Here is a 57105-nt window from a genome sequence, read left to right on the forward strand (position 1 = left end):
GAAGCCGCCGATCGCCCGCCAGGCCGCCGCCCGCACCAGCAGCAACGCCCCGTGGGCCCACGGCACCCGCCGGCCGACGTCGGCGTCCCAGGCGCCCTCGAGCACGTGCTGGCGGCGCAGCCGCGGGCTGCGGTCGACCAGACCGGCGTTGAAGGCGGCGGTGAAGCGGACGCTGGGGAAGGGGTGGACCGAGTGCTGGGTGGCGCCGGTCGGCATCACCAGCCGCGGGGCCAGGATCCCCGCCCCGGGGTCGCGCTCGCCGGCCCGCAGCAGCGCCTCGAGGGCGCCGGGGGCGAAGGCGATGTCGGCGTTGGCCGGGGCGATCCAGGCGGCGTCGCTGCCCTGGGCGCCGCGGTTGACGGCCGGCCCGAAGCCGAGGTTGGCGCCGGGGTCGATCAGCGTCGCCCAGCCGTGGCGCTCGCGGACGATCTCGGCCGACCCGTCGCCGGGGGCGTTGTCGACCACGGCGACGGTCGCCTGTCCGCCGTCGACCTCGGGCCGCAGCGACGCCAGGCAGCGGTCGAGCAGCTGCGGCGTCCGGTACGAGACGACGACGACGTGGACGGGCGCGGCGGTCACGAGCGGATCAGGCCCAGCAGCTCGTCGCGCCGCTGCTCCATGTGCTCGACCGAGACGAGCGATTCGAGGCAGAGGCGCAGCAGCGGCTCGGTGTTCGACTGGCGGACGTTGAAGTGCCAGTCGTCGTAGTCGACCGAGACCCCGTCGACGTGGCTGATCGTGGCGTCGGCGTAGCGGCGCTCGATCTCGGCGATCTTGGCGTCGCCGTCGGCGACGGTCGAGTTGATCTCGCCGGAGATGAAGTACTTCGCGCGGTAGGCGCCGACCAGCTCGGAGAGCTTGACCCCGCGCTCCGACAGCAGCTCCAGGATCAGCAGCGCCGGGATCGTGCCCGAGTCGGCGTTCGAGAACGCCTCGAAGTAGTAGTGGCCGGAGACCTCGCCGCCGAAGATCGCGCCGGTCTCGCGCATCCGGGTCTTGAAGAAGGCGTGGCCGACGCGGTTGATCAGCGCCGTGCCGCCGGCCGCGGTGACGACGTCGGCGACCGCCCGCGAGGCGCGGCAGTCGTAGAGGATCGTCGCGCCGGGCTGGCGCTGGAGCAGCGCCTCGGCCAGCAGCGCGGTCAGGAAGTCGCCGTCGACGAACGCGCCCTGGTCGTCGATGAAGAAGCAGCGGTCGGCGTCGCCGTCCCAGGCGATCCCGAGGTCGGCGCCGGTCTCGCGGACCTTGTCGATGATGAACTGCCGGTTCTCGGGCAGCAGCGGGTTCGGCTCGTGGTCGGGGAAGTTCCCGTCCGGCGTCCAGTAGGCGGTCACCAGGTCCAGGCCCAGCTGCTCCAGGACCGGGCCGACCATCGGGCCGGCCATCCCGTTGCCGCCGTCGACGACGACCTTCAGCGGCGCGACCTTGGCCGGGTCGATGAAGGTCAGCGCCGCCGCCTGGAAGGCCGCGTAGACGTCCTCCTCGGTGACCGCGCCGGCCGTCGCCGCCGGCTCGCGGGCCAGGAACGCGTCGTCCTGGGCCAGCCGCCGGATGTCCTGGATCCCGCGGTCGCCGGAGAGCGCCAGCGCGCCGCGCTCGACCAGCTTGGCGCCGGTGTAGGCCTTCGGGTTGTGCGAGGCGGTGCACATCAGGCCGCCGTCGAGGTCGCGCGCCCCGACCGTCCAGTAGAGCATCTCGGTCCCGACCTGGCCGACGTCGAGCACCGACGCGCCCTCGCGGACGATCCCGTCGCGGTAGGCGCGGGCCAGCTGCGGGGCCGACAGCCGCATGTCGCGACCGAGCCCGACCCGGACCTGGTCGACGGGCTTCTCGGCCAGCTTCGCGATCACGTGCGCGAAGGCGCGGCCGATCCGATGGGCGACCTCGGCCGTGATCTGCTCGTCCGCGATGCCGCGGATGTCGTAGGCCTTGAAGATCTCCGAGGGGACGGACATGGGGCGGCATCCTATGCAGCGACGACCGCCGCCGGAGGTCAGCGGACGGCCCCGCGCAGGTACCCGGCGATCTCGCGCACGAGCGCCCGCTCGAAGACCAGGGTGCCGGCGGCCATCAGGATCCCGAAGGCGGCCAGCGAGGGGCCGAGCGGCACGTCCAGCTGCAGCATCGCCCAGCCGACGACCGACGCCGGCAGCACCGGCAGCAGCGAACGCAGCGCCAGCGCCGTCGGCGACCAGTGGCCGAAGCGACGGCGGACGTAGACGGTTCGCACGACCAGCTGGCCGAGCGCCTGGGCGACCGCGCTGATCGCCAGCCCCTCGAGCCCCCAGAGCAGCACCGCCGGGACCTGGAGGACGGCGAAGAAGACCAGCGCCATCACGCCGTTGACCGCCATCGGCCGGGCGTTGCCCTGGACCAGCTCGTACTGCCACCAGTTGGTGCCGAGGTGGGCGACGGCGACGGCGACCGCGAACCACTGGACGATCGGCACGGCGTCGTTCCAGCGCTCGCCGTAGAGCAGCGGCACCAGCTCGGGACCGAAGATCAGCAGCAGCGACGCGACCGGGATCGCCCACGCCAGGCCGACCCGGTTCGACTTGCCGAACGTCTCGTGGAGCACGTCGGGCTTGTCCTGGGCGGCGGCGATCGCGGGGTAGAGGACGGTCGAGACCGCCTGGTCGATCCGCTGGGCGAAGAAGGTCAGGTTCGAGGCCAGGGTGACCGCGCCGACGGCGACCAGGCCGATCTCCCAGCGGGCCAGGACCATCAGCCCGAGCGAGACGAGCGAGGCGGTGACCGCGCTCAGCCACAGCGGCACGGAGATCCCGCCGTAGCGCCGCAGCGCCTCGCGATCGAAGCGCGGCCGCAGCCGGTAGGGGCTGGTGGCGATCGCGATCAGCGCCGTCGCCCAGGCCCCGACCAGGATCCCGAGCACGATCGCCCAGGCGCCGAAGCCGGCGACGGCGAGCCCGATCGCGACGATCGTCCCGATCACCGGGTCGACCGACTGGATCAGCCGCAGCTTGCCGAAGGCCATCCGCCGGTTGAGCAGCCAGAGCGGGGCCTGCAGCGTCTGGGCCGGCCAGGCGAGGGCAGTCGCCATCCCCAGCAGCAGCAGCCGGTCGTCGCCGTACATCAGCGCCAGCAGCGGGGCGACGGCGATCGTCACCACCATCAGCAGCGCGTTGACGGTGACCTCGATCGCGAAGACCCGCTGGAAGGCCCGCTCCTGGTCGTCCTCGTTCTGGCCGACGAAGATCTCGTTGGCGCCGGTGGTGCGGAAGGCGGCCAGCAGCGCGCCGGCCACCAGCAGCGCGCCCCAGAGGCCGTACTCGGCCGGGCCGACGATCGCCGGCAGGACCATGTTGCGGCCGGTCTGGACCGCGCCCATGATCGCCATCCAGACGCCGCTGATCAGCACGCCGCGGGTGGCGTGCTCGCGCAGCGACCGGCGTCCGAGGTCGACGCCGCGGGCGGCCGCGGCCTCGGCGGCGGACCCCGGCGCGGGCGCCGGGGAGCCCGGCGGCGGGAGGGGCGATGGAGTGGGAGAGACGCTCACCGGCAGGCTGTGACCACGTTGGTCGCGGACGGACCCTCCGCGACGGCCGGGCCAGTCTACGGCCCTCGGGAAGCGTTGCCGAGAAGCGGACGCCGTCCGCAGTCGCGCGGGGTCATCGCTGGACGTACACTCCGCGCCGTGGCTCAGCCGATCACCCGCGAGTTCCTGGCCGACGTGCTGGCGCTCGTCACCGCCAAGGACCCCGTCGTCGAGTTCGGATCGATGCAGGTCGAAGCCGACCAGGACATCGATCTCCGGCGCTTCTTCCCCGACCGGCCGTTCATCGGCACCGACTTCCGGGACGGTCCCGGCGTCGACCGGGTCGAGGACCTGCGGGGGCTGACCTTCGCCGACGGCGAGATCGGCACCGCGGTCAGCCTCGACACGCTCGAGCACTGCGCCGACCCGGTCACCGCGGTCCGCGAGATGCACCGGGTGCTGCGGCCCGACGGCGGCCTCTGCCTGATCAGCTCGGTGATGCTGTTCGGCATCCACGGCTACCCGAACGACTACTTCCGGTTCACGCCCGAGGGCTTCCGCCAGCTGCTGGAGCCGTTCGACGACGTCTGGGTCTGCGGGATCGGCGAGCCGGGGATCCCGCGCGAGGTCTTCGGGGTCGGCATCCGCGGCGGCTCGCTCGACGCGCTCTCGCTCGACCGGATGCCGCAGCTCGCCGCCCACCAGAAGTGGTGGGACGACGCCGCCGGGATGGTCCGCCTGGGGCCGATGCGCTACCCGCCGCGGCAGCTGGCCAAGGAGCTGGCGCGGGAGTCGCGGCGGCTGGTCCGCGAGCGCCTCCGCGGTCGCTCCGCCGCCCGCGGCTGAGCGGCGCCGGGCGCCTGGTTACCGATCAGTAGCCAAGCGCCCTACCGGCGAGTAGGCTTCGCCGCATGTCCGAGACGACGACCGTGCCCGCCGGCCTCGAGCAGCCGCTGGAGCTGCCCCGCGGCGGGCGGCTGGCGAACCGCCTGGCCAAGGCGGCGATGAGCGAGCAGCTCGGCGACCGGGCCAACGGCCCGACCGACGACCTGGTGCGGCTCTACGACCGCTGGGGCCGGGACGGCGCCGGCCTGGTGATCACCGGCAACGTGATGGTCGACCGCCGCCACCTGGGCGAGCCGCGCAACGTCGTCGTCGAGGACGACCGCGACCTCGACGGCCTCCGCCGCTGGGCGACCGCCGGCCAGGCCCACGGCGCCCGCGTCTGGGTCCAGATCAACCACCCCGGCCGGCAGGCGATGTGGTTCGCCGGCGGCCACCGGCCGGTCGCGCCGAGCGCGGTCGCGCCGAAGATCCCCGGCTTCGTGACGCCGCGGGCGCTGACCGGCGACGAGATCGAGGAGATCGTGCGCCGCTTCGCCGCCACCGCGGCGATCGTCCAGCGGGCCGGCTTCGCGGGCGTCCAGCTGCACGGCGCCCACGGCTACCTGATCTCGCAGTTCCTCTCGCCGCTGGCCAACCAGCGCGACGACGCCTGGGGCGGCGACCCGCAGCGCCGCCGCCGGTTCGTGATCGAGGTGCTGCGCGCGACCCGGGCCGCGGTCGGCCCCGACTACCCGGTCGGGATCAAGCTCAACTCGGCCGACTTCCAGCGCGGCGGCTTCAGCGAGGAGGAGTCGGCCGACGTGCTCGCCGCGCTGGCCGACGAGGGGGTCGACCTGATCGAGATCAGCGGCGGCACCTACGAGGCGCCGGCGATGGTCGACGCCGTCGGCGAGGGCCCGCAGGTCCGCGCCAGCACCCGCGAGCGCGAGGCCTACTTCCTGGACTACGCCGAGCGGGTCCGCGAGCGGCTGCCCGGGGTCCCGCTGATGGTCACCGGCGGCTTCCGGACCGCCGCCGCGATGGGCCAGGCGATCCGCGACGGCAGCTGCGACCTGGTCGGCCTCGGCCGGCCGCTGGCGGTCGCGCCGGACGCCGCCGGCGAGCTGCTCGGCGGCGGCCGCGCGCGGGCCGACGCGGGCGAGAAGCGGCTCGGCGTGCGGTCGCTCGACGGCGCGATCGACCTCTACTGGCACACCCGCCAGCTGCACCGGATCGGCGCCGGCCGCGAGCCGCGCCCCGGCGAGCCGGCCTGGCGGACCGCGGCGGCGATGGTGGTCGACAACGGCTGGGGCGCGCTTCGCCGACGCCGCGGGGGCTGAGCCGGCGTCGCCCGGGCGACGCCTAGGCGCTGGCCGCGCGCCGCAGCGCGCCCACGACGTCCGGCCCGGTCAGCGGCCCGAGGTGGCCGGGGACGACGATCGCCGGCTCCAGGTCGGCGAGCTTGGCGATGCTGGCGCGGGCCTGCTCGGTGTCCTGGTTGTAGGGGTCGAGCGGGACCGCCGGCGGCTGCGGCTTGCCGTACATGCTGGTCATGTAGAAGCAGTCGCTGACCAGCGCCACCCGGTCGCGCTCGCGGAAGAGCCCGATCAGGCCCGGGGCGTGGCCGGGCAGGTCGATCACCCGGAAGCCGGCGATCTCGTCGCCCTCGGCGACCGTGCCGGCGATCGGGGTCGGCCCGCCCTCCCACGAGACCCGCATCAGGACCCGGTGCAGCAGCCGCACCGGCAGCGGCAGCTCGTTCATCCGCCAGTAGTCGCGGTGGCCACCGGCCTCGGCCGCGGCCACCTCCAGCCGGTGGCAGAAGACCGGCGCGGCGACGTGCGGGGCGGCGCCGCGGTGGTCGTTGTCGGCGTGGCCGAGGACGATCCGCTTGACGCCGCCGCGGGCCGCGGCGGCGTCGCTGATCGCCTGCGCCATCCCCTTCTCGCCGGCGTCGAAGACGGTCACGCCGCTGCCGTCCGGCTCGTCGATCAGGACCACGTTCATCGCGCCGCCGAAGCCGCCGCGCAGCAGCGAGACGCCGTCGGCGATCGGCTCGGGGGTGGGGGACTTCGACATCGGGCTGCTCCTCCGGACTGCGGACCGCGGCTGCTGGTACCGTGCGGTACCGACGACGGGGCCACGCTACCAGGCAGGTGCCCCCGCGATCCACCGTCATTCCGCCCGATGAAGCCGCGCCCCGACACCGCCGACCCGATCGCCGCCGCCCGGATCGCCGACCAGCGCCGGCGGCTGCTGCGGGGGATCGCGGCGGCGGTCGACGAGAAGGGCTTCGCGGCGACCACGATCGCCGACATCGTCGGCCACGCGCGGGTCTCGAAGCGGACCTTCTACGAGCACTTCGAGGACAAGCTCGACTGCTTCCTGACCTCGTACCGCGCAGGCAGCGCGCTGCTTCGGCGGCGGATGGCCGAGGGCGCGGTCGGCGACGGCCCGTGGATCGAGCGGGTCCGCTCGGCGCTGCGCGGCTACCTCGGCGTGCTCGCCGACACGCCCGAGGTCACGCGGACCTTCGCGGTCGAGATCCTCGCCGCCGGTCCCGAGGCGCTCGAGGTCCGGCGCGAGATGCACCGCCGCTCGGCCGAGCAGCTGCAGGAGGTGGTCGAGCGGATCCGCGAGGAGCACCCGGAGCTGCGGCCGCTGTCGTCGCCGATGGCGGCGGCGATCGTCGGCGCGATGACCGAGCTGGTGGTGGTCGGGCTCGCCGACGGCCGCACCGGCGAGCTGCGCGAGCTCGACGGCGAGATCGTCTTCCTGCTGCACGCGGTGCTGACCGCGCCCGAACCCCCGACCCCGCTCACCGATCCCGGAGGATCCAGCTCATGACCACACGCGCCGCCATCGTCACGGGCGCCAGCAGCGGGATCGGCCTGGCCGTCGCGCGGATGCTCGGCGAGGAGGGCTACGCGCTGACGCTGGCCGCCCGCCGCGCCGACAAGCTCGAGGCGGCGGCCGACGAGCTGCGCCAGGCCGGGCTGACCGTCCACCACGTGGCGGTGCCGCTGCAGGCGGAGGAGTCGGTCCAGCGGGTCGTGGCCGAGCACCGCGAGCGCTACGGCCGGCTTGACGTGCTGGTCAACAACGCCGGGATCGGGATCGGCGCGCCGGTCGGCGAGATCCAGACCAAGCGGCTGGACCTGCAGCTCGACGTCAACCTGCGGACGATCATCCTCTTCTACCGCGAGTCGGTCGGGCTGCTGCGCGAGGCGGCCAAGGAGCACCGCAACGCGCTGGTGGTCAACACCGCCTCGATCGCCGGCAAGTACGGCCAGGCGTGGCTCTCGGTCTACGCGGCGACCAAGGGCGCGGTCGTCAACTGGACCGAGTCGATGCACAAGGAGCTGGCGCCGGAGGGGATCAAGAGCACCGCCCTCTGCCCGGCCTTCGTCGACACCCCGATGACCGACTTCGTCAAGGGCTCGGTCGCCGCCGACGAGATGATCACCACCCAGGACATCGCCGAGTCGGTCCGCTTCCTGCTGCGCGTCTCCCCGGCCTGCTGCGTGCCGGAGATCCAGTTCGTGCGGCCCAACGACACGATGTAGGGCCGCTCACCGCACGCCGCGCAGCATCCTCCGCCGGCGCAGCGCCGTCCGCAGCGGGCCGGCCGCCGCGGCCGGCCGGTAGGCGACCAGGTGCGAGCGCTCGTGGAGCAGCTGGTGGCGGACCAGCCCCGGAGCGGCGCGGCCGAGCAGCGCCCGCAGCGGCATCGGCTGGTGCAGCTCGAGGTCGTCGTCGGCGGTGTCGAGCAGGTTGGCGACGACCAGCTCGCCGAGGCCCTCCATCCGCACCAGCACCGCCTCGGGATCGGTCGCGTGCTCGACGACGTCGAAGGCGTAGACGGCGTCGAACCGCTCCAGCGGCGGCAGCGCGTCGAGGTCGAGGATCGGCGCGTCGTGGCCGCGCCGCTTCAGCCGCCAGGCCAGGTACGCGGTCGAGGGGTTGGCGAAGTCGGCGAACGTCACGTCGTAGCCGTCCTCCAGCAGCGCCAGGCCGTCGGCGCCGATCCCGCAGCCGAAGTCGAGCAGCCGCGCGCCGGCCGGGACCAGCTCGCGCAGCAGCCGGTGGTAGGGCGCCTTCGCCCCCGACATCGAGAACGCGGTCAGGTCGTAGAGGTAGCTCTCCGACGTCCGGTAGAAGCGCTCGGCGTCGCCGATCGCCCGCCACTCCTCGCGCACGCCGGCGTCGTGGCCCCGCAGCCGCTCCAGGTCGAAGCGGTCGCCGAGGTAGGCGCGCAGCTCGGCGAGATCGCGCTCCGGGTCGAGGGCCACGGCGGCATGCTCGCAGCCGCGGCCGCGCCACGCCGTCCGGGGGTGGAACACTTCGCCGGTGGCCGAGCCGGAGATCAGCGTCGTGATGCCGACCGGCGGCCGGCGCGACCTGCGGCGCCCGCTCGACGCGCTGGCCCGGGCGCTCGCCGCGCAGCCCGGCGAGGTGGTGGTGGCGATCGACGCCGCCGCCCCGCCGGAGGCCGCCGCGGCGATCGAGCGCGACGTCGCCGCCCGCGGCCACCGCAGCGTCCGCGCGACCGTCCCCGGCGCCTCGGCCACCCGCAACGCCGGGTGGCGGGCGACGAGCGGCGCGCTGCTGCTGTTCGTCGACGACGACGTGCTGCTCGACCCGCCGGCGCTCGGGGCGCACGTCGACGCTCACCGCGACGGCGACCCGGCGCTGGCCACGATCGGCCGCCTGCGCTGGCCGCCGTGGCGCCGCACGACGCCGTTCGAGCGCTGGGTCGACGACGCGCTCCAGTTCGGCTTCCACGAGATCGCCGCCGACGGCCGGACCGGCTGGTGGCACCTCTTCACCTGCGACTGCGCGATCCGCCGCGCGCCGCTGGAGGCGATCGGCGGCCTCGACGAGCAGCGCTTCCCGTTCGGCTACGAGGACCTCGACCTGGGCCTGCGGCTCGACCGCGAGGTCGGCGGGCTGCGGGTTCGGCTGCTGCCCGACGGCGGCGCGATCCACGACACCCGGATGACGCTGACCGAATGGCGCCGGCGGATCCTGCGGATCGCCCGCGCCGAGCGTTCGTGGCAGCAGGCCCACCCCGACGTGGCGACCGTGCTCGGGCCGCGCTTCGAGCGGGTCGGGCGGGACCCCACGCCGCGCTCGGGCCCGCTGGCCGGGCGGCTGGCCCGCTGGCTGCCCGAGGCGACGCCGGCGGCCGGCCCCTGGCTGCACGAGCGGGCGCGAGTCTGGTGGGAGCACGACCTGGCCGCCCGCTTCCGGGCCGAGGCGGCGCGGCTGGCGGCCGAGGAGGGCGCGCCCTAGGCGTCGGCGGCCGGCGGCGTCCCCGAGCCGCCGGCGTCGCTGGTCGCGCCCGGCTCGCCGAGGTTGCGCAGGACCTTGGCCGGGATCCCGCCGGCCATCACGTTGTCCGGCAGGTCGCGGTTGACCACCGAGTTCGCGGCGACGATCGTGCCGACCCCGATCGAGGCGGTGATCGTGCACTTGTTGTTGATCCCCGCGCCCTCGCCGATCACGATCGGGCGGAAGACGAACGGCAGCTCGTACCAGCGCTTGCCGGGCTCGTCCCAGCCGTGGCGGCCGTCGTAGATCGTCGTGTCCTGGGCCAGGCCGACGCCCTCGCCGATCTCCAGCCGGGTGGTGATCTGGACCAGCGCCGAGTTGGTGAAGATCGCGCGACGCCCGATCACGATCTCCGCCTCCGGGCCGAGCTCGATCATCGTGCCGCGCCGGAACTCCGCGTAGGGACCGACGACCAGCTTGCCGCCGAACGGCGCCACCAGCTGGAAGCGGGGCCCGATGTGGGCGGTCGGGTCGATCTGGAGGTCGACGTTCGGGTGCCGCAGGTAGAGCCAGCGCCGCCGCAGCCGCGACGCGAGGTGCGGCAGCTTCAGGTCGAGGTCGCGGGCGATCCGCAGGTGGATCCGTCGGAGCAGGCTCATGTCGGGCGTCGGGCGGTGGCGAGCAGGTTGGCGCGGGTCAGGACGTGCAGCGGCCGCACCCGGTCGGCCCAGGCCAGCAGCCGCCGCGCCGCCCGCGAGGGCACGAAGCCGAACCAGTGGAGGTCGCCGTGGCGGACCTGGACGTCGACGAAGCCGGCCGCGGTGAGGGCGTCGCGCAGCTCGCGGGCCGACAGCTCGCCGACGTGCATCTGGTGCTCGATCGGCTTGCGCGGGTCGCGCGGCCAGCGGCGACCGCGCGGCCAGATCGCCCGCACCGCCAGGTAGGTGCGGTCGTAGACCAGCCGGTTCGGCATCGTGTGGACGAGCAGCGTGCCGCCCGGCCGCAGCACCCGCAGCGCCTCGCCGAGCGCCTGCTGCAGCTCGGGGCCGGTCAGGTGCTCGACCACGTCGAGCATCGTGCCGTGGTCGGCGACCGCGTCGGCGAGCGGCACGTCGCGGACGTCGGCCTCGTGGAACTCGACCCGGTCGTCGACGCCGTGGGCGGTGGCGGTGTCGTGGGCCAGCCGGATCGCGTCCGGCGAGTACTCGACCCCGATCGCGCGCCGGGCGCCGGCCAGCAGCGCGGCCACGACCAGCTCGCCGCGGCCGCTGCCGAGGTCGACGATCGTCGTCTCCGGCCCGACGCCGAGCGTCTGCACGACCCAGCCGTAGATCCCGTCGACCGCCCGCCGCTCGTCCCAGGCCACGGCGTCGCCGCAGGCCTCGCGGAAGTACTCCTCGTCGTAGGCGGAGGCCGGGACGCGGGGCGGGGTCAGCTTCGGTGGCGTGGTCATCTAGGCGGTGGCGCGACCGCGGCCCAGCAGGTAGCGGGCCGCCTCCTTCGCGAGCCGGCGCTCGAAGAGCCCGACGGACGCGAGGACGATAGCGCCAAAGATGCCGATCCGAACCCCGACGGGCAGGGGGTCCGAGGCCAGCGCGGCGGCGCTGGCCAGCAGCGTCGGGGCCAGCGCACGGCCGGCGTGGCGGGTCATCGAGAGGCCCGGGAAGAGCCGCTGAGCGAGCACGCCGCGGACCAGCAGCCCGGCCAGCGCGGTCAGCGCCAGCGCGATCCCGTAGCCGTCGACGCCCTGCCACGCCAGCAGCGGGATCGTGAACGCGACGAAGCCGCCGACGTGGACGGCGGCCAGCGCCAGCAGCGAGCGACCGTGGCCGCGGACGAGCAGGAACTGCCACAGGTTGGTGCCGATGTGGCCGATCACGATCGCGATCCCGAACCAGCGCAGGACCGGGATCATCGGCTCCCAGCGCTCGCCGAGGACGGTGTGGACCAGCGTCGTCGGGAACAGCGCGCAGGCGGCCCCGACCGGCCCCGCCCACAGCAGCGACATCCGGTTCGCCTTGCCGAACGCCTCGACCAGCAGCGCGTCGTCCTCGCGGCGGGCGCTGATCGCCGGCATCACCGCGTCGGCGATCGCGGCGTCGAGCCGCTGGGCGGCCAGCGCGACCGTCGACGCCAGCGTGATCGCGCCGACCGCGGCGGTGCCGACCAGCAGCTCGGCGGCGACCACCGAGCCGAGCAGCACCGCCGCCGCCGAGCCGGTCGCGGCGGCGACGGGGGCGGAGACCTTCAGCCGCGCCCGCAGCCGGGCGACGTCGCGGATCGGCCGCAGCGGGAAGGGGCAGGCGCGGATCGCCAGCAGCGCGGTCGCCCAGGCCCCGACCAGCCCGCCGAGCACCAGCGACCAGGCGCCGAGCCCGGCGACGGCCAGGCCGACGGTGATCGCGGTGCCGAGCAGCGGCTCGATCGTCTGCAGCAGCCGCAGGCGGCCGAACTGGAGCGAGCGGATCAGCGGCCACATCCCCGCCTGCAGCACCATCGCCGGCGCGGCCAGGGTCGAGGCCAGCACCAGCCACAGCATCTCGCGGTCGCCGTAGACGATCGCCATCACCGGCGCCGCGACCACGATCGCCACGGTCAGGACCGCGTTGACCCCCAGCTCCAGCGTCAGCGCGGCCCGGAAGCTGCGCTCCTGGTCCTCGTCCTCGTCGGCCAGGTAGGCCTCCAGGATCCCGACCTGCTTGAGCACCCCGGCGGCGCCGATGATCGCCAGCACGCCGCCCCAGAGGCCGTACTCCTCGGGTGCGACCAGCGCCGCGACGAGCACGCCGCGGAGCATCTGGACCAGCGTCGCGAAGGCCTGGAAGGCCGCGTTCCAGGCGATCCCGCGGGTCATCGCCACCCGCATCGAGCGGGGGACGGGCAGGACGGTGCGGGGCCGCGGCGGCGCGGACGGAGGAGGGTCGGACATCAGGCGGGCAGCGCGAGTCTAGGCCCGCCGGGGGCGGGGGCGCCGCTCAGGCCACGCGCCGGCCGCGCAGGACGTGCTGGAAGGTCACCAGCGTCCGCAGCCGCCGGGGCACCAGCCGCGGCAGCCGCGGGTCGATCCGCGACGGCTGGAACGGCCGCAGCTTCATCACCCGCTGGACGTCGGCCTCGGGGTCGGCGACCGGGACGCCGGCGTCGGCCAGCAGCTCGATCGCGTTGAGGACCGTGAACCAGCGCAGGTGGGTGCGGTCGAAGATCCCCATCTCGTGCCGCGGCCAGCGGTCGTGGCGGAAGAGCGACCAGTGGGTCTGCCAGTAGCCGACGTTCGGCAGCGAGACGATCGCCACCCCGCCCGGCCGCAGCAGCGCCGCCGCCGAGGCCAGGGCCTGCTCGGGGTCGCGCAGGTGCTCCAGCACGTCGGCGCAGATCAGGCAGTCGAAGCCGTCGCCGACCAGCGAGCGCGCGCGGTCGGGGTCGGCGAAGGCGGCCTCGACGTCGGCGGTCTCGACCCGGTCCAGGCGGGTCGCGGCCCGCGCGGCGTAGACCGGGTCGACCTCGACCCCGACGACCTCGACCGCCGGGTCGCGCTGCTTCAGCCCGGCCCCGAGCGCGCCCGACGAGCAGCCCAGGTCGAGCACCCGCCCGACGCCCGCCGGCACCATCGCCTGGACGTCGGGGCGCGGGTTCTCGTAGGCGAACCGCCGCAGCTCGTGCGCGTCCGCGGCGCCCGCCTCGGCCACGGTGCTAGTAGGTCGAGTGGAGCACGACGTGGGGGACCGTGAAGCGGTCCTTGCCCCGGCCGGCGTGCATGTCGAACTTGCCGTGGACGGTGGTGGTGTCGAAGCCGGCGGTGTAGTGCATCGCCTGCCAGGTCTTGACCGTCGGCATCCAGAAGACGACCGCCTGGTCGCGGTTGGCCAGGAAGCGGGCCGACCGCCACGGCAGCAGCGCGCCGCGCTTGTCGTACTCCTCGGCCGAGATGAAGGTCCCGCCCGGCTTGACCAGGTTGCGGATCCGCTCGAGCGCCAGCAGCTGGTCGCGGAGGTGGATCAGGACCGAGCCGCAGAAGACGAGGTCGAACTGGCCGTACTCCTCCGGGGTGGCGAAGTAGATCGACTGGACGACCCGCTGGACCTTCGACTGCTTGACCTCGTGGGCGAGGTGGAAGCCGGCGCCGCGCTGGTCGTCGCGCATCTCGCTCTCCGGCGGCCGGCGGCGCGGCGGCCAGTCGAGCAGCCGCTCGTCGTCGAGGTCGAGGGCCACGACCTCGGCGCCGCGGCGCTCGAACTCGAAGGCCCAGAACCCGTCCCAGGTGCCGACGTCGAGCACCCGCTTGCCGGTCAGGTCGTCCGGTATGCCGTAGTGCTTGACGTCTTCACGGAGGTCGAACCAGCCATCGGTCACGACCCCCGGCGCGAGCTCGAGCGTGTGGTACCAGGGTCGGGAATCGGCGGCTTCACGGGCGTCCATCGCGGCGGAGTGTAGAGCCCGTTCGCGTCGCCGCAACCGTCGCGTAGCAGGCAACGAGGCGGTGGACGCCGTACGTCAACGGATTCATGACGACAGGGGCCGCAAAGGCCCCTAGACTGCGGCGCCGTGGAAGGCCAGCACACTCCAGACGACCTGCCGGTCGTCGTCCTCTGCGGTGGACGGGGTACCCGTCTAGGGGCGGGTCAGACCCTGCCCAAGCCGCTGGTGGACGTCGGCGGGCGACCGATCGTCCAACACGTCGTATCGATCTACGCCGCCCAGGGGCAGCGCCGGTTCCTGCTCGCCGCGGGCTACAAGGCGGATCTGCTCGCGGAGGCGGTGGCCGCGATCCAGTGGCCCGAGGGGGTCGAGGTCCGGTGCATCGACACCGGCGTCGACACCGAGACCGGCGGCCGCGTCCACCGGCTCCGCGATCAGCTGGGCGGCGAGCCGTTCCACCTGACCTACGCGGACGGCGTCGCCGACGTCGACCTCGCCGCGCTCGAGGCCCGCCACCGCGAGGCCGGTCGCACCGCGACCGTCACCGTGGTCCGGCCCGAGCTGCAGTTCGGCGTCGTCGACATCGCCGACGACGGGGCGATCACCGGCTTCCGCGAGAAGCCGCGCTCGACCCACTGGATCAACGGCGGCTTCATGCGCTTCGAGCCCGACGTCTTCGACGTCCTCGACCCCGACTGCGTGCTCGAGCGCGAGCCGCTCGAGCGGCTGGCCGCCGAGGGCCGCCTGCACAGCCGCCGCCACGAGGGCTTCTGGGCCTGCATGGACACCTACAAGGACGCGCGGCGGCTGAACGAGCTGTGGGACGGCGGCGTCGCGCCGTGGGACGACCAGCGGCTGCTGGCCACGCTCTCCGGCGACGCCGAGGTCTCGCGATGACCGCCGTCGAGTCGGACCGCGCGGCGGCCGCCCGCCAGGCGATCGCCGACAACCCGATCTGGTACCACGCGATCGAGCTGGCCCCGGGGGTCGTGACCCCCGGCTTCGTCGATCACCGCCCGATCACGGCCAAGCTGCTGCCCGACGACCTCAGCGGTCAGCGGGCGATCGATGTCGGCACCTTCGACGGCCACTGGGCGTTCTCGATGGAGCAGCGGGGGGCGGCCGTGACGGCGCTCGACCTGCCCGACTTCGACGCCACCAGCTGGCCGCCGATCCACCGCGAGCGGCTGCTGCAGGAGGCCGCCGAGCGCAACATGCAGCTCGGCCGCGGCTTCAAGCTGGCCAAGGAGCTGCTCGGCTCGTCGGTCGAGCGGGTCCAGGTCGACGTCCAGAAGCTCGAGGTCGACGACCTCGAGGGCGAGTACGACCTGGTCTTCATCGGCGCGATCCTGCTTCACCTGCGCGACCCCGTCGGGACGCTCGAGCGGCTGGCCGCGCAGCTGAAGCCGGGCGGGCGGCTGATCATGATGGAGGCCTTCTCGTGGCGGGCCCAGCTGCGCTCGCCGCGCAAGCCGATGGCGCACTTCCGGACGCTCGAGTCGCCGTTCAACTGGTGGGTCCCGAACCTGCGGCTGCTCCAAGCCTGGATGCTGACCGCCGGCTGGGTCGACGTCGAGCGCCACGGCTTCCTCCGCCCGCCGGGCAAGAAGGAGATGCGCCAGACGTACGTCCACTTCACGGCCCGCAAGCCGTGAGGGCGGAGGCGCTGCAGCGGATCGCCGCGCTGCCCGACGACGCGCTGGTGCTCGACGTCGGCGGCTGGGCGGCGCCGCTGGCGCGGGCCGACTGGGTGATCGACCTGCTGCCCTACGAGACCCGCGGCCTCTACGGCCACACCGCGCCCGACGAGGAGCGGTTCAGCGCCGACCGCTGGGTCCAGGCCGACATCTGCGGGCCCGAGCCGTGGCCGTTCGCCGACGACCAGTTCGACGTCGTGCTCTGCTCGCACACGCTCGAGGACGTCCGCGACCCGGTCTTCGTCTGCCGCGAGCTGTCGCGGGTCGCGAAGGCCGGCTACGTCGAGGTCCCGGCCCCGATCGAGGACCTGACCTACGGGGTCCAGGGCCACTGGGTCGGCTGGTCGCACCACCGCTGGATCAGCGAGGTCGAGACGACCGCCGAGGGCCAGGGCTTCGTCCTCACCCACAAGCCGCACCTGCTCGCCGCCCCGGGCCGCCACCTGCCGGCCGGGACCCACGAGCGGGTGCCGGAGGAGCAGCGGGTGCTGGCCTGGTGGTGGGAGGGGCAGATCCCCGCCCGCGAGCGGGTCCACGTCGCCGCCGAGGAGTTCGACGCGTGGCTCGCCGGCCTGCTCGGGGACTGCGCGACGGCGGCCGGGGTGCCGGTGCCGCGCCCCGGTGGGATCGAGCACCCGATCGGGGCCGAGGTCGCTCGCCGCTGGACGCCACGCAGGATCGCCGCCGGGCTCGGACGTCGAGCCGGCTTCTGGAAGGATGCGCGCCGATGACCGGGTTCGGAGAGTCGATGAGGGGGCGCTCGGTGTTCGTCACCGGGGCGTACGGGATGCTGGGGGCGTGGCTCGTCCGCGCGCTGCTGGAGCGGGGGGCGCACGTGACCGTGCTCCGCCGCGACCAGGTGCGCGCGTCGATGCTGCGGCTCGACGGCCTGGAGGAGCAGTGCGCCGTCGTCCAGGGCGACCTGGTCGGCGAGGGGGTGGTCGAGCGCGCGATCGGCGAGTACGAGTGCGACACCGTCTTCCACCTCGCCGCGCAGACGATCGTCGGCACCGCCAACCGCTCGCCGGTCTCGACCTTCGAGGCCAACATCAAGGGCACCTGGGTGCTGATGGAGGCGTGCCGTCTGCAGGGCGTCGAGCGCGTGATCGTGGCCGCCTCGGACAAGGCCTACGGCCCCCACGAGACGCTGCCCTACCAGGAGCACTTCGCGCTCCAGCCGAAGTTCCCCTACGACGTGTCGAAGGCGGCGACCGACCTGATCGCCCGCTCCTACTGGCACACCTACGGGGTGCCGACGGCGGTCACGCGGCTGGCCAACATCTACGGCGGCGGCGACCTCAACCGCTCGCGGCTGCTGCCCGAGGCGATCGCGGCGGTGCTGCGCGGCCGCGCGCCGGTGATCCGCTCGGACGGCTCGCCGGAGCGCGACTTCCTCTACGTCGAGGACGCCGCCAACGCCTACCTGGCGATCTGCGACCAGCTCGACGCCGACGCCGATCGCGCCGAAGGAGAGCCGCTGCTGGCCCGCGGCCACGCGTTCAACGCCGGCGGCGACCGGCCGCACAGCGTCAAGTCGGTGATCGACGCGGTGGTCCGCGTCAGCGGCGTCGACCTGGAGCCGGACATCCGCGGCCAGGGCACGCCGTCGGGCGAGATCGACCGCCAGTACGTCGACTCGACCAAGCTCCGCGAGCAGACCGGCTGGGCGCCGCAGGTCGACCTCGACGAGGGCATCCGCCGCACGATCGCCTGGTACCGCGAGCACCCGGACGCGATCGCGACGTGACCCCGCCCGACCGCGAGCGGGCGGGCGGGTCCGCGCCGCCGCGGCCGGCCGCCCCGGACGTCTCGGTCGTGATCCCCACGGCCGGGCGCCGGGTCGGGCTGCTGTGGGCGCTCGACGCGCTCGCGGCCCAGGAGCTGCCGGAGGGCGCGACCTTCGAGGTCAACGTCGTCCACGGCCCCGAGCGGACGCCGGTGCTGGAGGCGGCCCGCGAGCACCCGCTGGTCCGCTCCGGGGTGGCGGCGATCGTCGCCTCCGACGGGCTGGTGGCGTCGCAGAAGCGCAACATCGCCTGGCGGATGGGGCGGGCGCCGCTGATCGCCTTCACCGACGACGACTGCCGGCCGCAGCCGGGCTGGCTGGCCGCGTTCCTGGCCGCCCACCGGGCGCACCCGGAGGGGCTGCTGCAGGGCGGGGCGGCGATCGACCCCGACCAGCACGACGTCGCGATGCGGGCGCCGCGGCCGCGGCTGCAGCGGTTCGCGCCGCCGACCCCGTGGGCCGAGCTCTGCTCGATGGCCTTCCCGCGCGGGCTGCTGGAGGCGGTCGGCGGGCTCGACGAGGGCTACGGCAGCGTCGGCGAGGACACCGACCTGGCCTGGCGGATGCACGAGCGCGGCGCACCGTGGGTGGCCGTGCCCGACGCGGTCGTCGACCACGCGGTCGAGACGCCGGGGCTGCGCGGCTGGCTGCGGGTCAGCACCCGCTTCGGCGAGACGACGCGGCTGAAGCGGCGCCATCCGCAGCTGCGCGGGCACTTCCCGCTCGGGATCTTCTGGGTCGCCAACCACGGCTGGCTGCTGGTCGGCGCGGCCGGGCTGGGGTGGGCCGCGGCCCGCCGCGACCCGCGGCCGGCGGCGCTGGCGCTGCCCTACGCGGCCTGGCACGCGAGCCGCTACGGCCGCTCGCCGAAGGGCTACGCCCGCGGCGCGGTCGAGCTGCCGGCGGCGGCGCTGATCGACGCCGCGCGGATCGCGGGCTTCGTCGTCTGGTCGGCCCGCGAGCGGACGGTGCTGCTGTGAGCCCGCTGGCGCCGACGCTGCTGCACCCGACCTTCTGGCCCGAGGTCCGGCGCGGGTCGGAGCGGGCGATCCGGCTGCTGGCCGACGGGCTGGTGGCGGAGGGGCACCGGCCGCGGCTGGTCTGCGGGCACCCCGGCCGCGCGATCGTGCGCGGCGAGGAGGAGGGGCTGGAGATCGTCCGGCTGCCGCGTCCGGCGCGGCGGCGGCTGCTGCGCCAGCGCTACGACGTCCACGCCGCCCACCACCCGCTGGCGGCGCCGCTGCTGGTGGCCGACCCGGGCCCGCTGCTGCACGCCTTCTACCCGACCGAGGCGGTGCTGGCGGCGCGGGTGATCGGCTGGCGCCGGCGGCTGCGGCAGGGCGCGCGGCTGCCGCTGGTGGTCAGCGTGATGGGCCCGCCCGACCGGCCGTGGGCGGTCGTCGAGCGCGGTCGGCTGGAGGGCCTGGTCGACGCCGCGCGGTCGGCGGCGGTGGTGACGTCGCTGAGCGAGTTCGCCGCCGAGCGGCTGTGGCGGACCTTCGCCGTCCGCAGCGAGATCGTCGCCCCGCCGGTCGACCTCGACGCGTTCATGATCGACGCGACGGTCGAGCGCGACCCGGTCCCGACCCTGCTGTTCTCGTCCGATCCGGCCAGCGGCGCCAAGCGGTTGCCGCTGCTGCTGGAGGCGCTGGCGCTGCTGCGGCGCGAGCTGGCCGAGCTGGAGCTGGTGGTCTCGCGCCCGCGCGATCCGGCGCTGACGCGCGAGCTGGAGGCCGTGCCCGGCGTCCGGCTGCGCGACCTCGACGAGCGGCCGGCGCTGGTCGACGCCTACCGCCGCGCGTGGGTGACGGTGCTGCCCTCCTTCAACGAGGCCTTCGGCCTGGTGGTGGCGGAGAGCCTGGCCTGCGGGACCCCGGCGGTGGCGTTCGCCGGCGAAGGCCCGGCCGAGGTGATCCGCGACGATCGCGTCGGCCGGATCGCTCCCGAGGCGACGCCCGAGCAGCTGGCCGCCGCGATCCGCGGCGCGCTCGAGCTGCGGCCCGAGCCGGGCCTGCGCGAGCGCTGCCGGGCCGCGGTCGACCACCTCGGCGTCCCCGGCCACACGGCGCGGACGCTGGAGCTGTACGCCGCCGCCCTCGACGGCTGAGCGTCGCCGTCCGGCGGCGCGGTGGGCGCGGGAGAGTGCGGGGGAGGGCGGGGGGCGGCGAACGTCACATGCCCGGACCCCTCCCCACGGCGTGCGACGTTCACCCCCGCCGGCGACGGGCAACGTCGCACGCCCCGGCGCCGGTCCGGCGCCGTGTGACGATCACCCCTCCCGCGCGGCCCCGACCGCCCGGCCCGCTTCCGGCGTCTATCACCCACGCACGGACCCACCGCCGCCACCCCCGAGCGGCGCGACGCCACGAAGCGAGCGCCGGCCCGCCACGCGGCGGGTCGACGGCGTCCTCCGCACCGATCGGTGCGTTCGCTGTCCACGGCGTTGGTTACCGGCGGTAGGAGGCGCGCGAGGGCCGGCGCAGGGCCTCCTGTGTACACCGATCTCCAGGGTCGAGCGGGGGAAAAGAGTGGGGTGGGCACCCCACTGGTGATCCGGGGGTGGGACCTGGGACCATCGACGACGTGATCGCCGGCCGACCCGGCTGCGCCACGTGTCCGGGGGGTCACGTGGCCGCCCAACGGGTCGGCCGGATCGATCGCCGCGACGGTCCCCGACAGCGTCACGCAACCTGAGACCGGGACCGCGGGTCCTCGGCCGCGCCACGGGGGGTGCGCCGTCGAGGACCCGCCGTCGCTCCTCCGCCGTCCGCAGCGCCGTGCCGACCGGCCCCGCGGTACGCTGGAGCGCATGGCCGGGCACTCCAAGTGGGCGGGGATCAAGCACAAGAAGGCGATCGTCGACTCGCGTCGCGGCAAGCTCTTCACCAAGCTCGCGCGCCACATCACCGTGGCCGCGAAGGAGGGCGGGGGCGACCCCGTCGGCAACGCGGCCCTGGCGCTGGCGATCCAGAAGGCCAAGGACGCCTCGATGCCCAAGGACAACATCCAGCGGGCGATCGACAAGGGCACCGGTGCCGGCGCCGACGCGGCCAACTTCGAGGCCGTGATGTACGAGGGCTACGGTCCGGGCGGCGTCGCCGTGCTGGTCGAGGCGCTGACCGACAACCGCAACCGCACCGGCTCCGAGGTGCGGCACATGTTCTCCAAGCATGGCGGCTCGCTCGGCGAGCCCGGCTCGGTCGCCTACCTCTTCGACAAGAAGGGCGTGGTCGTCGTCGACGGCAGCAAGCACGACGAGGAGGCGCTGATGGTCGCGATCGAGGCCGGCGCCGACGACATCGAGGAGGACGAGGGCACCTTCGAGGTGATCACCGAGCCCGGGGCCCTGACCGCCGTCCGCGAGGCGCTCGACGCCGCCGGGATCGAGTACGAGCGGGCCGAGCTCGTCTTCCGCCCGCAGGTCCGGACGCCGCTCGACGAGGAGCAGGCGACGAAGCTCGCGAAGCTGATCGACACGCTCGACGACAACGACGACGTCAGCGAGGTCCACGCGAACTTCGAGGTCGACGACGAGGTCCTCGAGCGCGTCTTCGGCTGAGGCCGACGGCCGCCGCGGCCGCGGGCACGCGCATGACCCACGCGCCGCGCGCGCTCGCGATCTCCAACCTCTACCCGCCGCACCACCTCGGCGGCTACGAGCTGGTCCACCACGGCGCCGACCGCTGGCTGCACGACCGTGGCTGGGCGGTCCGGACGCTGGTCACCGACCACCGCGAGCCCGCTGCCGGGGCCGACGACCATCCCTATCCGGTGCAGCGCGCGCTGCGCTGGTACTGGCGCGACCACGGCTTCCCGCGGCTCGGTCCGCGCCGGGTGGTCGCCCTCGAACGCCACAACCACCGGGTCCTGCGCGCCGCCCTCGCCGCCCACCGCCCCGACGTGGTGCTCTTCTGGGCGATGGGCGGGATGAGCCTGTCGCTGGTCGGGGCGGTCCGCCGGGCCGGGATCCCCGCCGTCTTCGTGGTCCACGACCGCTGGCCGATCTACGGGCCGGTCGTCGACCGCTTCGCCCGCGCCCTGCGGCCGCTGCCGAAGCTCCGCGGGCCGCTCGCGCGGGCGCTCGGCAGCGACCGGCCGCGGGGGGCCGAGGGCCACGTGCTGCTGAACTCGCTGCAGCTGGCGGACGAGCTGGTCCGGACCCGCTCGATCCCGCCCGGCTGGCGGGTGGCGGCGCCCGGCGTCGCGCTGCCCGACGCGCCGCGGCCGCCGCGGCCGTGGCGGGGGCGGCTGCTCTGCCTCGGCCGGCTCGATCCCCGCAAGGGCGTCGACGTCGCGGTCGCGGCGCTGGCCCAGCTGCCGCCGGAGACGCGCCTGACCGTCGCCGGGGGCGGCGACGACCAGGTCGCCGCCGCGCTCCGCGAGCAGGCCACCCGGCTCGGCCTCGGCGACCGGGTCGAGCTGCGGGGCGCGGTCCCGCACGACCAGCTGCCGCAGCTGCTCGACGAGCACGACGCGCTGCTCTTCCCGGTCCGCTGGTCGGAGCCGTTCGGCCTGGTGCCGCTGGAGGCGATGGCCCACGGGCGGCCGGTGGTGGCGACGGCGATCGGCGGCCAGTCGGAGTACCTGCGCGACGGGGAGAACGCACTCGTGGTCCCGCCCGACGACCCGCGGGCGATCGCCGCCGCGGTCCGTGCGCTGGCCGCCGACGAGCCGCTGCGGGCGCGGCTGGTCGCCGACGGGCGGACGACGGCGGCCGGCCTCGACGAGCGGCAGTTCCGCGCCACCGTCGAGCGGACCGCGCGGCTCGCCGCCGGCCGTCCCGCCCTGTCGGCGCCGTGAGCGGGACAGGAACGCACGTTCGCGTGCAGGCGTCCGACGCTCCGCGCAGAATGGTGGCGTGGTGATCGTCTTGGGCATCGACCCCGGCCTGGCCAACACCGGCTTCGGCGTCGTCGAGCGGCGCGGCAGCGCCCTCGTCGCGCTCGACGGCGGCGTGATCGCGACCGCGGCCGGCGAGTCGCTGCCGTCGCGGATCCACCGGATCCACCAGGCGGTCGCCGACCTGCTCGACCACTACGCTCCCGACGCGCTCGCGATGGAATCCCTCTACTTCGGCAAGAACGCCACCAGCGCGCTCGCGGTCGGCCAGGCGCGGGGGGTGGCGATGCTCGCCGCCGCCCAGCGCGGGGTGCCGTGCAGCGACTACACGCCGCAGCAGATCAAGGGCGCGGTCTGCGGTCGCGGCGGGGCCGACAAGGCCCAGGTCCAGCGGATGGTCCAGGCGCTGCTGCGGCTGGCCGCGCCGCCGACGCCCGACCACGCCGCCGACGCGCTCGCCGCGGCGATCTGCCACGCCAACCACGCGCCGCTGCGGTCGGCGCTGCCGGCGTGATCGCGCTCCTGCGGGGCACCGTCCACGAGCGGCGGCCGGACGCGGTGGTGCTGCTGACCGCCGGCGGCGTCGGCTACCAGCTCGGCTGCTCGACGACGACGATCGCGGCCCTGCCGCCGGTCGGCAGCGAGGTCGAGCTGCTCTGCCACCTCGCCGTGCGCGAGGACGCGATGACCCTCTACGGCTTCCTCGACGCCGCCGAGCGCGACCTCTTCCACCTGCTGGTCGGGGTCCAGGCGGTCGGGCCGAAGATGGCGCTGGCGGTGCTCTCGGGCGGCGCCCCGGACGAGATCGCGGCCGGGATCGCGGCCGGCGACGCCAAGCGGCTGCAGCAGGCGCCGGGGATCGGCAAGCGGCTGGCCGAGCGGATCGTCGCCGAGCTGCAGGAGAAGCTGGCCGGCCACGCCAGCCTCGGCCGTGGTGCGACGGCGCCCGGCGTGCCCGGCAGCCCGGCCGGCGAGGCACGCGAGGGCCTGCTCGGCCTCGGCCTGCCGCTGGCCGAGGTCGACGCGCTGCTGGCGGTCGCCCAGGGCGAGACCGCCGCCGAGCTGATCGCCGACGCCCTCCGGAGGTCGCGCAAGTGAGCGCCGAGCGGCGCTTCGACGGGCCCGACCCGCTCGGCCGTCCCGAGGGGCAGGGGATCCGGACCCCCGCCGACGCCGACGGCTGGACGCCGACCCGGCTGCCCGATCCGACGGCGCGCGCGGGGGAGGACGCCGAGGATCTCTCGCTGCGGCCCCGCTCGCTCGACGACTTCGTCGGCCAGGACCACGTCCGCGACCAGCTGCGGATCGCGATCGACGCCGCGCGCGGGCGCGGGGAGTCGCTCGACCACGTGCTGCTGGCCGGGCCGCCGGGGCTCGGCAAGACCTCGCTGGCCCGGATCCTGGCCGAGGAGCTGGAGGCGCCGTTCGTGCTCACGGCGGGGCCGTCGCTGGAGCGCAAGGCCGACGTCGCCGCGCTGCTGACCGCGCTCGAGCCGGGCTCCGTCTTCTTCGTCGACGAGCTGCACCGGCTGCCGCGGGCGCTGGAGGAGACGCTCTACCCGGCGATGGAGGACCGCCAGCTGCCGGTCACGATCGGCCAGGGACCGGGGGCGCGGGTGGTGACCCTCGACCTGCCGCCGTTCACCCTGGTCGGCGCGACGACCCGCGCCGGGCTGCTCTCGCGGCCGCTGCGGGACCGCTTCGGCCTCCAGCAGCGCCTCGAGCCGTACCTGCTCGACGACCTGGTCTCGATCGTCCACCGCTCGGCGCGGCTGCTCGACCTGCTGGTCGACGAGGAGGGGGCGATCCTGATCGCGCTCCGGGCCCGCGGGACCCCGCGCGTGGCCAACCGGCTGCTGCGGCGGGTGCGGGACTACGTCGAGGTCCGCTCCGAGGGCCGCGTGACGGCCGCCGCGGCCAGCCAGGCGCTCGACCTGCTGGGCGTCGACGCGCTCGGCCTCGACCGCCTCGACCGCGAGATCCTGCGGGCGATCTGCGCGATGTTCGCCGGCGGCCCGGTCGGCCTGGCGACGCTCTCGGCGGCGGTCGGCGAGGAGGCCGACACGATCGAGGACGTCTACGAGCCGTACCTGCTCCAGCAGGGCCTGCTCCAGCGCACCCAGCGGGGCCGCGTGGCCACGCCGCTGGCCTTCGAGCACCTCGGGTTGACGCTGCCCGATCGCTGATTCAGGGTCCGTCGTTGTCTCCAGAAGCGGGCGGCCGCGGGGACCCGCAAGGCGGCGCCGCCGTCCGAGGGCCTATCGTGCGTGATCCCCGTCACGCCTGGGTCGGGCGAGCGGCAGGCCGGTCCGCGGCTCGGCCGCGGCTCGGCCCGCCCGATCGACGGGTACCCTTCCGAATCCCGCCATGACCGATCGTCGTCGCAACCTCCTCATCCTCCTCGCCGTCGGCATCCTGCTCGCGGCGTCGGCGGTCGCGCTCGCGACGAAGCCGACGAAGCTCGGGCTCGATCTGAAGGGCGGCGTCCAGCTGATCTACGAGGTCAGCCCGACGAAGGGCGAGACGCTCGACGAGGCCACGCTCCAGCGCACGATCGACGTGATGCAGGAGCGGGTCAACAGCCTCGGCGTGGCCGAGGCCGAGCTGCAGCGCTCCGGCGACCGCCAGATCGACGTCGCGCTGCCGGACGTCTCCAACCCGCAGGAGGCGGCGGACACCGTCGGCTCGACGGCGAAGATGGCGTTCTACGACTGGGAGGCGAACGTCGTCGGCCCGGACGGGCAGATCAACGCCGCCGATCCGCAGATCTCCCAGATCGGCGGCAGCCGTCAGTCGCCGGCCGCCACCACCGCCTACGGGGCGGTCATGCGGGCCAAGAACCTCAAGTCGACGAACACCGGCAAGGAGGTCTCGGCCGACCAGTGGTACCTGGTCAACGACCGCACCAAGGCGGTCCTGGCCGGTCCCGAGCGGAGCACCCAGGAGCTGGACAAGAGCAGCAACGTCCAGCGCGCCCTGCGCGGGCTGCGGACCCAGATCCCCGACGCCGCCAAGCGGCTGGCCGCGGACGGCAACGCGAAGCCGCTGCGCTACGTCAAGGTGCCGCAGGGCTACCGGGTCGTCGAGGCCGAGGACGATCCGGAGAACAAGGACTTCAAGGGCGACCCGATCGCGCTGCCGAACTCGCGCTGGTTCGTGCTCCGCGACCAGGCGGCGCTCGAGGGCGAGGACGTCCGCAACCCGGCCCAGACCTTCGACACCTCGCCCGGCGCCGCCAACCGCCCGGTCGTCAGCTTCGAGTTCAGCGACCGCGGCCAGAAGATCTGGAAGGACACGACGAAGGCGATCGTCGACCGCGGCCGCGACAACTGCGTGCCCCAGGCCGGCGAGACGCGGCAGCAGCAGGCCCAGCGCTGCAGCAACCACTTCGCGATCGTCCTCGACCAGAAGCTGGTCACGACCCCGTACATCGACTTCAACGAGAACCCGAACGGGATCAGCGGGGCCGGCGGGTCGCAGATCTCCGGCCAGTTCACGGTCAAGTCGGCCCAGACCCTGGCCAACCAGCTGAAGAGCGGCTCGCTGCCGCTGGAGCTGAACCTGATCTCGCAGCAGCAGGTCTCGGCGACGCTCGGCCAGGAGGCCCTCGACCAGGGCCTGATCGCCGGCATCGTCGGCTTCATCGGCGTGGCGCTGTTCCTGCTCGCGTTCTACCGCGCGCTCGGCCTGATCGCGATCGTCGGCCTGGCCGCCTACACGCTCTTCTTCCTGGCGCTCGTCAAGCTGATCCCGATCGTCCTGACGCTGCCGGGCATCGCCGGCCTGATCCTGACGATCGCCGTCGCCGCCGACGCCAACGTCGTCATCTTCGAACGCGTCAAGGACGAGTTGCAGGCGGGACGATCGGTCCCACGCGCGATCAAGGACGGCTACCGCAAGGGCCTGTCGGCGATCATCGACGGCAACGTCATCACGTTCCTCGTCGCCTTCATCCTCTTCATGGTCGCGACGGCCGGGGTCAAGGGCTTCGCGCTCAACCTCGGGATCGGCGTCCTGATCTCGATGCTGACGGCGATCGCCCTGACGCGGGCGATCCTCGGGCTGGTGGGCCGCTCGCGGCTGATCACGCACCCGACGATGCTCGGCGCCCGCAAGCGCAACCCGATCTGGCATCGCTACGACTTCGTCAAGGCGTCGAAGTGGTTCTTCGCGATGTCGGGCGTGATCCTGGCGATCGGCGCGATCGCGATCGGCGCCAAGGGCCTGAACTTCGGCATCGACTTCGAGTCGGGCACCCAGATCAAGGCGACCGCGCGCGCCGGCACCAGCGTCGACCAGGTCCGCGACGCGCTGCGGCCGGTCGGACTCGCCGACGCCAAGATCCAGACCGTCCAGCTGACCGGCGAGGCGGCCCGTCAGCGCGCCGGCGGCACGACCTTCCAGATCGCCACCGAGGCGCTCGACCGCCAGCGGCTCGGACGGGTGACCAACGAGCTGCAGAAGCTCGGCGTCAACCCGGCCCAGCTCGACACCAACACCGTCGGGCCGACCTTCGGCAAGACGGTGGCGCGGTCGGCGATCGTGGCGATCCTGGCCTCGTTCGCGGTGATCGCGTTCGTGATCTGGTTCCGGTTCGGGCTCCGGTACACGATGCCGATCCTGATCGCGGTCGTCCACGACCTGTTGATCACGGCCGGCATCTACGCCCTCACCGGCGCCGAGGTCACCGCCTCGACCGTCGCCGCCCTGCTGACGATCATCGGCTACTCGCTGTACGACACGATCATCGTCTTCGACCGCGTCCGCGAGAACCTCAAACGGCTGCCGTCCGCGGCCTTCAGCCAGATCATCAACCGCTCGATGAGCGAGGTGCTCGGGCGATCGCTGGTGACCTCGTTCTCGGCCGGCCTGCCGACGCTGGCGCTGCTGCTCTTCGGCGGCGACACGCTGAAGGACTTCGCGCTCGCGATGCTGATCGGCACCCTCTCCGGCGCCTACTCGTCGGTCTTCATCGCCTCGCCGGTGCTGACCGAGTGGGTCGAGCGGCTGCCGGCCTTCAAGGCCCGCCGCAAGCGGCTGATCGCGGCCAACGGCGGGGTCCTGCCCGCCTACCCGGAGGGCAACAAGACCGGCGAGGTCGATCCCTTCGCCCAGCGCGAGAAGCGCGCGCGCCTGACCGCGCCGGAGCCCGAGGGCAACGAGGTCTCCAGCGACGAGTTCCGGCAGATGGTCGCCGACCTGGGGATCGACGAGGCGCCGGCCCAGACCCCGAAGAAGCGCCAGCGCCGGGCCGCGGCCGCCGCGCCGGAGCCCGAGGCCCCCGCGAAGGAGGACGCCGCCGGCGCACCGCCCGAGCGCGCGGCCGACCTCAGCCCCGAGGAGGTCGTGATGAAGGACGAGAAGCCGCGCGGCGCGCGCAAGAGCAAGAGCAACAAGCGCCACGGGAGGCCCCGATGAGCGGCCGCCCGACGACCACCAACGACGCGACGGAGGGTTCCTCGTGGCGATCCTGACCTGGGTCCTGATCTCGCTGGCCGTGTGGCACTTCACGGTCTTCGTCCCGGACAAGTTCGCCGGCGGCATCGTCGGCGCGTTCGCGATCTCGATCGTCGGCGGGATCGTCGGCGGGGTCCTGCTCAGCGGCGTCAGCCTGCCGAGCCGCGACGAGACCGACGTCGTCACGGCGCTGCTCGGCATCCCCGGCTGCGTGGTCGCGCTGGCCGGCCTGTGGCTGTTCGGCGCCCGCGCCGAGGCCCAGCGGCAGGCCTGAGCACCGCCGCCGATCGCGGCCGCGGGGTCGGCGGCCGATCCCGTCGTCCCGACCCCGTAGCCTCGGGGTCCGTGGACGTCCGGTTCGAGATCCCGCCCGCCTCCGAGGCCGCCGTCGCCGCGCTGCGGCGGGAGCTGGGCGTCGGCGACGTCACGGCCCAGGTGTTGGTCCGGCGCGGGCTCGCCGATCCCGACGACGCCCGCCGCTTCCTGGCCGCCGACGAGGGGCATCCACTGGAGGCGTTCGCGGGGCTGGCCGACGCGGCCGAGGTGGTCGTCGGGCACGTCCGCGCCGGCAGCCGGATCGTCGTCCACGGCGACTACGACTGCGACGGCGTCTGCGCGACCGCCACGCTGGTCCGCGCGCTGCGCCAGATCGGGGCCGACGCCAGCTGGTTCCTGCCCCACCGGATCGACGACGGCTACGGACTGGCCGCCGATACCGTCCGCCGGCTGGCCGCCGAGGGCGCCGGCCTGGTGGTGACCGTCGACTGCGGGATCACCGCGGTCGACGAGGCGGCGCTCGCCCGCGAGCTGGGCCTCGACCTGGTGATCACCGACCACCACCGTCCGCGGGCCGACGGCCGGCTGCCGGAGGTGCCGCTGGTCCACCCGGGGCTGCCCGCCGAGGCCGCCGATGGCACGCCCGGCGGCGCCCCGCCGGCGACCCGCTACCCGGCGCCGCAGCTGTGCGGGGCGGGAGTCGCCTGGCGGCTCGCCGGGGCGATCCTGGCCGCCGCGGGGGAGGACCCGGCGGGGGCCGACATCGACCTCGACGTCGTCGCCCTGGCCACGATCGCCGACGTCGTCCCGCTGACCGGCGAGAACCGCACGATCGTCCGCCGCGGGCTGGCGGCGATCACCGACGCCCGCCGTCCCGGGCTGCGGGCGCTGCTCGACGTCTCCGCGACCGCGCCCGCCGACGTCGACAGCACCGCCGTCGGCTTCCGGCTGGCGCCGCGGATCAACGCTGCCGGCCGGATCGGCCGCGCCGACACCGGCGTCGCGCTGCTGCTCTGCGACGACCCGGTCGAGGCCCGGCGGCTGGCCGACCAGCTCGACGGCTTCAACCGCGACCGCCGCGAGCTGGAGGCCCGGATCCTGCGCGAGGCCGAGGCCCAGGCGACCGAGCAGGGCGACGTCCCCGTCCACGTGCTGGCCGGCGAGGGCTGGCACCCCGGCGTGGTCGGGATCGTCGCCTCGCGGATCGCCGAGCGCTTCCAGCGGCCGGCGGTGCTGCTGAGCGTCGACGGCGAGGAGGCCTCCGGCTCGGCCCGCTCGGTGCCCGGCTTCGACCTGCTGGCCGGCCTCGACGCCTGCGCCGAGCACCTGACGCGCCACGGCGGCCACCGCGCCGCCGCCGGCTGCGCGCTGGCGACCGCCGCGATCCCCGCCTTCCGGGCGGCGCTGAGCGCCTACGCCGCCGAGCACCTCGACGTCTTCGCCCTGGTCCCCGTCGAGCGGGTCGACGCGGTCGTCGGCGGCCAGCAGCTGGGGATGGCGCTGGCCGAGGAGCTGGGCCGGCTGGGCCCGTTCGGCGAGGGCAACCCGGAGCCGGTGCTGCTGGTCCCCGCCGGCTGGGCCGAGTCGCCGCGGCCGCTCGGGGCGGCCGGCGCCCACCTGGCCTTCACCCTCCGCAGCGGCGGCTCGCGAGTGGCGGCGGTCGCCTTCGGCCGCGACCGGCTGCCGGCCGTCGAGGGGCCGATCGCCGGCAGCTACGCGCTCGAGCGCCACAGCTTCCGCGGCTCGACGATCCCGCGGCTGCGGGTCCGCGAGCTGGCCGCGCCGACCCCGGCCGCGATCGATCGGCTCGACGGCGACGCGGCCGACGTGGCGCTGGCGGTGCTCGACGCCGTCGACCCCTTCCCGCCGGCCGACGAGGGCGATCCCGGCGCCTGGCGCGACGGCTTCGACGACCGCTCGCAGGCCGGCGCGGCGGCGGCGATCGCGGCGCTGGTGGCCAGCGGCGACGCGGTCACCGTCGTGACCGCCGACGCCGCCCGCCGCGTCCGCCAGCTGGCCCCGGTGGTGGGCGGCTTCGCCCTCACCGACTGGTGGTCGCTGACGCGGGCGCCGCGGGCGCTCGACGGCACCGTCCACCTGGTCGCGCTCGACCCGCCCAGTGACGCCGTACATCTGGCGGCGGTCGAGGGCCTGGAGGGGCTCTCGCGCTGGCGGGCCTGGGGCGACCCTGAGCTACGATTCACGGTGGATGCGCTGCGACGCGAACACGACCTCCGCTCCGGCGCGACGCCGCTGTACCGGCGGCTGCGCGACGGCGGCCCGACGGCCGTCGCGGCGCTCGCCGGCGACGAGCTGCCCGGCTGGTGGCTGGGACTGCTGCTGCGGGTGCTCGAGGAGTCGGGCGCGGTCGTGGTCGACCGCGAGGAGCGGATCGCGGCGCTCGCGCCCGGTCCGGTGCGGCCGCTCGAGGACGGCGACACCCACCGCGCGTGGACCGCGCGCCACGAAGGGCGGCAGCGGTGGCTGAGCGGCACGACCATCCCGCGGCCGTCGCCGATGCGGTGAGCGCCGACGGCGCGGCGGACGCCGACGGCAGCGGCACGGTCCCGGTCACCGACGAGCGGACCCGCGAGCGGCTGGGGCTGACCGCGGCCGACCTGGCCGCCGGCCACCACGTCCCGCCGGCGCCGGCCGCCCCCGACCAGGCCGAGGAGGCCGACCGCGGCGTCGACGCGCTGACCGCCGAGGAGCTGTCGCTGCGGGCCGACCTGCACGCGGTGATCGCCGAGCACGCCGAGGCCGACCGGGCGGCGGTCGACGTCGACCGGGTCGACGACGCGTTCCGCTTCGCCTGCCTGCACCACCGCGACCAGCGCCGCAAGTCGGGCGAGGCGTTCATCGCCCACCCGACCGAGGTGGCGAAGATCTGCGCTGGGATGCGGCTCGACACCGACGCGATCGTCGCGGCGCTGCTGCACGACACGGTCGAGGACACCGCCGCCGAGCTGGAGGAGATCGAGACCCGCTACGGCGCCAACGTGCGGCTGCTGGTCGACGGCGTCACCAAGCTCGACGGGATCCAGTTCACCAGCCGCGACGAGGCGCAGGCGGAGAACTACCGCAAGATGGTCGTGGCGATGGCCGCCGACGTGCGGGTGATCCTGATCAAGCTCGCCGACCGGCTCCACAACGCCCGCACGCTCGAGCACCACAAGCGCCCGAAGCAGCTGGAGATCGCGAAGGAGACGCTCGAGGTCTACGCGCCGATCGCCCACCGGCTCGGTATCCACGCGATCAAGTGGGAGCTGGAGGACCTGGCCTTCGCCACCCTCCACCCGCGCAAGTACCAGGAGATCAAGGGCCTGGTCAACCAGCAGCGGGGCGAGCGCGAGAGCTACGTCGCCAAGGCCGGCGAGTACCTGCGGCGGGAGCTGGAGGCGGTCGGGATCGACGCCGAGATCTCCGGCCGGGCCAAGCACTTCTACTCGATCTACCTCAAGATGACCCGCAAGGGTCGCGAGTTCAACGAGATCTACGACCTGACCGCGATGCGGGTCGTGGTCGACTCGGTCAACGACTGCTACGGGGCGATCGGGGTCATCCACGCGCTCTGGAAGCCGCTGCCGCGACGGTTCAAGGACTTCGTCGCGATGCCGAAGGCCAACATGTACCAGTCGCTCCACACCACGGTGGTGGGGCCGGAGGGGCGGCCGCTGGAGATCCAGATCCGCACCTACGAGATGCAGCGGACCGCCGAGTTCGGCGTCGCGGCGCACTGGATGTACAAGGAGGCCACGACCGGCCGCGGCGAGGGCAAGGGCGCCGGCGACGGCGACAAGTTCTCGTGGCTGCGCGCGATGCTCGACACCTCGCGCGACAACGACGACCCGGCCGAGTTCATGGACGACCTCAAGGTCGCCCTGTTCGAGGACGAGGTCTACGTCTTCACCCCCAAGGGCGACGTCAAGTCGCTCTCGCGCGGGGCGACCCCGGTCGACTTCGCCTACGAGGTCCACACCGACGTCGGCCACCGCTGCGTCGGCGCGAAGGTCAACGGCAAGATCGTCCCGCTCAGCTACCAACTGCGGTCGGGCGACATCGTCGAGGTCCTGACCGCCAACCGCGAGCGCGGGCCGTCGCGCGACTGGCTCTCGCTGGCCCAGACCAGCCGCGCACGCTCGAAGATCAAGGCCTGGTTCAAGGCCGCTGGCCGCGAGGACTCCGAGCACCAGGGGCGCGAGCTGCTGCAGGAGCAGCTGCGCAAGGCCGGGCTGCCCGCCCAGCGGATCGTGGGGTCGCCGCTGCTGGCGGACGTGATCCACGAGATGGGCTACAAGAAGGCCGACGACTTCTACATCGCGGTCGGCGGCGGCAAGGTCAGCCCGCGGGTCGTCGTCAACAAGGTCCTCAAGCACCTCAAGGAGGGCGAGGCGGCCGACGACCAGCCGGCCGGGCCGGTCGAGCAGCTGCTGCGGCCCGACGTCGCCCGTCGCCAGCCGACCGGCACCGCCTCCAGCTACGGCGTGACCGTCGACGGCGTCGGCGACGTGATGCTGCGGATGGCGAAGTGCTGCCGTCCGGTCCCCGGCGACCCGATCGTCGGCTACGTCTCGCTCGGGCGCGGGATCACGATCCACCGCGACGACTGCCAGAACGCCCAGCAGCTGCGCAAGGATCCGGAGCGGTTCGTGCCGGTCGACTGGGCCGGGCACCACCAGCAGTCGTTCAAGGTCGAGATCCAGGTCGACGGCTACGACCGCCACCGGCTGCTGGAGGACCTGACCCGGGTCTTCGCCGAGACCGGGGTCAACATCGTCAGCGCGGTCTGCACGACGACGCCGCCGATGGTCCGCAACCGCTTCGTGGTCGAGGTGGGGGACACGAAGGTCCTGCGCTCGACGATCAACCGGCTGCGCAACATCGACGCGGTCTTCGACGCCTTCCGGATCACGCCGTCCGCCTGATCGGCCCGCGAGCGCCTGCGTCAGTAGGGTTGCCGGCCGTGCCACACGCCGAGACGCCTGCCGACCCGCGCGCCGACGAGGCGCTGCTCGCCGAGGCGCTGGGTCAGCCCTGGTACCACACGATCGAGCTGCGGCCGGGCGTCTTCAGCGACGGCACGGTCGACCACCGCTCGATGGCGCCGGTGCTGCTGCCCGGCGACCTCCGCGGGCTCGACTGCCTGGACGTCGGCACCTTCGACGGCTACTGGGCGTTCACGATGGAGGAGCGCGGCGCGGCGCGGGTGGCGGCGATCGACCTGGAGCGGTTCGACCAGGCCGAGTGGCCGCCCCGCAACCGTCCGCGGCTGCTGGCCGAGGGCGGCGACGCCGAGCCGGGCGTCCGCTTCAAGCTCGCCCACCGGCTGCGCGACTCACGGGTCGAGCGGGTCCTGACCCCGATCTACGAGATCTCGCCCGAGCGCACGGGGGGGACCTTCGACCGGATCGTCCTCAGCGACCTGCTGCTCCACGTCCGCGATCCGATCGGCGCGCTCGAGGCGGTCCGGACGGTGCTCCGCCCCGGCGGCCGGCTGCTGGTGGCCGAGGAGATCAGCGTCCGGCTCTCGGTCGTCTCGCCGCGCCGCCCCGCCGCCCGGCTGCAGACCGGCTACACCGACTACGGCTGGTGGCAGGCGAACGTCGCCGGCCTCCGCGAGTGGCTGCACCAGGCCGGCTACCGGATCGTGTCGCGGGCCTTCTACACGCTCGACGCGAAGGGCGCGATGGCCGTCCCGCACGTCGCCTTCGAGGCCGAGCCCGACCCGAGCCTGGGCTAGGAGACGACCTGCAGCGCGCCGGGTCCGACGCCCAGCTCGGCGCTGCTGAGCTGGCCCGCGTAGTCGCCGTCGACCTGGAACGGCAGCGTCCGCTCGTCGGCGCTGCGGAGGGTGGCGACGGTCAGGTCCTTGGCCGCGTCGATCGCCCGCGCGCCGGTCACCTCGAGGCTCGGCACCAGCGCCCGCAGCATCACGCCGGGCATGATCGTCGGCCGGGTGTGGCGGAGGACCGCGCCGCTGATCCGGCCCGAGTCGAGCGTCACGTCGTGCAGCAGCCGCACCGGCGAGCTGGCGAAGTAGGTGAACTCGCGAGCGTTCTGGAAGACCGCGGTCGCGCCCTCCAGCGGCGGCGCGTCGGCGGGCCGCTCCAGCACCAGCCGCGGCGGCCGCACCGTGTAGCGGCGGAGGAACGTCGCGACCGCCACGGTGGCGAAGAACCAGGGGCCGAAGCGGGCCTTCAGCCGCGGCCTGGCGTCGACCCGCTTGACGACGTCGGCGTCGAGCCCGATCCCGGCCGCGAAGGTGAACCAGCGGTCGCCGATCCGGCCCAGGTCGACCGCCCGCGGCTGCCAGCGGTCGGCCAGCGCCAGCACGTGCTCGGTGGCGTCGACCAGGTCGGCCGGCATCCCGATCAGGCGGTGGTAGACGTTGGTCGCGCCGCCCGGCAGCGGCACCAGCGGCACGCCGCTGCCGGCGAGGCCGTTGGCGACCTCGTTGACCGTCCCGTCGCCGCCGAGCGTGACGACCGCGTCGACGCCGTCGGCGACCGCCCGCCGCGCCAGCTCGGTCGCGTGGCCGGGCGCCTCGGTGTCGACCGCGCCGACCTCGTAGCGGTGGTCGAGCGCGTGGACCACCAGGCTCCGCAGGCGGGCGTTGGTGGTGGTGGCGTTCGGGTTGACGATCACCTGCAGCCGCCGGCGCTCGGTCGACGTCAGCGCCGTGGTGGCCGTGGGCGACGAGGACTCGAGCGAGGCGGACACGGAGACTGGAGACACCAGAGGCGGCCGTCCGTTACCCGCGCGCACAGGAGGACCATCTAGCATCGCCCGGCGTGCCCCTCGACCACGACCCGGCCCTGCTGCGGATCCAGCGCTTCTGGGAGGCCCGGGCGCGCGAGGACCCGCTCCGCTACTCGGTCCCCGGCGGCGCGCCGCCGGCCGACGAGGACGCCTTCCTGGCCGCCGGCGCCGCGACCCTCGCCGCGGCCGGCGAGCTGGTCGGCTGGCCGCAGGACGGCCTGCGGCTGGCGGTCGACGTCGGCTGCGGCGCGGGCCGGCTGACCGGCGCCCTCGCCGAGGCCGCCGACGCGGTGGTGGCGATCGACCTGGCGCCGACGATGGTCGAGGCGGCCCGCCGCCGTCACCGCGACCGCCAGAACGTCAGCTGGCACGGTGGCCACGCCGGCGACCTGCGGCCGCTGGCCAACGCGTCGGCCGACGCGGTCGTCGCGCTCGGCGTGCTCGGTCACCTGCCGACGGTCGAGCTGGTGCTCGACGGCCTCGCCGACCTGGCGCGGATCCTCGCCCCGGAGGGCGCGCTGCTGTTCGACCTCCACGACCGGCCGCCGCCGCTGACCCTGCCCGGCGAGGCGCCGGTGCCCGATCGCGTCGCCCGCCACCCGCTCTGGCGGGGCACGGTGGTCGACCTGGAGACCGTCGCCGCGGCGGCCCACCAGGAGCGCCTGATCGTCGAGCGGATCGAGGGATCGGGCAGCGGCCGCTGCCTGATCCTGGCCCGTCGCGAAGCGGGTTGAACGGCCGGGCTCGCGCGTCGCGGCGTCGGCCCGTACAGTGCCCGACATGAGCGAAGCGACCTCTGCGGCGACCACGCCGACTGCTGACGAAGTACGCCGAGCGGTCGATTCGGTTCCGCTCTGGTACCACACGATCGACCTGCCCCACGGCATCTCGACGCCGGGCTGGTTCGACCTCCGCCCGATCCTCGACAAGATGCTCTGGCCGGACCTGACCGGCAAGCGCTGCCTGGACGTCGGTACCTGGGACGGCTTCCTCGCCTTCGAGATGGAGCGCCGCGGCGCCTCCGAGGTGGTCGCGATCGACATCCCCGACCACACGCAGTGGGACGTCCCCGCGCGCGGCCGGGCGCACGTCGCCAAGACCCTCGACGTGATGGTCGGCGAGGAGAAGGGCAACGGCTTCCAGACCGCCCACAAGCTGCTGAACTCGAAGGTCAAGCGGACGATCAGCTCGGTCTACGACCTGACCCCGGACAAGGTCGGCGAGTTCGACTTCGCGATCTGCGGCAGCCTGCTGCTGCACCTCCGCGACCCGGTTCGCGCGCTCGAGGCGATCCGCTCGGTCACCCGCGGCGAGTTCCTCTCGACCGACTTCCTGCGGCTGCGGACGACGATGCTGCACCCGCGGCGTCCGGTCGCCCAGCTCGACGGCGACCCGGCGCTGGTCCAGTGGTGGCACCCGAACCTCAAGGGCCTGCGCCACATGATCTACACCGCCGGCTTCGAGATCCAGAAGCAGAGCCGCCCCTACGCGATCCCGCTCGGCGTCGGCCACCCGCCGGTCGAGCTGCTGAAGGACAAGGTGCTCGGCGTCGGACGCCGCGCGCTGCTCGGCCGCGACGGCCTGCCGCACGTCGCGATCCTCTGCCGGCCCGGCCGGCTGGACTGAGGCCCGATCAACCCCGGCCGGCGGCGCCCCGCGCCGCCGGTCAGAGCACCAGCGTCCGCTCGCGCAGCGAGCCGACCGCCAGCGAGGCGCCGGCGACCGCGTCGCCGGCCGCCATCCCGGCGGCGATCGCCGGCTGCCGGCGGCGGCCCCAGCGGCGGCTGCGGCGGTCGAGCCCCCGCAGGTAGGGCAGGCTCGCCGCGCCGGCGAGGGCCAGCGTCGCCGCCCGCCGCCCGCGCGGGGCCAGCGGCGCCGTGACGACGCCGACGGCCGCGGCCGTGGCCAGCCACGCCGCCGGCCGGTCGTGCAGCAGGAACCAGCGCCGGTGGAGCAGGTCGGCGCGCAGCTCCGGCCAGCGGGCGACCAGCGCGCAGAAGGCGCCGCTGCGGGCCCGCTCCCAGGCGGCGGCCCGCCAGTCGCGCGGCTCGACCGGGTGGACGACGACCGCGTCCGGGGCCCAGGCCAGCGCCAGCCCGGCCCGCAGCAGCGCGCGGCCGAGGGCGACGTCCTCGCCCATCTCCTTGCCGCCGAGCGGCCGCACGCCGCCGGCGAAGCCGCCGACGGTCCGCACGTCGGCGCGGCGGGCGGCGAGGTTGGCCGTCTCGAAGAGCGGGCTCGGCCACGGTCGCTGGACGGTCCGGTCGAACGGCCCGACGTCGCTGCCGTCGGGCACCCGGATCGGTCCCTGGACGACGCACGGGCCGTCGCGCAGCGGGGCGACGATCGCGGCCAGCCAGCCCGGCGCCGGCCGGCAGTCGGCGTCGGTGAAGGCCAGCAGCTCGCCGTCGGCGGCGGCGACCGCGGCGTCACGAGCGGCACCGGGGCCGGCCGGCGCGGCGCCGGGCGCGGCGACGGCCAGCCGCCGGACCGGGAACGGCGCCCCGGCGAGGGCGCCGTCGACGTCGTCGGAGGAGCCGTCGTCGACCACCACGACCTCGAACGGGGGCGGCTCGACCTGGGCCGCGAGCGCCGCCATCAGGGTCCGCAGATCGCCCGCGGCGTCGCGGACGGGGACGACGACGCTGACCTCGGGCGCGGGCACGGAGCACACCCTACGGCGCCCGGACGGATCGCGGTCTCGCGCGGGGGCCGCCGCGAGTCCGCGATCGGACGTCCCGGCGACGTCGAATCGCCGGCTCGCTCGCGGCGGGAGGGCGAGATCGCGTTCGTACGGCGTCCGCGCGCACGATCGGCGCAACGCACCTCCCGCGAACGGCCGCCGACGGGTACGGTTCGCCGCGTGACCGACTCCCGCCACATGGCGCGCTACTGGGACGAGCGCGCCCGCGAGAACGCCGAGTACTTCGTCGACAACCGGATGGACTACAAGTCCGGGGCCTACGGGGCCGACGACGACCACGACTTCTGGCAGAAGGGGGTGGAGGACTTCGACGTCCTGATGACCACCCTCGACGCTCCCGAGATCGGCCCCGACGACGTCGTGCTCGACATCGGCTGCGGCGTCGGTCGCCTCAGCCGGGTCGCCGCCGAGCGCGCCGGCCACGTCCACGCGCTCGACGTCAGCGCCGAGATGCTGAGCCGGGCGAAGGAGAACCTCGCCGGGATCGACAACGTCAGCTTCCACCTCGGCGACGGCGACAGCCTCGGCGCGATCGGCGACGACCAGATCGACGTCGTGGTCTCGATCGTCGTCTTCCAGCACATCCCCGATCCCGAGATCACCTACGGCTACGTGCGCGAGATCGGGCGGGTGCTGAGGCCCGGCGGCTGGGCGGCGTTCCAGGTCTCCAACGACGCCGAGATCCACCGCCGCGAGTACCCGAAGCCGTCGCTGCGGCAGCGGACGATCGGGCGGCTGCGGGGCACGATGCCGCGCGGCCAGGACGATCCGGCCTGGCGCGGTTCGGCGATCGACGTCGAGCGGCTGCGGCAGGCGGCCGCCGACGGCGGCGCCTCGATCGAGCGGATCGAGGGCACCGGCACCCAGTACTGCCTGGTGCTGCTGCGGGCGAACGCCTGAACAGCCGCCCCTCTGTAGTGGATGCGAGGGGCGCGTAGACCGAGGAGGTCGCCGCCGGGGAGCGAGAGCTGTACTCGGTACTGCCGAGCGAACCAGGTGGCGAGATCCGACGCGTCTACGCGCCCCTCGCGCCGCTACAGCAGGTCGTTGCGGCGGAACCACCAGATCATGCCGGCGAGCAGCGCCAGCATGACCCCGATCAGGACGAAGAACGGGTGCGACTGGGCCTCGCCCGGGACCCGCACGTTCATCCCCCAGATCGACGCGATCAGGGTCAGCGGCAGGACCACGACGCTGATCGCCGTCAGCACGTTCAACGAGTGCGACTGGGCGTGCGCGAGGACCGACTCGTTGGAGCTCTCCAGCGCCTCGGAGACCTCCTTGTAGTTCTCGAGCATGTCCCAGATCCGCTCCGACGCGTCGTTGATGTCGTCGAAGTACAGCTCCTGGTCCTCGGCCAGGTAGCGGCGCGCGGCGTTGAGGTCCTTCAGCGCCGTCCGCTGCGGGCGGACGATCTTGCGGAAGTTGATGATCTCCTGCTTGGCGTTGGAGATGTCGCGGACGATCTCCTTCGAGCGGCCCTCGAAGATGTCCTCCTCGAGCTGCTCGAGCTTGTTGCCGATCTTGCGCAGCATCGGGAACGAGGCGTCGACGCACTCGTCGATGATCCGGTAGAGCAGGTAGCCGGTGCCCTTGGCGAAGTGGCGCTCGCGCTCGCTCTCCTGCTGCTCGACGCGGCTGAACAGGTAGTCGATCGTCCGCAGCGGCCGGTTCGGGATCGTGATCACGAAGTCGGGCCCGACGAAGACGTCCAGCTCGGCCGCGTTCAGCCGCCCGATCGTCTTGTCGTAGTCGGGGAAGTGGAGGACGACGAACAGGTAGTCGTCGTACTCGTCGACCTTCGGCCGCTGGTTGCGCGAGGCGACGTCCTCGTAGTCGAGGGCGTGGAAGTCGTAGTGCTCGCGCAGCCACGCCAGCTCCAGCCGTCCGGGCCGGGTGACGTTGATCCAGCGCAGGCCGTGCGACTCGACCGTGTCGATCTGGGGGCCCTCGAGCTCGACGCTCGGCGGGCCGCTGGGCTCAGGCGACCGGGTGCCGAAGCCCAGCCGGGGACGCGGAAGCGACGGCACGGGGACTCGGGGGTTCGTCGATCGCGGGCACGGTCCGTCCAGCTTAGCGGTCCACCCCCGGTTGCACGGACGCGCGCCGGCGCTTGCTACTCTTCGCCGCGGACATAGCTGGACACATCCAGAGGAGTGGAGGGACTGGCCCTACGAAGCTCCGGCAACCACCCGCGATCCCCGCCGACGCGAGCAGGTGCCAATTCCAGAGAGATGTGTGGCTGGACCTCCTGGACCGTCGCCACACCAACGGCGAACGACCAATCCGGAGGAGCCATGGCTGCCACGTCCCTGATCTGTCGCGAGTGTGCGAGCACCTACCCGCTCGAAGCGCAGTTCGTGTGCACGAAGTGCTTCGGGCCGCTCGAGGTGGCCTACGCGCCGCATCCGTCGGCCGGCGATCCCGACGCGATCCGCCGCCGGATCCAGGCCGGCCCCCGCAGCATCTGGCGCTACGCCGACTTCCTGCCGCTGGCGGCCGGGTCGCCGGCCGGCGCCGGCGACTTCGCCACCGACGGCGGCCTGCCCGCTGGCGGCACCCCGCTGGTCAAGGCCGACCGGCTGGCCCGCCGCCTGGGCCTGCGCGAGGTCTGGGTCAAGAACGACGCCGCCAACCCGACCCACTCCTTCAAGGACCGGGTCGTCGCCGTCGCCGCCGCCCGCGCCAAGGAGCTGGGCTTCAGCACCCTCGCCTGCGCCTCGACCGGCAACCTGGCCGGCGCGGTCTCGGCCGCCGGCGCCGCCCTCGGCCTGCCGACCTACGTCTTCATCCCGGCCGACCTGGAGGAGCAGAAGATCCTCTCGACCGGCGTCTACGGGGCCCGGATCGTCACGATCCGCGGCAACTACGACGACGTCAACCGGCTCTGCACCGAGATCGCCGGCGAGCGCGAGGACTGGGCGTTCGTGAACGTCAACATGCGCCCGTACTACGCCGAGGGCTCGAAGACCCTGGCCTACGAGATCGCCGAGCAGCTGGGCTGGAGCGCGCCCGACCGGATCGTGGCCCCGATCGCCTCCGGCTCGCTGTTCACGAAGATCGGCAAGGGCTTCCAGGAGTGGATCGACCTCGGGCTGATCGAGGGCGACGCGCGGGTGCCGATCATGAGCGGCGCCCAGGCGCTCGGCTGCAACCCGGTCGCCGCCGCCTTCGAGGCCGGCCACGACGTCTGCCGCCCGGTCAAGCCGGACACGATCGCCAAGTCGCTGGCGATCGGCAACCCGGCCGACGGTCCCTACGCGATCGAGCTGGCCCGCAAGACCGGCGGCACGATCACCGACGTCACCGACGAGGAGATCAAGGACGGGATCCGGCTGCTGGCCGAGACCACCGGGATCTTCACCGAGACGGCCGGCGGCGTCACCACCGCCACGCTCAAGAAGCTGGCGGACGCGGGCCGGATCGACCCCGACGAGCGGGTCGTGATCGTGATCACCGGCGAGGGCCTGAAGACCCTCGACGTGGTCCGCGGCACCTTCGAGGTGACGGAGATCGATCCCCGCTTCGAGCAGTTCGAGAACGACGTGGAGACCCGCACGGAGGTGGCGGTCTGATGGCAACGGTCACGGTCAAGATCCCGACGCAGCTGCGTGACGCCACCGGCGGCGAGGGCACGCTGAAGATCGACGGCGAGACCGTCGGCGGCACCCTCGAGGCGCTGTTCGCGGCCCATCCCGAGCTGCGCTCGCGGCTGGCCGACGACGACGGCAACCTGCGCCGCTTCGTCAACGTCTACCTGGACGGCGAGGACATCCGCTTCGGCGACGGCGTCGGGACCCCGGTCGCCGACCGCCAGGAGCTGCAGATCCTGCCCGCGGTGGCCGGCGGCCGCTGAGCGATGGAGGACGGCGTGGGGGGCGCCGCCACGCGTGCGCGGCGGCGGGCCCGCCGCGCCGCCGGTCGCGCGGTCCGCTCGCTGCTGGAGCGCGGCGGCCGCTATCGGCTGGCCCACCTCGACCGCGAGCGGGTGGTCGAGCGTTGGTACCACAGCCCGATCCCGGAGTGGGAGCGGCTGCCGGACGCGGTCTGGAGCCGCCGCCACCCGATGCCGGGCGTGGCCTGGGATCCGGCGCCGGGGCTGACGCTGCTGGAGGGACCGCTGCGGCCGCTGCTGGCCGAGTTCGCGCCCCCGCCGATCCCCGGCACGACCGCCGCCGAGCGGGCCGCGCTGCTGGTCTTCTACGACGGGCTCGACGGGGCCACCTGGCACGCGCTGCTGCGGCACGTGCGGCCGCGGCGGGTGGTCGAGCTGGGCTCGGGCGTCTCGACCCTGATCGGGGCCGCGGCGCTGGCGCGCAACGCGGCCGAGGGCGATCCCGCCGAGCTGCGGGTCTTCGACCCCTTCCCGCGGGCCCCGACCGAGGCCGGCCTCGGCGACCACGGGCGGCTGGAGCGGACCGCGGCCGAGCAGGTGCCGCTGGAGGTCTTCGACGAGCTGGGGGCCGGCGACGTGCTGTTCGTCGACACCACCCACGTCGTCACCACCGGCGGCGACGTGGTCCGGATCGTGCTCGAGGTGCTGCCGCGGCTGGCGCCCGGGGTGCTCGTCCACGTCCACGACATCCTGCTGCCCTACGAGTACCACCGGATGTGGTTCGAGAGCGGCTGGTACTGGAACGAGCAGTACCTGCTGCACGCCTTCCTGGTCGGCAACCCCGAGTGGGAGCTGGTGCTGGCCAACCACCACCTGCACCGCGAGCACGAGCCGCGGCTGCGGGCGGTGACCGCGGCCTACGAGCCGGCCAAGCAGCCGAGCGCGCTGTGGCTGCGACGCCGGATCCCGGGCGAGCAGGGCCCGCTGGCCGAGCGGTTGCGGGCCCGCTGACGGCTCAGTCGCGGACGACCGCCGGCAGCCGCGCGGTCCGCCGCCGGCGGCGCGCGATCGCCCGCCGCGCCCGCTCGAGCGCCGGCCGCTCGATCAGGTGCCAGCTGAGCATCGCCAGCGTCAGGCTCAGGGCCAGCGTCAGGCAGAGCGCGGCCAGCAGCGTGGTCGGGAACCGCTCGCTCTCGCGCAGCAGGTAGATCATCGGGAAGTGCCACAGGTAGAGGCCGAACGAGATCCGGCCCAGGTACTCCAGCGGTCCGCGGGCGAGCGCCGCCGAGCCCGGCAGCGGGCCGACCGCGATCGCGCCGACGATCAGCGCGAAGCCGAGCGTCGCCGGCAGGTCGTTGCCGAGCTGGCGCAGGATCAGCGGCCCGGCGGTGGTCCCGTGCCACCAGCCGTCGAGGACCACCAGCAGCAGCCCGCCGAGGGCCAGCGGGACCGTCGTCCGGATCCCGGCCCGGCGGTCGTGGACGAGCACCGCGACGAGCATCCCGGCGCCGAACGCGGCGAGCTGCAGCGGCAGCGTGTAGATCGCCGTCTTCGGCCACGCGTGCAGCTTCGAGAGCGCGAACAGGATCGCGCCGGTGGCGATCAGGGCCAGGCAGGCCGCGGCCAGCGCCCGCCGGCGGGTGCGCGGGGCGCGACCGCGGCAGAAGCGGGTCGCCGCCAGCCCGGCCAGCGGCACCGCGGCGTAGAAGCTGACCTCGACCACGACCGTCCAGCTGGGCGGGTTGAGGCCGCCGACCGTGGTCGCGTCGTAGTTCTGGAGGAAGAGCAGGAAGCTCGGCAGCTCGCGGACGGTGATCGCCTGCGGGTGCCCGATCCAGGCCAGCAGCACCGCGCTGCCGAGGATCGCCACCCAGTAGGCCGGCACGATCCGCGCCACCCGCCGCAGCGCGTAGGGGACCAGCGGCGGCGCCGGCCGTCCCTCGAGCGCGGCAGCCGCGAACGGCCGGAATATCAGGAACCCGGAGAGGACGAAGAAGAGCGGCACCGCCAGCCGCAGCTGGCTGATCAGGACGTCGACGCCGGTCCGCTCGGGCCGGCCGCCGTCGCCGAGGACGAACATCCAGACGTGGACCGCGACGATCCCGACCGCGGCCAGCCCGCGGAGGCCGTCGAGCGCGCCGAGCCGGCCGGCGGAAGGGGTGGGGGATGGACGACGAGCCACGCGAGGCGGGGGGACGGAGGGGTCCGCCGGAGGCGCGGCGGGGGGATGCGGGCGCTCCCCGCGACGGGGGATGCGGGCGGCGAGCGCGTGCATCCACGCTTCCAGACCGGGATCAACTCGACCTAAACGGCGCCGATGGGGGAGCGCGCAAGCGGCGCCGGGCTGCGACGATGGGGCGGTGCGCGACGTCGAGATCCGCGGCGACATGATCCGCCTGGGGCAGCTGCTGAAGCTGGCCGACGTGGTCGGCTCGGGCGGCGAGGCGAAGGCGCTGCTGGCCGAGCTGCCGGTGACCGTCAACGGCGGGCCGGAGGCCCGCCGCGGCCGCCAGCTGCACCACGACGACGTGGTCGACGTCGACGGCGAGCAGTTGCGGGTCGTCGCCCGCGGCTGACCCTCAGAGCGGCAGCCGGACCCGGATCCGGAAGCCGCCGGCGTCGCGGCGGGCGGCGTAGAAGGTGCCGCCGTGGGCCGTCGCCCGCTCGCGCATCGCCAGCAGCCCGCGGCCGCCGGCGCCCTGCGGGTCGATCAGCGGCCGGCCGTCGTCGAGCACCTCCAGCTCGATCGCGTCCGGCGTCCAGCGCAGCTCGACCGTCGCCCGCCGCGGCCGCGCGTGCTGGAGCACGTTGGCCAGCGCCTCGTCGGCGATCCGGTGCAGGGTCAGGCCGATCCCGGCCGGCACCGGCCGCGGGTCGCCGCTGCGGCGCAGCTCGATCTCGCCGCCGGCGGCGCGGGTCCGCTCGACCAGCGCCTCGAGGTCGTCGAGCCCCGGCAGCGGCTCGTCGTCGTCGCCGTCGATCCCCAGCAGGTCGGTCAGGCGGTCGAGCTCGGCCAGCGCCGGGGCGACGGCGTCGGGCGGACCGAGGCGGGCGATCTCGGCCGCGACCACCCGCCGCGCCTCGCCGGCGATCTGGGTCCGTTGGAGCGCGACGCTGCCGCGGGCCGCGGCGACCTCGGGCGGGAGCGCGTCGGCGGCCGGTGCCTGGGCCGCGCGCCGGCGACGGACCACGCGGCCGGCGAGGATCGGGACCAGGAAGGCGACGCTGGCGATCAGGAAGTCGCCGACGTCGTGGCGCGGGGTCGAGAGGACCAGCGCGTAGGCGGCCATCAGCGCCCCCAGCAGCCCGGTCAGCGCGCGGTCGTCGGGCTCGTAGGCGCCGACCCCGTACATCGCGATCGCGATCGCCGCCACCGGCACGACGCTGGCGTCGGCGTCGACCCCGAGCGCGGTCTGGACCATCAGCACCGTCCAGACCGCGGCCGCGACGACCAGCGGCTCGCGGCGGCGGAAGGCCAGCGGCAGCGAGCCGGCGAGGGCGGCGATCCAGGCCAGCGGCTGCGGCTGGCCTCCCGGCCCGAGGGCGAGCAGGTCGATCACCCAGACGGCGGCGACGATCGCCGCGATCGTGAAGTCGACGGCCAGCTCGTCCTCGTCCTGGGCCACGCGCGAGCGCCCGCCGGCGGGGGCCGCGGGACGATCGGGGAGAGGTGACGGGCGAGGCGCCGTCCGCGCTGACGAGGCCACGGCCACACCATACCCGGGCGCCGCCGGGCGTTTCCGTCCGACGGTCGCTCTAGCGTCGCCCCATGGAGAGCTCGCTGGTCGGCACCGCCGTCCGCCGCGCTGGGGCCCGAAGCGAGGCCCCGCCGCCCGACGCCGATCCATCCGCGGCCGCGGGGAACCTGCTGACGCAGGCCCGCGACCTCGCCGCCCTCGCGCTGCGGTCGTCCGCCGCCGAGGACGTCATCGCCCACGCCGAGGCGCTGCAGCGCAGCTGCGCCCAGCTGGCCGAGGCCCCGCTGCCGGACGTTCGCCGGCGCCGCCGCGACCGGCTGGCCGTCCGGATCGAGGCGCTGGCGCTCGCCGCCGACGACCTCGCCGCGGTCGTGCTGCTGCGCTGCGACCGCGCGCCGGCGGCCCGCGAACGGGCGGTCGTGCCCGACGTCGGGCCGCTGATGGCGCGGATCGCCGAACGCCACGAACGGGTGCTGGACGCCCTCGGTCCGCGGCCCGCCGCGGCTCCGCCGGTCGCCCGCCGCGCCGCATGACCGGCAGCGGCGGCCCGCCCGTCCGACGCGGAACGCGGTGGCTGCGGACCGCGGCCCAGCCGCGCTCGCGACCGCGCGCCGCCCGCCGCGACGAGCGGCTGGCGAGCCGCTGGTGGGAGGGGCCGCCGCGGCGCCGCGCGCCCCGCCCGCGACCGGCCGGATAGCCCGCTTCCAGGGGAAACGGCGCACGCTCCGCGGGGGTGGACTAGCGTGGCGATACCGGCCCTGCGGCCGGCTCTTCGAACCACCTCCGCGGTCCGCGACCGCATCCCCCCAGGAGGAACCATGTCCCGCATCACGCCCATCGCCGTGGCCGCGGCCGCGATCGTCGCGATCGCGCCGGCCACCGCGCAAGCAGCCACCCAGCCGGTCGCCACGACCGGCCTGGCCGGGAGCATCACCCCCCAGAGCGCCACGCTGACCGGCACGATCGACCCCGGCGGCGCCGGCACCCGCTACGTCTTCGAGTACGGCAAGACCAAGAAGTACGGCGCCAAGACCGCGACCGCCTCGGCCGGCGGCGGCACCTCCAAGGTCGCCGCGACCGCCGCCGTCACCGGCCTGCAGTCGAACACCGTCTACCACTACCGGCTGGTGGCGCGGAACGCCAAGGGCGTCTCGCGCGGGGTCGACCGGACCTTCAAGACGCCGCGCCAGCCGCTCGGCTTCGCGGTCGCCGCCAGCCCGAACCCGATCGCGTTCGGCGATCCGCTGGTGATCGCGGGCACGCTCGGCGGCACCGGCAGCAGCAACCGCCAGGTCCAGCTGCAGCAGAACCCGTGGCCGTACACGACGGGCTTCCAGCCGGTCGGCAACGTCCAGCTGACCAGCAGCACCGGCGCCTTCACCTTCCCGCTGCTCGGCGTCGCGCTCAACACCCAGTACCGGGTGGTGACGACCGACAAGACCCCGACGATCAGCCCGGTGGTCCAGGCCGGCGTGCTGATCGACGTCGACACCGGCGTCCGCAAGACCCGCGTCTACCGCGGCTCGCGGCTGCGCTTCTCGGGCAAGGTCCACCCGGCCCGCGACGGCGTCCAGGTCGGCCTGCAGCGCAACGACCGCGGCAAGTGGAAGACGATCAAGGGCGGTCGCACGACGGCCGGCGGCACGACCTTCTCGCGCTACGAGCTGCGGGGGACGATCCGCAAGGGCGGCAGCTACCGCGTCTTCGTGAAGGTGGCCGACGGCAGCCTCCAGTCGCACTACGGGCCGGAGATCAAGATCCGGACCCGGCGCCGCTGAGCCGCGCCGGCGGAGCGCCCGGCGGGCCGGTCTAGGATCGAGCCATGGCTTCCTGGACCGTGTACCTGTCGGGCGAGATCCACACGGACTGGCGCGAGCGGATCGAGCGCGGCGCCGCCGACGCCGGGCTCGACGTCGCCTTCACCGCGCCGGTCACCGACCACGCCGCCAGCGACGACTGCGGGGCGGCGATCCTCGGCGCCCCGGCCGAGAGGTTCTGGCACGACCAGCTGGGGGCGGGGGTCAACGCGATCCGCACCCGGACCCTGCTGGAGCGGGCGGACGTGGTCGTCGTCCGCTTCGGCGAGCAGTACCGGCAGTGGAACGCGGCCTTCGACGCCGGCCAGGCGGCGGCGCTCGGCAAGCCGCTGATCACCCTCCACCCGCCCGAGCACGACCACGCCCTCAAGGAGGTCGACCGGGCGGCGCTGGCCGTCGCCCGCGAGCCCGAGCAGGTGGTCGCGATCCTGCGCTACGTGCTCGAGGGACGGCTGGCGGACTAGCCGGCCCGGGAACGACGAAGCCCCGCAACTCGCGGGGCTTCCGTTCGACGCGCCCGGAAGGATTCGAACCTTCGACCTTCCGCTCCGGAGGCGGACGCTCTATCCACTGAGCTACGGGCGCCGACCGCGGGGATTCTGGCACACCGGGGCGACCGCGGGCGTCCGGGCGGGGGCGGAGGGCCGCGACCGACTACCCTCGCTCCGCGTGGACCTGCACCTGCTCTTCGTCGGCACCGGCGGCTCGGCGCCCACCGCACGCCGCGGCCTGCCCGCGCTGCTCGTCCAACGCGGCGGCGAGCACGTGCTGATCGACTGCGGCGAGGGCACCCAGCGGCAGCTGATGCGCTCGAGCGGCCTGGTCGAGCTGGACCTGGTGCTGCTGACCCACCTCCACGCCGACCACTGGCTCGGCCTGCCCGGGCTGCTGAAGACCTTCGACCTCCGCGAGCGGACCGCGCCGCTGACCGTCGCCGGCCCGGAGGGGACCGCCGCCGCCCTCACCGCCCTGCTGCGGCTGGCCGGCGGGGTCCGCTACCCGCTCGAGGTCCGCGAGCTGGCCGCCGGCGACGCGCTCGACCGCGACGGCTGGGCGATCCACGCGCTCGAGGCCCGCCACCGCGGCCCGGCCCGCGGCTACGCGCTGGTCGAGGAGGGCCGGCCGGGCCGCTTCGACCCCGAGCGCGCGACCGCGCTCGGGATCAGCGACCGCCGCGACTTCGGCCGCCTCCAGCGCGGCGAGACCGTCGCCGGCGTGACCCCCGACCAGGTGATGGGGCCGCCGCGGGCGGGACGCAAGATCGTCGTCTCCGGCGACACCCGTCCCTGCGAGGCGATCCGGCTGGCCGCCTGGCAGGCCGACGTGCTCGTCCACGAGGCGACCTTCACCGACGACCAGCGGTCCCGCGCCCGCAAGACCGGCCACAGCACCGCCGCCGAGGCGGCCGAGCTGGCCGCCACGGCCGAGGTCCGGGCGCTCGCCCTGACCCACCTCTCGGCCCGCCACCGCCCGACCGACGCGCTGGCCGAGGCCCGCGAGCGGTTCCCGGGCGCGCTGCTGCCGCGCGACTTCGACCTGCTCGAGGTGCCCTTCCCGGAGCGCGGCGCGCCGGTCCACGTGCCGGGCGGTGGACGCTCGCGCCCGGCCGTCGGCGGCTCGGCGCTCGACGACCCGGAGGCCGAGCCCGGCCCCGGCGGCGACGGGCCCGCGCCCGACCCGTCCCGGGACGCTGATAACGTCCGTGGCGTTCGTTAAGCCGGTCCCGTGAGGCCGGCACGATCCCCCGCATGAGCACCGAGACCACCGTCCTGGACGGCGACGACCTGGCGCGCACGCTCGCGCGCATCGCCCACGAGATCGTGGAGCGGCACCCCGATCCGTCGACGCTCGTGCTGGTGGGGATCCACACCCGCGGCGCCCTGATCGCGCAGCGGCTCCAGCAGCGGCTGGCCGGGCTGCTCGAGCGCGAGGTCCCGCTCGGCGACCTCGACATCTCCTTCTACCGCGACGACCTGGCGACCCGGCCCGACGGCGGGCCGACGATCCACGCCAGCCACCTCGACGAGGTCCCGCTCGAGGGCGCCTCGGTGGTGCTGGTCGACGACGTGCTCTTCACCGGCCGCACGATCCGGGCCGCGATCGAGGCGATCTTCGACTACGGCCGCCCCGGCCGGGTCCAGCTGGCGGTGCTGGTCGACCGCGGCCACCGCGAGCTGCCGATCCGCGCCGACTACGTGGGCAAGAACCTGCCGACTGCGCTCGCCGACCGGGTCAACGTCCGCGTCGCCGAGATCGACGGCCGCGACGAGATCGCGATCCAACGCCGCGCCGCCGACGCCGACCCCCCGGAGGCCCGATGAAGCACCTGCTGTCGATCGAGGACCTGGACCGCGAGGCGATCGAGCGGCTCTGCGACCGCGCCGCGAGCTTCGCCGAGGTCGCCGAGCGGCCGATCAAGAAGGTCCCGGCGCTCCGCGGCCGGACGGTCCTCAACCTCTTCTACGAGTCCTCGACCCGGACCCGCTCGAGCTTCGAGCTGGCGGCCAAGCGGCTGAGCGCCGACGTGGTCAACTTCGCCGCCTCCGGCTCCTCGGTCGAGAAGGGCGAGTCGCTGCGCGACACCGTCCAGACGCTCGCCGCCCACCGGCCGCACGCGATCGTCGTCCGGACCCCGTGGGCCGGCGCCGCCGAGCTGATCACCAACTGGACCGACGCGGCGATCGTCAACGCCGGCGACGGCCAGCACGAGCACCCGACCCAGGCGCTGCTCGACGTCTACACGCTGCGGGCGCGGCTCGGCTCGCTCGACGGGCTCAACGTCTGGATCGTCGGCGACGTCCGCCACAGCCGCGTCGCCCGCTCGCTGGTGCTGGCGCTGCAGACGATGGGGGCGACCGTCACGGTCTGCGGCCCGCCGACGCTGATCCCGCAGGACTTCGAGGTCCTCGGCTGCGACGTCCGCTACACGCTCGACGAGATGCACCAGGCCGACGTCGTCTACGCGCTGCGGATGCAGCGCGAGCGGATGAAGCAGGCCTGGGTGCCGTCGCTGCGCGAGTACGCGTCCGTCTACCAGATCGACAGCCGCCGGCTGGGGCCGCGCCAGCTGCTGATGCACCCGGGGCCGGTCAACCGCGGGGTCGAGCTGGCCGGGGACGTCGTCGACGGCCCGCGCTCGCTGATCCTCGACCAGGTCCGGGCCGGCGTCCTCGTGCGGATGGCCGTCCTCTACGAGGTCCTGGCCGGCGCCACGCCCGCCGTGCCCCCGCGTCCCGCTTCCGCCGACGGCCCCGACGGGCCGCTCGGGCCCGACCATCGAACGGAGCTGCACCCCGCATGAGCCTCGCGCCCCTCGTCTGGGCCGGTGGAACCGGCGGCTCGCTGCCGACCGACGCCGACCTGCTGATCCACCACGCGCACGTGCTCGACCCCGGGGCCGGGATCGACGCCCCGTGGGACGTGCTCGTCCGCCGCGGCGAGATCGTCGAGATCGGCGCGCCCGGATCGGTCGAGCCGGGGCCGGGGGTCGAGGTCGTCGACGGGCACGGGCTGCACCTGTTCCCCGGCTTCGTCGATCCGCACGTGCACCTGCGGACCCCGGGCCAGGAGCACAAGGAGGACCTGGAGTCCGGCACCCGTGCGGCGGCCGCCGGCGGCTACTGCGCCGTGGTCGCGATGCCGAACACCTCGCCGGTGGTCGACTCGGCCGCGCTGCTCGGCTCGCTGCGCGACGCGGCGGCCCGGATGGCCCGGATCCCGGTCGGCTTCACCGCCGCGATCACCCGCGGGCTGGAGGGCGACGAGCTGACCGAGATGGCCGAGCTGCGGGCCGCCGGCGCGGTCGGGTTCACCGACGACGGCAAGCCGGTCACCAGCGCCGGCGTGCTCCGCAAGGCGATCCAGTACCAGCGGATGTGCGGCGGCGTGATCGCCCTCCACGAGGAGGACCCGACGCTCTCGGCCGGCGGCTCGATGCGCGAGGGCGCGGTCTCCGCCCGGCTCGGGATCGCCGGGATCCCGTGGCTGTCGGAGTCGACGATGGTCGCGCGCGACGCGGCGATCGCCGGCCACGAGCAGGGCCGCGTGCACTTCCAGCACCTCTCCTGCGTCGCCTCGGTCGACGCGATCCGGGCGGCCAAGGCCCAGGGCTTCCGGGTCAGCGGCGAGGCCTCGCCGCACCACCTGCTGCTGACCCACGACGCGGTCCGCGACCTCGACACCTCGATGAAGATGAACCCCCCGCTGGGCTTCGAGGAGGACCGCCAGGCGCTGATCGAGGGCCTCCGCGACGGCACCCTCGAGTGCATCGCGACCGACCACGCGCCGCACGCCCCCGACGAGAAGGCCGTGCCCTTCGAGCAGGCGCCGATGGGGGCGACCGGCCTCGAGGCCGCCTTCGCCGCCGTCTACAGCGAGCTGGTGCGGCCGGGGATCCTGCCGCTCGGCCTGGTCGTCGAGCGGCTGACCGCCGGCGCCGCGCTGATGGAGCTGGAGACCCCGACGATCGCCGTCGGCGAGCGGGCCAACCTGGCCCTCGTCGACCTCGAGCGCGAGTGGACCGTCGGCGAGGGCGGCTACGAGAGCCGCTCCTCGAACTGCTGCTTCCACGGACGCCGCTTCCACGGGCGCGTCCTGATGACCGTGGCCGACGGCGGCGTCGCGTACCGCGAGCGCAGCTTCGCCGTCCACGCCGCGTGACCCCGTCCCCCGACCAGCGAGCCTCCGCATGAGCGACACCACGCCCCGCCCTGCCTACCTGCTGCTGGAGGACGGGACCCGCTTCGACGGTCTCGCCTGCGGCGCGCCGCTGACCGGCCCCGGCACGGCGCCCGCCGGCCGCTCGACCGGCGAGGTCGTCTTCACCACCGGCATGGCCGGCTACCAGGAGTCGGTCACCGACCCCTCGTTCGCCGGGCAGCTGATCGTCTTCACCTACCCGCACATCGGCAACTACGGCGTCAACGGCGACGCGATGGAGTCCGACCGGATCCACGCCCGCGCGGTGATCATGCGCGAGGCGGTCAACCACGAGGACGCGCCCGCCGCCGAGCAGGGCTGGCTCGACTGGCTGACCGACTGCGGCGTGCCGGCGATCACCGGGATCGACACCCGCGCGCTGGTCCGCCACATCCGCGACAAGGGCGCGATGCGCGGCGGGCTCTTCGACGGCGAGCTGCCGCAGGCCGACGCCGCCGCGGCGATCGAGGCCGAGCCGCCGATGGCCGGCCAGGACCTGGCCTCGACCGTCACCCCGGCCCAGGCCGAGCTGGTCGGCGGCGAGAACGACGGTCCCCTGATCGCCGCGATCGACACCGGCATCAAGCGCTCGATCGTGCGCGAGCTGGTGAAGCGCGGCGCCCGCGTCCGCCTGCACCCGCTGAGCGACGGGCCGGAGGCGCTGCTGGAGGGCGACCCGGACGCGATCTTCCTGGCCAACGGCCCCGGCGACCCGGGGGTGGTCGAGCACGTGATCCCGACGATCCAGGCGCTGCTCGGGACCAAGCCGGTCTTCGGGATCTGCATGGGCCACCAGCTGCTCTGCCGCGCGGTCGGGCTGGAGACCTACAAGCTGCCGTTCGGCCACCGCGGCGGCAACCACCCGGTCAAGGACCTGACCACCGGCCGGGTCGAGATCACCTCGCAGAACCACGGCTTCGCCGTCCAGACCCCCGACGGCAGCGGCCGGATCGACGGCGACGAGCCGGTCCGCTGGGAGACCGGCTTCGGTCCCGCGGAGCTGAGCCACCTGAACCTGTACGACCGCACGGTCGAGGGGCTGGTGCTGCCGGAGGCCAACGCGGCCACCGTCCAGTACCACCCCGAGGCGGCCCCCGGGCCGAACGACGCCGGCTACCTCTTCGACCGCTTCCTGGAGCGGATCGCCAGCGGCTCGCTGGCCGGGGTCACGCAGCAGACCGGGGACGCGGCGGCGAGGGCCGCCGGCGTCGCCCCGGAGTCCGACACGGAGGAGACCGCCTGATGCCGCGCCGCGACGACCTCCGCCGGATCATGATCCTGGGCTCCGGCCCGATCGTGATCGGGCAGGCCGCCGAGTTCGACTACTCCGGCGCCCAGGCCTGCAAGGTGCTGCGGGAGGAGGGGTACGAGGTCGTCCTCGTCAACTCCAACCCGGCCACGATCATGACCGACCCGGAGTTCGCGGACGCGACCTATGTCGAGCCGCTGCTGCCGGGGCCGGTCGCCCAGATCATCGAGAAGGAGCGGCCCGACGCGCTGTTGCCGACCCTCGGCGGTCAGACCGCGCTCAACCTGGCCAAGGCGCTGCACGAGGACGGCACGCTGGAGAAGTTCGGCGTCGAGCTGATCGGCGCCAACTACGACGCGATCAACTGCGCCGAGGACCGCGACCTGTTCGCGGTCGCGATGCAGAAGGCCGGGCTGGCGATGCCGGCCTCGGCGATCGTGCGCTCGAAGGAGGGCGACGCCGCCGACGGCGCGCCGCTGCCGGCCGACGAGGTCGACCGCCAGATCGCCCACGCCCGCGAGGCCGCCGGCCTGCCGGCGATCGTCCGCCCGGCCTTCACGCTCGGCGGCCGCGGCGGCGGGATCGCCCGCACCGAGGAGGAGTTCGAGCGGATCGTCCGCGGCGGGCTCGACGCGTCGCCGATCGGCCAGGTGCTGGTCGACCAGTCGGTGATCGGCTGGGGCGAGTTCGAGCTCGAGGTGATGCGCGACAACGGCGACAACGTCGTGATCGTCTGCTCGATCGAGAACGTCGACCCGATGGGCGTCCACACCGGCGACTCGGTGACCGTCGCCCCGCAGCAGACGCTGACCGACCGCCTGTACCAGAAGCTCCGCGACCAGGCGATCGCCGTGATCCGCGCGGTCGGGGTCGAGACGGGCGGCTCGAACGTGCAGTTCGCGGTCAACCCGACGACCGAGGAGATCCTGGTCATCGAGATGAACCCGCGGGTCTCGCGCAGCTCGGCGCTGGCCTCGAAGGCGACCGGCTTCCCGATCGCCAAGATCGCCGCCCGCCTGGCCGTCGGCTACCGGCTGGAGGAGATCACCAACGACATCACGAAGGCGACGCCGGCCGCGTTCGAGCCGACGATCGACTACGTGGTCGTGAAGTGGCCGCGGTTCGCGTTCGAGAAGTTCGCCGGGGTCGACGAGACGCTCTCGACCCACATGAAGAGCGTCGGCGAGGCGATGGCGATCGGCCGCACCTTCGGCCAGGCGTTCGCGAAGGCGATGCGCTCGCGCGAGCTCGACGCCAAGGTCGCGATCGGCGACGACGAGACGGTCGAGCAGCTGGTCGAGCGGATCCGCGCGCCCCGCACCGAGCGCTACGACGTGCTGCTGGAGGCGATCCGGCGCGGCGCGACCGACGCCCAGCTGCACGAGGCGACCGGGATCGACGCCTGGTACCTGCGGGAGCTGCGGCGGATCGCCGACGACCCGACGATCGCCACCGACCCCGGCGCCGACGCGCCCGCGAACGGCGAGGTCCGGACCTTCAAGTCGGTCGACACCTGCGCGGCCGAGTTCGCCGCCTCGACGCCCTACTTCTACTCCGGCTGGGAGCGGCCCGACGCCGACGGCCGCCCGCGCCACGAGGTCGACCGCGGCGACAACCCGTCGGTGGTGATCCTCGGCGCCGGCCCCAACCGGATCGGCCAGGGGATCGAGTTCGACTACTGCTGCGTGCACGCCGCGATGACCGTCCGCGACCGCGGCCGCGACGCGGTGATGATCAACTGCAACCCGGAGACGGTCTCGACCGACTACGACACCTCGAACCGGCTCTACTTCGAGCCGCTGACGCTCGAGGACGTGCTCGGCGTGATCGAGGTCGAGCAGCCGGAGGGCGTGATCGTCCAGTTCGGCGGCCAGACCCCGCTGCGGCTGGCGCAGGGCCTGCAGGCCGCCGGCGTCACGATCCTCGGCACCAGCGTCGAGGCGATCGACCGCGCCGAGGACCGCGGCGCCTTCGGCGAGGTGCTGGCGAAGCTCGGCTTCCAGGCCCCGCCCTACGCGACGGCGACCTCGTTCGAGGGCGCGCTCGAGGCCGGCGACCGGGTCGGCTATCCGCTGCTGGTGCGGCCGAGCTACGTGCTCGGCGGCCGCGCGATGGAGATCGTCTACGACCGCGACGGGCTCGCCGACTACCTGCAGCGCGAGGCCGACACGACGGCCGGCAAGGAGATCTTCCTCGACCGCTTCCTGGAGAACGCGATCGAGGTCGACGTCGACGCGCTCTGCGACGGCGAGGACGTCTGGGTCGGCGGGATCATGCAGCACGTCGAGGAGGCCGGGATCCACTCCGGCGACTCGGCCTGCGTGCTGCCGCCGCACTCGCTCGGGCGCGAGATGATCGACCGGATCCGCGAGTGGACCCGGGGGATCGCGCTCGAGCTCGGCGTCCGCGGCCTGATCAACATCCAGTACGCGGTCCACGGTGGCCAGCTGTACGTGATCGAGGCCAACCCGCGCGCCTCGCGGACGGTCCCGTTCGTCTCGAAGGCGATCGGCGTGCCGCTGGCCAAGATGGCCTGCCGGATCATGCTCGGCGAGCGGCTCGCCGACCTCGAGCTGCCGGAGGACCCCTTCGCCGGCGGCCACATCGCGGTCAAGGAGGCCGTGATGCCCTTCGACCGCTTCGTCGGCGCCGACGCGCTGCTGGGGCCGGAGATGCGCTCGACCGGCGAGGTGATGGGCGTCGCCGCCGACTTCCCCTCGGCCTTCGCCAAGGCCCAGGCGGCGGCCGGCTCGCCGCTGCCGAGCAGCGGCACCGCCTTCATCTCGGTCACCGACGGCGACAAGCCGGCCGCGATCGCCGTCGCCCAGCTGCTCCACGACCAGGGCTTCCGGCTGCTGGCCACCCGCGGCACGCAGGAGGCGATCACCCGCATGGGCCTGCCCTGCGACGCGGTCGCCAAGCTCCAGGACGTCGGCCGCGACGGCACCGACCAGCAGGGCCACCGGACGGCGGTCTCGGAGATCGAGGCGGGGGAGGTGGCGCTGGTCGTCAACACCCCGACCGGCTCCGGCGCCCGCACCGACGGCTACGAGATCCGGCGGGCGGCGATCACCGCCGGGATCCCCTGCGCGACGACGGTCTCGGCCGGGCTGGCCGCGGCGCGCGCGATCGCGGTCGCGAAGGCCGGCGACCTGCAGGTGGTCTCGCTCCAGGAGCTGCACCCCTGAGCCGGCGCCGTTGGCCGTCCGCCGCGGCGGACGGCGAACGGGCGTCGCGGCGCGCTCAGCCGCGGTCGGCGAGCGCGCGGTTGATCCGCCGCACCAGGCCCGGGCCGCGGTAGACGAGCCCGGTGTAGACCTGGACCAGGCTGGCACCGGCGTCGAGCATCCGCCGTGCGTCGTCGGGCGAGCCGATCCCGCCGACCCCGATCACCGGCAGCCGCCCGCCGGTCTCGCGCGCGACGAGCGACACGACCGCGACCGCCCGGCGGTGGACCGGGCTGCCGCTGAGGCCGCCCTGCTCCTGGGCCAGCGGCCGGTCGGCGGCGGCGAGGCCGTCGCGGCCGATCGTCGTGTTGGTCGCGATCAGCCCGTCGATCGCGTGGGCGTCGCAGACCTCCAGGACCTCGCCGATCGCGGCGTCGTCGAGGTCGGGCGCGATCTTCACCAGCAGCGGCAGCCGGGGGCCGCCGGCGGCCAGCGCGTCGGTCTCGCGCCGCAGCTCGCCCAGCAGCTCGTCGAGCGCGGCGCGGTCCTGCAGCCCGCGCAGCCCGGGCGTGTTCGGCGAGCTGACGTTGACCGCGAAGTAGTCGCCGAAGGGGGCCAGCCGCCGCAGCGACCAGCGGTAGTCCTCGACCGCCTCCGCGACCGGGGTCACCTTCGACTTGCCGATGCTGATCCCGAGCGGGATCGGCTGCGGCCCGAGCGCGGCCAGCCGCTCGGCGAGCGCGTCGGCGCCGTGGTTGTTGAAGCCCATCCGGTTGATCACCGCGTCGCTGGCCGGCAGCCGGAAGAGCCGCGGACGCGGGTTGCCCGGCTGCGGGTGGCGGGTGACCGTGCCGACCTCGACGAACGCGAAGCCGAGCGCGGGCCAGGCCGGCAGCGCGCGGCCGTCCTTGTCCATCCCGGCCGCCAGCCCGACCAGGCCCGGGAAGCGGACGCCGAAGACGGTCGTGCCGGCGCCCGCGGCCGTCCGCCGGCGCAGGCCCGCGACCAGCGCCGGCCGCCGGCCCAGCCGCGCGAGGCCGGCCACCGTCCGCTCGTGCGCGACCTCGGGATCCCCGCCGCCGAGGCGGAAGACGACCGGTCGCGCGAGTCGC

53 protein-coding genes, 1 tRNA gene and 1 riboswitch (2 of these 55 cut by a window edge) are annotated in these 57105 nt (G+C 74.5%); of the genes, 37 read left to right on the forward strand and 17 right to left on the reverse strand.

Annotated features, from left to right (window positions below; translation table 11 throughout):
- The 3 genes in view from SH587_RS16140 to SH587_RS16150 are tightly spaced (at most 38 nt apart) and all read right to left on the reverse strand, a layout consistent with a single transcriptional unit that may run on beyond the window.
- Positions 1-579: the 5' portion of a glycosyltransferase family 2 protein gene (locus tag SH587_RS16140; RefSeq protein WP_320671663.1), read on the reverse strand. It extends 351 nt beyond the left edge of the window; 579 of the gene's 930 nt are visible here — the first part of the coding sequence; it begins with the start codon at positions 577-579; the stop codon falls past the left edge of the window.
- Entirely contained in the window at positions 576-1955 is a 1380-nt protein-coding gene (locus SH587_RS16145; RefSeq protein ID WP_320671664.1) for a phosphomannomutase/phosphoglucomutase, read from the reverse strand. The genes SH587_RS16140 and SH587_RS16145 overlap by 4 nt, the downstream gene beginning before the upstream one ends.
- Positions 1956-1993: 38 nt before the next feature.
- The gene (locus SH587_RS16150; RefSeq protein ID WP_320671665.1) at positions 1994-3517 is read right to left on the reverse strand and encodes an oligosaccharide flippase family protein; all 1524 of its coding nucleotides are present in this window, start codon (positions 3515-3517) and stop codon (positions 1994-1996) included.
- Between the two features lie 138 nt (positions 3518-3655).
- On the opposite strand from SH587_RS16150, the gene SH587_RS16155 reads away from it, so the two are divergent.
- Positions 3656-4342: a methyltransferase domain-containing protein gene (locus SH587_RS16155; RefSeq protein ID WP_320671666.1), complete on the forward strand. Its 687-nt coding sequence runs from the start codon at positions 3656-3658 to the stop codon at positions 4340-4342.
- A gap of 65 nt (positions 4343-4407) precedes the next feature.
- On the forward strand, positions 4408-5661 hold the full coding sequence (locus SH587_RS16160) for an NADH:flavin oxidoreductase/NADH oxidase family protein (RefSeq protein ID WP_320671667.1): 1254 nt from the start codon (positions 4408-4410) through the stop codon (positions 5659-5661).
- Between the two features lie 22 nt (positions 5662-5683).
- Here SH587_RS16160 and SH587_RS16165 read toward each other — a convergent pair whose 3' ends face one another.
- Complete coding sequence (locus SH587_RS16165; RefSeq protein WP_320671668.1) at positions 5684-6400, reverse strand: MBL fold metallo-hydrolase; 717 nt, start codon at positions 6398-6400, stop codon at positions 5684-5686.
- 108 nt (positions 6401-6508) lie between these two features.
- Between SH587_RS16165 and SH587_RS16170 the strand changes: the two genes are divergently transcribed.
- The gene (locus SH587_RS16170) at positions 6509-7168 is read left to right on the forward strand and encodes a TetR/AcrR family transcriptional regulator (RefSeq protein ID WP_320671669.1); all 660 of its coding nucleotides are present in this window, start codon (positions 6509-6511) and stop codon (positions 7166-7168) included.
- Positions 7165-7887 carry an SDR family NAD(P)-dependent oxidoreductase gene (locus SH587_RS16175; protein ID WP_320671670.1) on the forward strand — a complete coding sequence of 241 codons (723 nt, stop codon included), beginning with the start codon at positions 7165-7167 and terminating at the stop codon, positions 7885-7887. The genes SH587_RS16170 and SH587_RS16175 overlap by 4 nt, the downstream gene beginning before the upstream one ends.
- Before the next feature lie 6 nt (positions 7888-7893).
- On the opposite strand, the gene SH587_RS16180 is transcribed toward SH587_RS16175, so the two are convergent.
- Positions 7894-8613: a class I SAM-dependent methyltransferase gene (locus tag SH587_RS16180; protein WP_320671671.1), complete on the reverse strand. Its 720-nt coding sequence runs from the start codon at positions 8611-8613 to the stop codon at positions 7894-7896.
- Between the two features lie 58 nt (positions 8614-8671).
- On the opposite strand from SH587_RS16180, the gene SH587_RS16185 reads away from it, so the two are divergent.
- Positions 8672-9616 carry a glycosyltransferase family 2 protein gene (locus tag SH587_RS16185; protein WP_320671672.1) on the forward strand — a complete coding sequence of 315 codons (945 nt, stop codon included), beginning with the start codon at positions 8672-8674 and terminating at the stop codon, positions 9614-9616.
- Here SH587_RS16185 and SH587_RS16190 read toward each other — a convergent pair.
- The 5 genes from SH587_RS16190 to SH587_RS16210 are packed head-to-tail and all read right to left on the reverse strand — an operon-like array spanning position 9613 to position 14011.
- Positions 9613-10254 (reverse strand): acyltransferase, encoded by a 642-nt coding sequence (locus SH587_RS16190; protein WP_320671673.1) that lies wholly within the window; start codon positions 10252-10254, stop codon positions 9613-9615. The genes SH587_RS16185 and SH587_RS16190 overlap by 4 nt on opposite strands.
- Positions 10251-11048: a class I SAM-dependent methyltransferase gene (locus tag SH587_RS16195; protein ID WP_320671674.1), complete on the reverse strand. Its 798-nt coding sequence runs from the start codon at positions 11046-11048 to the stop codon at positions 10251-10253. The genes SH587_RS16190 and SH587_RS16195 overlap by 4 nt, the downstream gene beginning before the upstream one ends.
- Positions 11049-12524 (reverse strand): oligosaccharide flippase family protein, encoded by a 1476-nt coding sequence (locus SH587_RS16200; RefSeq protein WP_320671675.1) that lies wholly within the window; start codon positions 12522-12524, stop codon positions 11049-11051.
- Between the two features lie 46 nt (positions 12525-12570).
- Complete coding sequence (locus SH587_RS16205) at positions 12571-13281, reverse strand: class I SAM-dependent methyltransferase (RefSeq protein ID WP_320671676.1); 711 nt, start codon at positions 13279-13281, stop codon at positions 12571-12573.
- 4 nt (positions 13282-13285) lie between these two features.
- Positions 13286-14011, reverse strand: a complete 726-nt coding sequence (locus SH587_RS16210; RefSeq protein WP_320671677.1) for a class I SAM-dependent methyltransferase — start codon at positions 14009-14011, stop codon at positions 13286-13288.
- Positions 14012-14137: 126 nt separating this feature from the next.
- On the opposite strand from SH587_RS16210, the gene SH587_RS16215 reads away from it, so the two are divergent.
- The 16 genes from SH587_RS16215 to SH587_RS16290 all read left to right on the forward strand — a co-directional run bounded on the left by SH587_RS16215 (position 14138) and on the right by SH587_RS16290 (position 33806).
- Entirely contained in the window at positions 14138-14908 is a 771-nt protein-coding gene (locus SH587_RS16215) for a sugar phosphate nucleotidyltransferase (protein ID WP_320671678.1), read from the forward strand.
- The gene (locus SH587_RS16220; protein ID WP_320671679.1) at positions 14905-15666 is read left to right on the forward strand and encodes a methyltransferase domain-containing protein; all 762 of its coding nucleotides are present in this window, start codon (positions 14905-14907) and stop codon (positions 15664-15666) included. Before SH587_RS16215 ends, SH587_RS16220 begins: the two co-directional genes overlap by 4 nt.
- Positions 15663-16439, forward strand: coding sequence for a class I SAM-dependent methyltransferase (locus tag SH587_RS16225; RefSeq protein ID WP_320671680.1), 777 nt, complete (start codon positions 15663-15665; stop codon positions 16437-16439). The genes SH587_RS16220 and SH587_RS16225 overlap by 4 nt, the downstream gene beginning before the upstream one ends.
- Positions 16436-17455 (forward strand): NAD-dependent epimerase/dehydratase family protein, encoded by a 1020-nt coding sequence (locus SH587_RS16230; protein WP_375341776.1) that lies wholly within the window; start codon positions 16436-16438, stop codon positions 17453-17455. Before SH587_RS16225 ends, SH587_RS16230 begins: the two co-directional genes overlap by 4 nt.
- Positions 17452-18474: a glycosyltransferase family 2 protein gene (locus SH587_RS16235; protein WP_320671682.1), complete on the forward strand. Its 1023-nt coding sequence runs from the start codon at positions 17452-17454 to the stop codon at positions 18472-18474. The genes SH587_RS16230 and SH587_RS16235 overlap by 4 nt, the downstream gene beginning before the upstream one ends.
- Complete coding sequence (locus SH587_RS16240; RefSeq protein ID WP_320671683.1) at positions 18471-19601, forward strand: glycosyltransferase family 4 protein; 1131 nt, start codon at positions 18471-18473, stop codon at positions 19599-19601. The genes SH587_RS16235 and SH587_RS16240 overlap by 4 nt, the downstream gene beginning before the upstream one ends.
- A 702-nt stretch (positions 19602-20303) precedes the next feature.
- Positions 20304-21053 carry a YebC/PmpR family DNA-binding transcriptional regulator gene (locus SH587_RS16245; protein ID WP_320671684.1) on the forward strand — a complete coding sequence of 250 codons (750 nt, stop codon included), beginning with the start codon at positions 20304-20306 and terminating at the stop codon, positions 21051-21053.
- Between the two features lie 32 nt (positions 21054-21085).
- Entirely contained in the window at positions 21086-22294 is a 1209-nt protein-coding gene (locus SH587_RS16250) for a glycosyltransferase (protein WP_320671685.1), read from the forward strand.
- 58 nt (positions 22295-22352) lie between these two features.
- A complete protein-coding gene (ruvC, locus tag SH587_RS16255; protein WP_320671686.1) occupies positions 22353-22847 on the forward strand; it encodes a crossover junction endodeoxyribonuclease RuvC in 495 nt (164 codons plus the stop codon).
- Entirely contained in the window at positions 22844-23431 is a 588-nt protein-coding gene (gene ruvA, locus SH587_RS16260; protein ID WP_320671687.1) for a Holliday junction branch migration protein RuvA, read from the forward strand. The genes ruvC and ruvA overlap by 4 nt, the downstream gene beginning before the upstream one ends.
- Before the next feature lie 56 nt (positions 23432-23487).
- The gene (ruvB, locus tag SH587_RS16265) at positions 23488-24519 is read left to right on the forward strand and encodes a Holliday junction branch migration DNA helicase RuvB (RefSeq protein WP_375341778.1); all 1032 of its coding nucleotides are present in this window, start codon (positions 23488-23490) and stop codon (positions 24517-24519) included.
- A gap of 181 nt (positions 24520-24700) precedes the next feature.
- The gene (gene secD / locus SH587_RS16270; RefSeq protein WP_320671689.1) at positions 24701-27751 is read left to right on the forward strand and encodes a protein translocase subunit SecD; all 3051 of its coding nucleotides are present in this window, start codon (positions 24701-24703) and stop codon (positions 27749-27751) included.
- Between the two features lie 43 nt (positions 27752-27794).
- Positions 27795-28064, forward strand: a complete 270-nt coding sequence (locus SH587_RS16275; protein ID WP_320671690.1) for a hypothetical protein — start codon at positions 27795-27797, stop codon at positions 28062-28064.
- A 71-nt stretch (positions 28065-28135) separates the two neighbouring features.
- Complete coding sequence (recJ, locus tag SH587_RS16280) at positions 28136-30592, forward strand: single-stranded-DNA-specific exonuclease RecJ (RefSeq protein ID WP_320671691.1); 2457 nt, start codon at positions 28136-28138, stop codon at positions 30590-30592.
- A complete protein-coding gene (locus SH587_RS16285; protein ID WP_320671692.1) occupies positions 30547-32991 on the forward strand; it encodes a RelA/SpoT family protein in 2445 nt (814 codons plus the stop codon). Before recJ ends, SH587_RS16285 begins: the two co-directional genes overlap by 46 nt.
- 38 nt (positions 32992-33029) lie before the next feature.
- Positions 33030-33806 carry a class I SAM-dependent methyltransferase gene (locus SH587_RS16290; protein WP_320671693.1) on the forward strand — a complete coding sequence of 259 codons (777 nt, stop codon included), beginning with the start codon at positions 33030-33032 and terminating at the stop codon, positions 33804-33806.
- On the opposite strand, the gene SH587_RS16295 is transcribed toward SH587_RS16290, so the two are convergent.
- The gene (locus SH587_RS16295; RefSeq protein WP_320671694.1) at positions 33803-34786 is read right to left on the reverse strand and encodes a diacylglycerol/lipid kinase family protein; all 984 of its coding nucleotides are present in this window, start codon (positions 34784-34786) and stop codon (positions 33803-33805) included. The genes SH587_RS16290 and SH587_RS16295 overlap by 4 nt on opposite strands.
- Positions 34787-34857: 71 nt before the next feature.
- Here SH587_RS16295 and SH587_RS16300 point away from each other — a divergent pair, with 71 nt between their 5' ends.
- Together SH587_RS16300 and SH587_RS16305 are read left to right on the forward strand one after the other, a co-directional pair.
- Positions 34858-35559 (forward strand): class I SAM-dependent methyltransferase, encoded by a 702-nt coding sequence (locus SH587_RS16300; RefSeq protein WP_320671695.1) that lies wholly within the window; start codon positions 34858-34860, stop codon positions 35557-35559.
- A gap of 46 nt (positions 35560-35605) precedes the next feature.
- Positions 35606-36451 carry a class I SAM-dependent methyltransferase gene (locus SH587_RS16305; protein ID WP_320671696.1) on the forward strand — a complete coding sequence of 282 codons (846 nt, stop codon included), beginning with the start codon at positions 35606-35608 and terminating at the stop codon, positions 36449-36451.
- Between the two features lie 40 nt (positions 36452-36491).
- Here the strand turns inward: SH587_RS16305 and SH587_RS16310 are convergent, their stop codons facing one another.
- Positions 36492-37490, reverse strand: coding sequence for a glycosyltransferase (locus SH587_RS16310; RefSeq protein WP_320671697.1), 999 nt, complete (start codon positions 37488-37490; stop codon positions 36492-36494).
- A gap of 198 nt (positions 37491-37688) precedes the next feature.
- Between SH587_RS16310 and SH587_RS16315 the strand changes: the two genes are divergently transcribed.
- Positions 37689-38429 (forward strand): class I SAM-dependent methyltransferase, encoded by a 741-nt coding sequence (locus SH587_RS16315; protein WP_320671698.1) that lies wholly within the window; start codon positions 37689-37691, stop codon positions 38427-38429.
- A gap of 134 nt (positions 38430-38563) precedes the next feature.
- On the opposite strand, the gene SH587_RS16320 is transcribed toward SH587_RS16315, so the two are convergent.
- On the reverse strand, positions 38564-39559 hold the full coding sequence (locus SH587_RS16320; protein WP_320671699.1) for a magnesium transporter CorA family protein: 996 nt from the start codon (positions 39557-39559) through the stop codon (positions 38564-38566).
- A gap of 111 nt (positions 39560-39670) precedes the next feature.
- A riboswitch (SAM riboswitch) is annotated at positions 39671-39770 on the forward strand.
- Between the two features lie 56 nt (positions 39771-39826).
- Here SH587_RS16320 and thrC point away from each other — a divergent pair.
- Genes thrC through SH587_RS16335 form a run of 3 tightly spaced genes read left to right on the forward strand, consistent with a single transcriptional unit; the run spans position 39827 to position 42375 of the window.
- Positions 39827-41104, forward strand: a complete 1278-nt coding sequence (gene thrC, locus SH587_RS16325; protein ID WP_320671700.1) for a threonine synthase — start codon at positions 39827-39829, stop codon at positions 41102-41104.
- Complete coding sequence (locus SH587_RS16330; protein ID WP_320671701.1) at positions 41104-41385, forward strand: ubiquitin-like small modifier protein 1; 282 nt, start codon at positions 41104-41106, stop codon at positions 41383-41385. Before thrC ends, SH587_RS16330 begins: the two co-directional genes overlap by 1 nt.
- Before the next feature lie 15 nt (positions 41386-41400).
- Entirely contained in the window at positions 41401-42375 is a 975-nt protein-coding gene (locus tag SH587_RS16335) for a class I SAM-dependent methyltransferase (RefSeq protein WP_320671702.1), read from the forward strand.
- Positions 42376-42379: 4 nt separating this feature from the next.
- On the opposite strand, the gene SH587_RS16340 is transcribed toward SH587_RS16335, so the two are convergent.
- Positions 42380-43546 (reverse strand): acyltransferase family protein, encoded by a 1167-nt coding sequence (locus SH587_RS16340; RefSeq protein WP_320671703.1) that lies wholly within the window; start codon positions 43544-43546, stop codon positions 42380-42382.
- Positions 43547-43724: 178 nt separating this feature from the next.
- Between SH587_RS16340 and SH587_RS16345 the strand changes: the two genes are divergently transcribed.
- Positions 43725-43940, forward strand: a complete 216-nt coding sequence (locus tag SH587_RS16345; protein WP_320671704.1) for an RNA-binding S4 domain-containing protein — start codon at positions 43725-43727, stop codon at positions 43938-43940.
- A 3-nt stretch (positions 43941-43943) separates the two neighbouring features.
- Here SH587_RS16345 and SH587_RS16350 read toward each other — a convergent pair whose 3' ends face one another.
- Positions 43944-44990, reverse strand: a complete 1047-nt coding sequence (locus tag SH587_RS16350) for a sensor histidine kinase (protein ID WP_320671705.1) — start codon at positions 44988-44990, stop codon at positions 43944-43946.
- 143 nt (positions 44991-45133) lie between these two features.
- On the opposite strand from SH587_RS16350, the gene SH587_RS16355 reads away from it, so the two are divergent.
- The 3 genes from SH587_RS16355 (at position 45134) to SH587_RS16365 (ending at position 47343) form a co-directional block, all read left to right on the forward strand.
- Positions 45134-45595, forward strand: coding sequence for a hypothetical protein (locus SH587_RS16355; RefSeq protein WP_320671706.1), 462 nt, complete (start codon positions 45134-45136; stop codon positions 45593-45595).
- Between the two features lie 285 nt (positions 45596-45880).
- A complete protein-coding gene (locus SH587_RS16360) occupies positions 45881-46840 on the forward strand; it encodes a fibronectin type III domain-containing protein (RefSeq protein WP_320671707.1) in 960 nt (319 codons plus the stop codon).
- A gap of 44 nt (positions 46841-46884) precedes the next feature.
- Entirely contained in the window at positions 46885-47343 is a 459-nt protein-coding gene (locus SH587_RS16365; RefSeq protein WP_320671708.1) for a YtoQ family protein, read from the forward strand.
- A gap of 48 nt (positions 47344-47391) precedes the next feature.
- Here SH587_RS16365 and SH587_RS16370 read toward each other — a convergent pair.
- A tRNA-Arg gene (locus SH587_RS16370) sits at positions 47392-47464 on the reverse strand.
- Positions 47465-47548: 84 nt separating this feature from the next.
- On the opposite strand from SH587_RS16370, the gene SH587_RS16375 reads away from it, so the two are divergent.
- Genes SH587_RS16375 through carB form a run of 6 tightly spaced genes read left to right on the forward strand, consistent with a single transcriptional unit; the run spans position 47549 to position 56014 of the window.
- Positions 47549-48595, forward strand: a complete 1047-nt coding sequence (locus SH587_RS16375) for a ribonuclease Z (protein WP_320671709.1) — start codon at positions 47549-47551, stop codon at positions 48593-48595.
- A 32-nt stretch (positions 48596-48627) separates the two neighbouring features.
- Complete coding sequence (pyrR, locus tag SH587_RS16380; protein WP_320671710.1) at positions 48628-49200, forward strand: bifunctional pyr operon transcriptional regulator/uracil phosphoribosyltransferase PyrR; 573 nt, start codon at positions 48628-48630, stop codon at positions 49198-49200.
- The gene (locus tag SH587_RS16385; protein WP_320671711.1) at positions 49197-50180 is read left to right on the forward strand and encodes an aspartate carbamoyltransferase catalytic subunit; all 984 of its coding nucleotides are present in this window, start codon (positions 49197-49199) and stop codon (positions 50178-50180) included. Before pyrR ends, SH587_RS16385 begins: the two co-directional genes overlap by 4 nt.
- Positions 50177-51538 carry a dihydroorotase gene (locus SH587_RS16390; protein WP_320671712.1) on the forward strand — a complete coding sequence of 454 codons (1362 nt, stop codon included), beginning with the start codon at positions 50177-50179 and terminating at the stop codon, positions 51536-51538. The genes SH587_RS16385 and SH587_RS16390 overlap by 4 nt, the downstream gene beginning before the upstream one ends.
- 28 nt (positions 51539-51566) lie before the next feature.
- Positions 51567-52820, forward strand: coding sequence for a glutamine-hydrolyzing carbamoyl-phosphate synthase small subunit (carA, locus tag SH587_RS16395; protein ID WP_320671713.1), 1254 nt, complete (start codon positions 51567-51569; stop codon positions 52818-52820).
- Positions 52820-56014, forward strand: a complete 3195-nt coding sequence (carB, locus tag SH587_RS16400) for a carbamoyl-phosphate synthase large subunit (RefSeq protein WP_320671714.1) — start codon at positions 52820-52822, stop codon at positions 56012-56014. The genes carA and carB overlap by 1 nt, the downstream gene beginning before the upstream one ends.
- A gap of 55 nt (positions 56015-56069) precedes the next feature.
- On the opposite strand, the gene SH587_RS16405 is transcribed toward carB, so the two are convergent.
- Positions 56070-57105: the 3' portion of a quinone-dependent dihydroorotate dehydrogenase gene (locus SH587_RS16405; RefSeq protein ID WP_320671715.1), read on the reverse strand. 11 nt of this gene lie beyond the right edge of the window; 1036 of the gene's 1047 nt are visible here — the last part of the coding sequence; its start codon lies off the right edge, out of view; the stop codon is at positions 56070-56072.

It is taken from the genome of Patulibacter defluvii (assembly GCF_034096925.1).
GTDB lineage: Bacteria > Actinomycetota > Thermoleophilia > Solirubrobacterales > Solirubrobacteraceae > Patulibacter > Patulibacter defluvii.

Bases quoted from the DNA above. Each gene is read 5' to 3' on its own strand.
- SH587_RS16195 (WP_320671674.1), bottom strand. From the start codon at position 11,048: ATGACCACGCCACCGAAGCTGACCCCGCCCCGCGTCCCGGCCTCCGCC.
- SH587_RS16360 (WP_320671707.1), top strand. From the start codon at position 45,881: ATGTCCCGCATCACGCCCATCGCCGTGGCCGCGGCCGCGATCGTCGCG.
- SH587_RS16245 (WP_320671684.1), top strand. From the start codon at position 20,304: ATGGCCGGGCACTCCAAGTGGGCGGGGATCAAGCACAAGAAGGCGATC.
- carA (WP_320671713.1), top strand. From the start codon at position 51,567: ATGAGCGACACCACGCCCCGCCCTGCCTACCTGCTGCTGGAGGACGGG.
- SH587_RS16230 (WP_375341776.1), top strand. From the start codon at position 16,436: ATGACCGGGTTCGGAGAGTCGATGAGGGGGCGCTCGGTGTTCGTCACC.
- SH587_RS16385 (WP_320671711.1), top strand. From the start codon at position 49,197: ATGAAGCACCTGCTGTCGATCGAGGACCTGGACCGCGAGGCGATCGAG.
- SH587_RS16220 (WP_320671679.1), top strand. From the start codon at position 14,905: ATGACCGCCGTCGAGTCGGACCGCGCGGCGGCCGCCCGCCAGGCGATC.
- SH587_RS16210 (WP_320671677.1), bottom strand. From the start codon at position 14,011: ATGGACGCCCGTGAAGCCGCCGATTCCCGACCCTGGTACCACACGCTC.
- SH587_RS16330 (WP_320671701.1), top strand. From the start codon at position 41,104: ATGGCAACGGTCACGGTCAAGATCCCGACGCAGCTGCGTGACGCCACC.
- SH587_RS16355 (WP_320671706.1), top strand. From the start codon at position 45,134: ATGGAGAGCTCGCTGGTCGGCACCGCCGTCCGCCGCGCTGGGGCCCGA.
- thrC (WP_320671700.1), top strand. From the start codon at position 39,827: ATGGCTGCCACGTCCCTGATCTGTCGCGAGTGTGCGAGCACCTACCCG.
- SH587_RS16305 (WP_320671696.1), top strand. From the start codon at position 35,606: ATGAGCGAAGCGACCTCTGCGGCGACCACGCCGACTGCTGACGAAGTA.
- SH587_RS16175 (WP_320671670.1), top strand. From the start codon at position 7,165: ATGACCACACGCGCCGCCATCGTCACGGGCGCCAGCAGCGGGATCGGC.
- SH587_RS16250 (WP_320671685.1), top strand. From the start codon at position 21,086: ATGACCCACGCGCCGCGCGCGCTCGCGATCTCCAACCTCTACCCGCCG.
- SH587_RS16160 (WP_320671667.1), top strand. From the start codon at position 4,408: ATGTCCGAGACGACGACCGTGCCCGCCGGCCTCGAGCAGCCGCTGGAG.
- carB (WP_320671714.1), top strand. From the start codon at position 52,820: ATGCCGCGCCGCGACGACCTCCGCCGGATCATGATCCTGGGCTCCGGC.
- secD (WP_320671689.1), top strand. From the start codon at position 24,701: ATGACCGATCGTCGTCGCAACCTCCTCATCCTCCTCGCCGTCGGCATC.
- SH587_RS16190 (WP_320671673.1), bottom strand. From the start codon at position 10,254: ATGAGCCTGCTCCGACGGATCCACCTGCGGATCGCCCGCGACCTCGAC.
- pyrR (WP_320671710.1), top strand. From the start codon at position 48,628: ATGAGCACCGAGACCACCGTCCTGGACGGCGACGACCTGGCGCGCACG.
- SH587_RS16170 (WP_320671669.1), top strand. From the start codon at position 6,509: ATGAAGCCGCGCCCCGACACCGCCGACCCGATCGCCGCCGCCCGGATC.
- SH587_RS16200 (WP_320671675.1), bottom strand. From the start codon at position 12,524: ATGTCCGACCCTCCTCCGTCCGCGCCGCCGCGGCCCCGCACCGTCCTG.
- SH587_RS16165 (WP_320671668.1), bottom strand. From the start codon at position 6,400: ATGTCGAAGTCCCCCACCCCCGAGCCGATCGCCGACGGCGTCTCGCTG.
- SH587_RS16390 (WP_320671712.1), top strand. From the start codon at position 50,177: ATGAGCCTCGCGCCCCTCGTCTGGGCCGGTGGAACCGGCGGCTCGCTG.
- SH587_RS16145 (WP_320671664.1), bottom strand. From the start codon at position 1,955: ATGTCCGTCCCCTCGGAGATCTTCAAGGCCTACGACATCCGCGGCATC.
- SH587_RS16365 (WP_320671708.1), top strand. From the start codon at position 46,885: ATGGCTTCCTGGACCGTGTACCTGTCGGGCGAGATCCACACGGACTGG.